Genomic DNA, 55,682 nt, shown 5'->3' with positions numbered 1-55,682 from the left:
CTTGACGTCCTGCGGTTCCGGGAGCGGCTCGGGCTGCCCGGGATCATCGACGTCCACACCCACTTCATGCCCGAGCGGGTCCTGCGCAAGGTCTGGGCCTACTTCGACTCCGTCGGGCCGCTCACCGGGAGGGAGTGGCCGATCACCTACCGGCACGAGGAGGAGCAACGGCTCGCCCTCATCCGGTCGCTCGGGGTGCTCCGCTTCACCTCCATGCTCTATCCGCACAAGCCCGGCATGGCCCGCTGGCTCAACGACTGGGCCGCCGGCTTCGCTGCCCGGGTGCCCGACTGCCTGCACACCGCGACCCTCTTCCCGGAGGAGGGCGTGGAGGTGTACGTGAAGGAGGCCGTCGAGAGCGGGGCGCGGGTCTTCAAATCGCATCTCCAGGTGGGCGCGTACGACCCCAACGACCCGCTGCTGGAGCCTGCTTGGGGGCTGCTCGCGGAGGCCGGGGTGCCCGTCGTGATGCACTGCGGGTCCGGACCGGCGCCGGGGCGGTTCACCGGGCCCGGGCCGGTCGGGCAACTCCTCGCGCGCCACCCCCGGCTGCGGCTGATCGTCGCGCACATGGGGATGCCGGAGTACGGGGAGTTCCTGGCGCTGGCGCAGGCGTACCCGGAGGTGCGGCTCGACACGACGATGGCGTTCACCGATTTCAGCGAGGGGTTCAGCCCGTTCCCGGCCGACGAGCGGGGGCGGCTGGCCGATCTCGGGGACCGGATCCTGCTGGGGACGGACTTCCCGAACATCCCGTACCCGTACGTCCACCAGCTGGAGGCCCTGGAGCGGCTCGGGCTGGGGGAGGAGTGGCTGCGGGCCGTCTGCTACCGGAACGCGGAGGCGCTGTTCGGGCCCGTCGCCTGAGGGCCGGGACCTGCTTTCTCAGGCAATTCACAGAAACGGGTCAGGCTTCTCTCACGGGCGCCTCACAGGGTGGTCCCATGACGACGACCACCGTGCCCCAGGGGCGAACCGACACTGCGCCCCAGGGGCGTGCCGAACTGCTCAGGCCGGACCGTACGCCCGTGCGCGTCCTGGTCGTGGACGACGAGGCTCCGCTCGCCGAGCTGCTCTCGATGGCCCTGCGGTACGAGGGGTGGGAGGTGCGCTCCGCCGGCGACGGGGCCGGGGCCGTGCGCGCGGCCCGGGACTTCCGCCCGGACGCGGTGGTCCTGGACGTGATGCTCCCGGACATGGACGGGCTCTCCGTCCTGGGCCGGCTCCGGCGCGAGCACTCCGACGTGCCCGTCCTCTTCCTCACCGCCCGGGACGCCGTGGAGGACCGGATCGCCGGGCTCACGGCGGGCGGCGACGACTATGTGACCAAGCCGTTCAGCCTGGAGGAGGTCGTGGCCCGGCTGCGCGGGCTGATCCGCCGCTCGGGCACGGCCCTCGCCGCCGAGCGGAGCCAGTCGACGCTCACCGTCGGGGACCTGGTGCTCGACGAGGACAGCCACGAGGTGAGCCGGGGCGGGGACGCGATCCACCTGACCGCCACCGAGTTCGAGCTGCTGCGGTTCCTGATGCGCAACCCGCGCCGGGTGCTCAGCAAGGCGCAGATCCTGGACCGGGTCTGGAACTACGACTTCGGCGGCCAGGCCAACGTCGTCGAGCTCTACATCTCCTACCTCCGCAAGAAGATCGACGCCGGGCGGACACCGATGATCCACACCCGGCGCGGCGCGGGGTACCTGATCAAGCCCGGTGAGTAGGCGCCCCCGGGGCCTGGGTGTGCTGCGGCGGCCGTGGACCCTGCGGACCCGGCTCGTCGTCTCCGCCGTCTCCCTGATCGCCGTCGTCGCGGCCGTCATCGGGTCCGTCACCGCCATAGCGTTTCACAGCTACCTGTACGGCAAGCTCGACGACCAGCTCCACTCCATCGCCGTACGCGCCGAGCGGCCGCCCGGTCCGGGACCGGTACCGGAGGGGGCCGTGCCGGACAGCGTGGTGCCCGAGGCGCTGCTGCCCACGGCCCTGCGGGACGCCGGTCCGCTCGGCTTCATCGGGGGCGGCGGGCAGCCGCTCGGCACGTTCGGGGCCGTCGTCGACGACGGGGACGTCACCGCGTCGAAGGTCGTCGTCGAGGACAGCGGCCTCCGCTCCCAGGAGAGCGCCAAGCCCCTGACGGCGGCGCAGCAGCGGGCGCTGGAGGCGGCGGCTCCGGAGGCCGGCGAGGACGCCCGGAGCGTGGAGCTGCCCGGCCTCGGCGGCTACCGCGTGGAGGCCGCCACCACCGCCGAGGGCCGGACCGTCCTCGTCGGGATCCCCACCGCCGAGGTGAGCGGCGCCCTCACCACCCTGATCGTCGTCGAGGTCTGCGTCACCGCCGCCGGGCTCGTCGCCGCCTCCCTCGCGGGCACCGTCCTCGTCGGGGTCGCCCTGCGCCCGCTGCGCCGGGTCGCGGCCACCGCCACCCGGGTCGTCGAACTCCCGCTCCACAGCGGTGAGGTGGCGCTCCTCGAACGCGTCCCGGACGCCGAGGCAGATCCCCGTACCGAGGTCGGACAGGTCGGCGCGGCGCTCAACCGGATGCTGGGACACGTCGGTTCGGCGCTGGCCGCCCGGCAGGAGAGCGAGACGCGGGTCCGGCAGTTCGTCGCGGACGCCAGCCATGAGCTGCGCACCCCGCTCGCCTCGATCCGGGGGTACGCCGAGCTGACCCGGCGTGCGTCGGGCGGGGGCGCGTCGGCCGCCGACCCCGTCACCCGGCACGCGCTGGGGCGGATCGAGTCGGAGGCGGACCGGATGACCGGGCTGGTGGAGGATCTGCTGCTGCTCGCCCGGCTCGATGCGGGACGCCCGCTCTCGTACGAGAGCACTGATCTGCTGCCGTTGGTCGTGGACGCGGTGAGCGATGCCCGGGTGGCGGCCGCCGCCATGGAGACCGGGGACGACGCCCACCACCGCTGGCGGCTGGAGCTGCCCGACGAGCCCGTGACCGTACGCGCCGATCCCGCCCGGCTCCAGCAGGTCCTGGTGAACCTGCTGGCCAACGCCCGTACCCACACCCCTGCGGGGACCACCGTGACCGTCTCCGTACGGCCGCCGTCGCCCGCGTCCACCGTGGGGCCGGTGACTCTGGAGGTACGGGACGACGGGCCCGGGATCCCGCCCGAGCTGCTGCCGCACGTCTTCGAGCGGTTCGCCCGCGGGGACGCCTCCCGCACGCGCGGGGCGGCCGCCGAAAGGGCCACCGGCTCCACCGGGCTCGGTCTCGCCATCGTGCAGGCCGTCGTCTCCGCGCACGGCGGGCGCGTACGGGTGGAATCGGCGCCCGGCCGTACGGTCTTCGCGGTCGAGCTGCCCGCCGAAACGGCCGCCCACCAGGGTTCGGAGGGTGCTGAAACGGCCTCCCACCAGGGTGCACAGGGCGCCGAAACCGCCGCCCGCCAGGGTTCACAGGGCAGGGACAGGCTCACCACACCCGTGTGACAGCGCGGTTGGCGAACGTCGGAGCATGACCACCGACAGCCTCCCCAGCAGCCATCGCGCAGACGGCGGCACAGCCGGGAGTACCGCGAAGAAGAGGGGCGGACACCTGCCCGTACGGGAGCACCTCCCGGCCGGTCTCCGGGTCCCCGCCGCCTCCGGTGCCCCCGTGCTCGACGTCGTCGTCCCCGTCTACAACGAGGAGAAGGACCTCCGCCCCTGCGTCCTGCGCCTCCACGACCACCTCTCGCGCACCTTCCCGTACGCCTTCCGCATCACCGTCGCGGACAACGCGTCCACCGACTCCACCCCCGCCGTGGCGGCCGCGCTCGCGGCGGAGCTGCTCGGGGTGCGGTCGGTGCGGCTGGAGGAGAAGGGGCGCGGGCGGGCGCTCCGTACGGTCTGGTCGGCCTCCGACGCACCCGTCCTCGCCTATATGGACGTCGACCTCTCCACCGACCTCAACGCCCTCCTCCCGCTGGTCGCCCCGCTGATCTCCGGCCACTCCGACCTGGCCATCGGCTCCCGGCTCGCCCGGAGTGCGCGGGTGGTACGCGGGTCGAAGCGGGAGTTCATCTCGCGCGCCTACAACCTCATCCTGCGCTCCTCCCTCGCCGCCGGGTTCAGCGACGCCCAGTGCGGGTTCAAGGCGATCCGGAGGGAGGTGGCCGAGCGGCTGCTGCCGATGGTGGAGGACAGCGGCTGGTTCTTCGACACCGAGCTGCTGGTCCTGGCCGAACGGGCCGGGCTGCGCATCCACGAGGTGCCCGTCGACTGGATCGACGACCCCGACTCGACCGTCCACATCGTGCGGACGGCCACCGAGGACCTGAAAGGCGTGTGGCGGGTGGGGCGCGCGCTGGCCGTCGGCGCGCTGCCGCTGGACCGGCTGGCCCGGCCCTTCGGGGACGACCCGCGCGACCGGGCGCTGACCGGGGTGCCGCGCGGACTGGCCCGCCAGCTGGTCGGGTTCTGCGTCGTCGGGGTCCTCTCCACCCTCTTCTACCTCGCCCTGTACTCCCTCTTCCGGCTCGGCGTCGGGCCGCAGGTCGCCAACGGGGCCGCGCTCCTCGTCTCCGCCGTCGCCAACACCGCCGCCAACCGGCGGCTCACCTTCGGCGTACGCGGCCGGCGCGGAGCCGTACGCCATCAGGCCCAGGGGCTCGTCGTCTTCGCGATCGGCCTCACCCTGACCAGCGGCTCGCTCGCGGCGCTCGGGGCGGCCTCCGGATCTCCGTCCCACAGCGCCGAGTTGGCCGTCCTGATCACCGCCAACCTCGCCGCCACCGTGCTCCGCTTCCTGCTCCTGCGCGCCTGGGTCTTCCCGACCGGTGCCCACCGCACCCCAGAGCCCCGCCGCACCCCAGAGCCCCATCGCGCTCCCGATTCCGAGGACCTCCGATGACCACGACCACCGCCGCCCTCCCCTCGATCCCGGTCCCCGCGCCGCCACCCCGCGCGGGGACGGCCCCCGCTGGGCACGCCCCGCGCTGTACGGGCTCCTCCTGGCCGTCGGGGTCGCCTACTTCATCAACCTCAGCGCCTCCGGTTACGCCAACTCCTTCTACTCCGCAGCCGTCCAGGCCGGCAGCCAGAGCTGGAAGGCCTTCTTCTTCGGCTCGCTGGACGCGGCCAACGCCATCACCGTCGACAAGCCCCCGGCCGCCCTCTGGCCGATGGCCCTCTCCGTACGGCTCTTCGGCCTCAACTCCTGGGCGATCCTGGCCCCTCAGGTCCTGATGGGCGTCGCCACGGCGGCCGTGCTGAACACCGCCGTACGCCGTCGGTTCGGGCCGGTCGCCGGGCTGATCGCGGTCGGCGTCTTCGCGCTGACGCCGGTCGCCGCGCTGATGTTCCGCTTCAACAACCCGGACGCGCTGCTCGCCCTGCTGATGACCGTCACCGTGTGGTGCGTGCTGCGGGCGCTGGAGCAGGGGCGGACGAAGTGGCTGCTCTGGGCGGGGGCGGCGGTGGGGTTCGCGTTCCTGACGAAGACCCTCCAGGCGTTCCTGATCCTGCCGCCGCTGGCCCTGCTGTACGCGGTGTGCGCGCCGGTCTCCGTACGGAAGCGGCTCGGCCAACTCGCCCTGTCCGCGCTGACGATGGTCGTCGTCGGTGGCTGGTGGGTGGCGATCGTGGAGCTGATGCCCGCCTCCTCGCGGCCGTACGTCGGCGGTTCGCAGAACAACTCGTTCCTGGAGCTGACCTTCGGCTACAACGGGCTCGGCCGGCTGAACGGTGAGGAGACCGGGAGCGTCGGCGGGGGCGGTGGCCGTGGGGGTGGCGGTGGCTGGGGCGAGACCGGCATCGGGCGGATGTTCAACTCCGAGGTCGGCGGCCAGATCGCCTGGCTGCTGCCCGCCGCGCTGATCCTGCTGCTCGCCGGTCTCTGGCTGACCCGGAAGGCGGCCCGTACCGACTCCGCGCGGGCCGCGTTCCTGGCCTGGGGCGGGGCGCTGGTGATGACCGCCGCCGTGTTCAGCTTCATGGCCGGGATCTTCCACCAGTACTACACGGTGGCCCTCGCCCCGTACATCGCCGCGCTGGTCGCCATGGGGGCCGTGGTGCTCTGGGAGGAGCGGGCCGCCTGGTGGCCGAGGGCGGTGCTCGCGGGGACCGTGGCGGTGACGGTGGTCTGGGCGTACGTGCTGCTGGGCCGCACCCCGGAGTACCTGCCGTGGCTGCGGTGGGCGGTGCTCGTGGGCGGTCTGGTGGGGGCCGTGGGACTGCTCTTCGTGGGGCGCGTGGGGGGCCGGGCGCTGGCCCTCGCGGTGGTGGGGCTGAGCTTCGCGGCCTCGCTGGCGGCGCCGTTCGCGTACACCGCCAGTACGTTGAGCACGGGGCACCAGGGGTCGATCGTGACCGCGGGGCCGTCGGGCGCCGGGTTCGGGATGGGCGGGCCGGGCGGGGGCGGTGGCCGGGGCGGGCCGGGCGGTGGTTCGAACGGGGGTGACGGTGACCGGCGCGGGCAGCGCGGCGGTGCGCAGTTGCAACCGCCGGGCGGCCAGGCGCAGTTCCCGGGCCAGGGTCAGGGCCAAGGCCAGTTCCCCGGTCAGGGGCAGGGCCAGGCTCAGGGCAATCAGGGCCAGGGCAATCAGCAGGGCAACGCGACCGGTGGAATGCCGGGCGGTGGAATGCCGACCCTCCCCGGCGAGGGCATGAGGGGCGGTGGCGGCGGCATGGGCGGGCTGCTCAACGGCGCGTCCGTCTCCGCCGAGGCGAAGGCGCTCCTGGCGAAGGACGCGGACGACTACACCTGGGCCGCCGCCGCCATCGGCGCGCAGAACGCCGCCAGCTACCAACTCGCCACCGGAGAGCCGGTGATGGCCATCGGCGGATTCAACGGCAGCGACCCGTCACCGACGCTCGCGCAGTTCAAGAAGTACGTGGAGGAGGGCAGGATCCACTACTTCGTCTCGGGCGGCGGCATGGGCGGCGGCGGCATGGGCGGCGGAGAAGGCGGGGGAGGCATGGGCGGAGGCGGCCTGGGCTCCTCCGGCACCTCCTCCCAGATCTCGTCCTGGGTGACGGAGAACTTCACCGAGGTCACGGCCGGCAGTGCCACGTTCTACGACCTGACGCAGCCGGTGAGTTGACGGATCACGGCGTACGCGGCCGGGCCCCGGCGGCCGGTTCTCGGTGGCCGGGCTCCCGGCGGGCCGGGCTCAGAACCCGGCCGCGTACGTCCAGAAGTCCCGCATCAGCTGCGGTGCGGCGGGCCCGGCCAGCTCCATCTGCGTGAGCAGGACGGCGACCGTACCGGTGGACGGGATGATGTGCGCCGAGGTGCCGGTGCCGCCGATCCAGCCGTAGCGGCCGAGTACGTTCCACGGGGCCGTGATCTCCACGTCCACCGAGCCGCCGAACCCCCACCCCTGGCCCTCCGTGAAGAGCCCGCTCTCCGCGCGCTGGGCCGGGGTGAGGTGGTCGGTCACCATCTGGCGTACGGACTCCGCGCTCAGCACTCGCCGCCCGTCGTCCGCCAGGCCCCCGGCGAGCAGCATCCGGCCGAAGGCGTACCAGTCGTCGACGGTCGAGACCAGCCCACCGGCCCCGGAGGGGAAGGCGGGCAGCCGGCTCCACCGCCCGTCGGGCGCGTCCACCAGCTCCGGCCCGCCCGCCGAACTCCCCTCCCCCGCCCGGTAGTAGCCGGTGAACCGGTCCAGCGCACCGGGCGCCACGGAGAACCCGGTGTCCGTCATGCCGAGGGGCTCGAACAGCCGCTCCGCCAGATACGCGGGCAGCGGCCGGTCGGCGGCGCGGGCGACGAGGACACCGAGGATGTCGGAGCACGTGTTGTAGAGCCAGCCGTCGCCCGGCTGGTGGAGCAGCGGGATACGGGAGAGCGCGGCCATCCAGGCATCCGGCCCGGGCACGGCCTGCGGCCGGGGCGGGCCCTGTTTCAGCTCGGCGAAGAGCGGGGCGACGGCCGGGAGCGAGAAGTCGGACGGGAAGCCGTACCCGGCCCGGAAGGTCAGCAGGTCGAGGACGGTGATCGGGCGCACCGCCGACACCACGTCGCCCACCGGGCTCTGCGGGGTCCGGACGACCAGCGGCGAGGCCAGCTCGGGGAGCCAGGCGGCGACCGGGTCGGCGGGGGCGATCACGCCGTCCTCGACCAGGGTCATGGCGGCCGCCGCGACGATCGGCTTGGTGACCGAGGCGAGGCGGAAGACGGAGTTCCGGCGCATGGGCGTACTCCCGGAGAGCAGGGCCGAGCCGGCCACCGCCACCTCCACCCGAACACCTCGGTCGCCCTGGGAGCCCTGATCGCCACGGCCGCCCCGATCATCCCCGGCGCCCTGATCGTCCCGGGAACCCCGATCGCTGAGGGCGCCTCGATCACCGTGGGAGCCCTGGCCGCTCCGATCGCCCCGGGCGACCAATGCCACCGCTCCCGGCGCGGATCCCCGGGCGATATGGGTGTCCAGCAGGTCCTGCAGTCCGTGCGGGGTGCTCATGGGCGGGCCTTTCTCCGTACCGCGTGCTCTGGCGTGAGTCCGCCCTCCTTGGTGCGTCCCCCCGTGGGCAGCGGTCCGTGAGCGGTGATCGGACTGTAAGACGTCGTCGGCCGCCGAAAGAAAGCGCCACGACCGTAAAGAGATGAGACTCCGGATTCGCCCCCGCGCTCAGCGGCCCCTGGCGTCCGGGCTCACCGCCCCCGCACCACCAGGTCCGCCACGACCGCCCGGTGGTCCGAGGCATGGCCCGGGGCGGGGCTCTCCGGCACCCAGGCGCGCCGCACCTCGGCCGTTCCCTTCGCCACCGCCACGTAGTCGATCCGCTTGACCGGGTCCCGGGCGGGGAAGGTCGGCGCCCCCGGGTCGGCGTCCGTCAGCCCCTCCCACAGCGCGGCCAGCTCCGGGGCGGCGGGCTCCGCGTTGAAGTCGCCGAGCAGGATCTTCGCGCCCCGGTCCTCGGCCATGATCCGCCGGGTGTCGGCGACCTGGGCGGTCCGTACGGCGGGGTCCGGGCGGTAGTCGAGGTGGGTCACGTACACGTGCAGGGGCCGCCCCTTCACCCGTACGACGGCCTCCGCGAACCCCGGAGCGGGGGCGGGGACCGGGTACGGGTCCTGGGTCGAGAGGCGGGTGATCTCGTGGTTCTCGGCGCTCACGATCCGGTACCGGGACAGCACGGCCACCCCGAACTCCGCCCGGGCACCGCCAGGTTGGGCCGGGTCCAGGCTGTAGATCGGCGCGAAGAACACATGCATGCCCAGCCGCTCCGCCAGCTCGCCCGCGAGATCGCGCCACTCGCTGCGGGCGCCCCAGTGCCGGTCGACTTCCTGAAGGCCGATCACATCGGCTCCCAGCAGCCGGAGTTCGTCGGCCTGCCGGTCGAGATCGAAGACGTTGTCCATGCCTGCCCCGGCATGGATGTTGTACGTGGCCACCCGCAGCGGAACGCCGCGGCCGGGGGCGGTCGTGGCGGCGGCGGGCGGGGAGCCGATCAGGGTGCCCAACAGGGCAGCGGCGAGGGCGAGTTGCGTGATACGGCGACGCGGTGACATGGCTCTCTCCGGTCAGGTCGGCGGGGGTCGCGCACAGGCGTCGGAACCGTACCGCTCGGGCCGCGCGGGGCCCGCCGACACGACCGGGGGCGGCACCGTAATCGACTTGTACGCCGTACAAGGGCTGCCTTACGGTGTACGACGTCCACGTCCTATACACCGTACGAGCAAGAGGGCGGCACCCGATCCGTCCATCTGCCGGTCCACCGCGCCGGAGCCCCGACCCCGTGACCCAGGAGAGAGAGCCCGCATGACGGCGCCCGCCGCACCGCGAACCGAACCGGCCCCCCAGGGGCATCCGCAGCGCTGGCTGATCCTCGGCGTCATCTGCCTCGCCCAGCTCACCGTGCTGCTCGACAACACCGTCCTCAACGTGGCGATCCCCTCCCTCACCACGGAGCTGGACGCCTCCACCGCCGATGTGCAGTGGATGATCAACGCCTACTCGCTCGTCCAGTCCGGTCTGCTGCTCACGGCGGGCAGCTCCGCCGACCGCTACGGGCGCAAGAAGATGCTGGTCGTGGGGCTCGCCCTGTTCGGCATCGGCTCGCTGGCGGCCGGGCTCGCCCAGTCGTCCGGCCAGCTCATCGCGGCCCGCGCCGGGATGGGGGTCGGGGGCGCGCTGCTGCTCACCACCACGCTCGCCGTCGTCGTGCAGATCTTCGACGACTCCGAACGGGTCAGGGCGATCGGCCTCTGGGCGACCGTCAACTCCCTCGGCTTCGCGGCGGGGCCGCTGGTCGGGGGGTCGTGCTGAACCACTTCTGGTGGGGTGCGATCTTCCTCGTCAACATCCCGGTCGCCGTGATCGGCCTGGTCGCCGTCGTCCGGCTCGTACCGGAGTTCAAGAACCCGCGCGGGGAGCGGCCCGACCTGCTCGGCGCGCTGCTCTCCACGGTCGGGATGACGGCGGTCGTGTTCGCGATCATCTCCGGCCCCGAGCACGGCTGGGCGTCGGCCCGGGTACTGCTGACGGCGTTCGTCGGGGTCGTGGTCCTCGCCGGGTTCGTCCTGTGGGAGTTGAGCATCCCGTACCCGATGCTCGACATGCACTTCTTCCGGAACCAGAAGTTCATCGGTGCGGTGGCGGGCGCGATCCTGGTCGCCTTCGGGATGGGCGGCTCCCTCTTCCTGCTCACGCAGCACCTTCAGTTCGTGCTCGGGTACGGACCGCTGGAGGCCGGTCTGCGGACGGCACCGATGGCGCTCACCGTGGTCGCCCTCAACCTGACCGGCCTGGGCGCCCGGCTGGTCCCGAGGCTGGGGACGCCCGTGACGATCGCGGCGGGGATGAGCGCGCTGGCGGCCGGTCTCGCGGCCGTCGCGGTGCTCGGCCGGGACGGCTACACCGGGATGCTGCTCGGCCTGGTCGTGATGGGGGCGGGGATCGCCCTCGCGATGCCCGCGATGGCCAACGCCATCATGAGCGCCATCCCGCCGGAGAAGGCCGGGGTGGGCGCGGGGGTCAACGGCACCCTGGCGGAGTTCGGCAACGGGCTCGGGGTGGCGGTGCTGGGCGCGGTCCTGAACATCCGCTTCGCCGCCCTCGTACCGGCCGCCGTGGGAGCCGCGTCGCTGCCCGCCGCGCTGGCGGCCGCCGACGGGCCGGGGGAGCGCACGATCATCAAGGACGCGTTCGCGTCGGGCCTGGAGGCCAGCCAGTTGGTGGGTGCGGTGGCGGTGCTGGCGGGCGGCCTGCTGGCGGCGCTGCTGCTGCGCCGGGCCGAACGGGCGGAGGCGGCGACCGGCGAGGCGGGGAAGCCCGGCGAGGCGGGGAAGCCGTGAAGACCGGGGCCGGTGAGGGGCCTGAGACGGCCGGAGGGCGGGCAGACTCGACGGGACCCGCGGCATAACATCGGGGGGACGCACGTACCGGACGGTAAGCATCCGGTACGTCGGCCTCCCGGCGGCCGACAGCCGGTAGCCGACAGCAGCAGCCGACGGGCGGCCATCAGCAGCCGGCAGGTGGCAGGACCGTACGGCGGGGACGGCCCAGCGAGGGCAGGACCGTACCGTACCGGCGGGGACGGCCCCGCAAGACGAGGAGAGTGTGCGCCATGGTGTCCGCGTCCGACCCCGCGAAGAGCCCCGCGCGGACCAGCGTGTGGCTCGACCGACGGACCCCGTCGCGCTCCCGCCGCACCGAGTCCCCGGCGGGCCTGGACCGCAACCGGATCACCGAGGCGTCCGTACGGCTGCTGGACGCCGAGGGGCTCGCCAAGTTCTCCATGCGCCGGCTCGCCGCCGAACTGGACGTCACCGCGATGTCCCTCTACTGGTACGTCGACACCAAGGACGACCTCCTGGAGCTGGCGCTCGACTCGGTCTACGCGGAGATCGCCCCGCCGCGCGAGGACGCCGACTGGCGGGACCGGCTGCGCGAACTCGCCCGCAGCTACCGGGAGCTGATCGTCCGGCACATCTGGATCTCCCCGCTCGCCGGGACGTTCCTCAACATCGGCCCGAACTCGATGCTGTTCTCGTACGCCGTCCAGGACGTCATCCGGGCCACCGGCCTGCCCCTGGAACGGCAGACGGGCGCGCTCTCGGCGTGCTTCCAGTTCGTGTACGGATTCGGCACCGTCGAGGGCCACTTCAAGGCGAGGTGCGATGCGACCGGGCTGACGGAGGACGAGTACCACCGGCACGCCATGGGCACGATCCGGGCCCAGCCGCACCTGCGGAAGATCGTCGAGTCCTCCGACGAGCTGATGGCGGCCCGGGGCGGCGACACGGTCGAGGAGATGCGGGAGCGGGACTTCGTCTTCGCGCTGGACCTGCTGATCGCGGGCATCGAGGCGATGTGCGACCGTACGGGCTCCGCGACGACGCCCGCGCAGTAGCCCTGCCCGGGCCCACGGTCCTCCTCAGCAGCTCTGCCCGGGGCCCCGGCCCTCTCAGCGGCCCCGTCTCTCAGTAACCCCGCCCCGTGTCCACCGCCAGCTCCGGCCGCCGCCCCGCCGCCACGGCCTCCCAGCAGGCGGCGAAGTCCTGGGCCACGTCCTCGTCGGCGGTGATCCCCGCGGAGTGCGAGGTGATGACCGTACGGGGCAGCCGCCAGACCGGGTCGCCGGGCGCGGCGGGCTCCTCGGGCAGCACGTCCAGCACCGCGCGCCGCACCCCGCCGCCCCGCAGCGCGCCCTCCAGGGCCACCGGGTCCACGGTCGCGCCCCGCCCCACGTTGACGAACGTGGCGCCCCGCACCGCCGCGAACCGGCCCGCCCCGAAGAAGCCCTCCGTCGCCCCGGTCAACGGCAGCGCGGCGACCACCCACCGCGCCCTCGCCAGCTCCTCCGCCTCCGCTTCCGGGTCCTCCTCCGCCCCGATCACCCGGTCGAAGCCCGCCGGGGGCGCCCCGGTCCGCGCGGTCCGGCCCACCCCCACCGTCCGCACCCCACAGCTCCGCAACAGCCCGGCGACGGCCCCGCCGATGCGCCCGGTGCCGTAGACGAGGGCGGTCTGCCCGGCGGCCAGCTCCGTGGGGAGCCGCCGCCACTCGGCGCGGGCGTGCTGGGCGACGTACTCGGGGACGGCCTGGCACTCCGCGAGCACCCAGCCCAGGACGTACTGGGCGATCCGCTCGCCCATCCGCCCCACGGTCCGGGTCAGCAGCGCCCCGGCGGGCCACGGTCCCGCGGCGAGCAGCGGGTCCGTACCGGCGTTGACGCTGTGGAACCAGAGCAGCCGCTCGGTACGCAGGGCGTCGGGCAGCACGGCCCCCACACAGAGAAGGGGCCCGTCGGCCGTGAGAAGCGGACCGTCGGCCGCCCCGCCTGCCCCCACCTGCTCGGCGCCCCGCCCGGCGATGCGCTCCAACTCCCGTACGAGAGAGGCACTCAGCCCGGGCGCGACCAGCAACCGGGCCCGCGCGAGAAGCTCCGGGGCGGGCACTCCCGGCCCCTCCCCGGGAACCGCCTCCGGCACCGCCCCCGGACCGGGCATCAGCGCCCCGGCGCCAGGTGGGCCGGGAAGCCGCCGGTCGCGACGGGACCCCAGCGCTCCGGGGTGACCCGGATGATCGACTTGCCCTGCTTCACCATGGCGGCCCGGTACTCGTCCCAGTCCGGATGCTCACCGGAGATGTTCCGGAAGTACTCGACGAGCGGCTCGACCGATTCCGGGGCGTCGAGCACCTCCGCCGTACCGTCGATCTGCACCCACGGCCCGTCCCACTCGTCGGAGAGGACGATCACGCTGACCCGCTCGTCCCGCTTGGCGTTCCGGGTCTTGGCGCGCTCCGGGTACGTCGACATGACCAGCCGCCCCGCACCGTCGACCCCGCAGGTCAGCGGGGAGCCCTGGGGGCGGCCGTCGGCCCGGGTGGTCAGCAGGACCGCCCGGTGCCGGGGGCGTACGAACGCCAGCAACTCATCGAGGTCCACGGTGGTGTTGGTCGCGATCTGGGGAGCCATGGCCACACCCTACGACCGCGCACGCGCCGGACGGAGGCAACGAACCACCACATCCACCGAGCCCACCGCGTCCACCGAGCCCTCCGGCACCCACGGCATCCACCGAGCCCCCCGCATCCGCCGCCGGTCCTCCGCGTCCCCTCCGGCTACCCCGGCAGCGCCTCGCCCTGGACGGCCTGGATGTCCAGCTCCACGCGCAGGGTGGTGCCGATGGCGGAGATACCGGCCTGGACGACCTGGTTGTAGTTCATCGCGAAGTCGTCGCGGCGCAGTTCGGCGGTGGCGTGGAAGGCGGCGCGCACCCCGCCCCACGGGTCGGGTCCGGTGCCGAGGTAGGTCAGGTCGAGGTCGACGGGGCGGTTGACGCCGTGCATGGTCAGCTCGCCATGGACGGTCCAGCGGTCGGGCCCCGCCGGGGTGAGGCCGGTGGAGCGGTAGGTGATCTCCGGGTAGCGGTCGACGTCCAGGAAGTCGGGGGAGCGCAGGTGCTTGTCCCGCATGGTGTTGCCGGTGTCGACGCTCGCCGCGCCGATCACCGCGTCGACCCGGGAGCGGGAGACGTCCTGCGTGATCTCGATACGGCCGGTGAAGTCGGTGAACCGGCCGTGCACGCTGGAGATCCCGAGGTGCCGGGCGACCGCGCCGACCGAGGAGTGGGCCGGGTCCAGCGACCAGGTGCCCGGCGGCGGCAGCTCGATCCCGCCCTGCCGGGCCAGGACGATCTGCCCGCCCTCGATCCGGCCGCTCGCCGTGACGAGGGCGGTGGAGGCGGCGGGGGCGTACCCGACCGCCGTGACGATGACCGTGTACGCGCCGGCCGGCAGGGACCCGTCCGTGCGGACGGCCCCGTCCTCGTCGGCCGCGGCCCGCAGCACCTGGGTGCCGGTCATGTCGGTGACCGTCACGACGGCGTGCTGGACCGCCCAGCCGTCCCGCGTCCGTACCTGTGCGCGAAGTCCCATACGTATCTCTCTCCTACTCCTGGCTCCATGGCCCCGGGGGCCACATGAGTCGGGCCCCGGGGTGGGTACGGCAGGCCGTCCCCTGCCTGCCGTACCCACCACCGGGGCCCCTTTCCACCCGGCCGCGACAGCCTCTCCGCAAGAAGTACTGCCCGGCCAGGGGGCTTTGCGATCCCTTCACGTGTTCACGTGCTCTCCCCAAGGCACACGCGCGCGGGTGGGGGAAGGATCAATCCGAGGGCCGGTCACTCACCCGGGTGGGAGAGTTCGATGTCGTGCCCGTCGATCCCCGTACCGCTGACCGTCACCGCGCCCGCCACCGGCGGGTAGCCGGTCGCGACGACCGAGTACTCGCCCGCGTCCAGGTCGGTGAAGGCGTACGCGCCGTCCTCGCCGGTCGTCGCGGTGGCGACCACGTTGCCCGCCGCGTCGATCAGCGTGACCCGGGCGTCGGCCAGCGGGGACCGGGCGGCCCCGGCCCGAACGGTGCCCCGCACCAGCGCACCGGCCCGCAGCGCGGCCTCGACGCGGGTGACGCCCTGCCCGCCGATCTCCACCGGCAGCGCCAGCGGGCGGAACCCGGCCGCGTTGACCGCGACGGTCACGGAGCCCGGGACCAGCTCGCCGAACGCGAACTCGCCCGCCCCGCCGGAGGTTCCGGTGGCCAGGACATCGCCCCGGACGTCGGTGACGATGACCATCGCGCCCTCGACCGGCGCCCCGGACTCGGCGGCCCTCACGGTTCCGGCCAGTCCGCTCGTACCGGAGAGCAGGATGTCGAAGGCCAGCGGCTCCGCGCCGACGACCACCGTGGACGCCTGCGGCTGGAAACCGTCGGCGGAGGCGATCAGGACGTAGCTGCCGGAGCCCGGCGCGTCCAGGGCGTAGCCGCCGTCGTCCCGGGCGACGGACCGCCCGAGCTGACGGCCGTCCAGCGAGATGAGGGTGACGGCCGCGCGGGCGACCGGAACCCCTTCGGCGCCGCGCACGATGCCGTGGACGGGGGTGCCCTGGCCGGAGCCGTACGAGGCCATGGCCTCGGAGGCCACCGTGTCCGTGTCGACGGAGGCGACCCCCGCCGCGCCCTCCGAGACGAGAGCGGCCGCACCGACGGCAGCCGGAACCTCCGCTTCCACAGCGGTCTCCCCGGCGGTCTCCTGAGGCTCGTTCACGGTGGCACCGGCACTGCCCTTCAGCGCGACCTCCTTGATGAAGAGCGTCACGATGAAGGCGATCAGCGCGCACGGGGCGGCGTAGAGGAAGACGTCACCGACGCCGTGCCCGTACGCGGCCTCCATGACCAGCCGGAACGGCTCGGGCAGCTTGTCCAGGTCGGGGATGCCCCCGCCGCCGGTACCGCCGTGGCCGAGCTTGGCGCCCTCGGGGCCGAGCGCGGCGAGGCCGTCCTGCACGTAGTGGGTGACGCGGTTGCCGAGGACGGCACCGAGCGCCGAGACGCCGATCGCACCGCCGAGGGAGCGGAAGAAGGTGACGACGGAGCTGGCGGAGCCGAGGTCCTCGGGGGCGACCTGGTTCTGCGTGGCGAGGACCAGGTTCTGCATCATCATGCCGATGCCGAGGCCCATGACGAACATGTAGGCGGCGACGTGCCAGTACTCGGTGTCGTACCGGATGGTGCCGAGCAGTCCGAGCCCGGCCGTGACCAGGAACCCACCGCTGACCAGCCAGGCCTTCCAGCGGCCGGTCTTGGTGATGACCTGCCCGGAGACGGTCGAGGAGAGGAAGAGCCCCGCGATCATCGGGATGGTCATGACGCCGGACATGGTCGGCGACTTGCCGCGCGCGAGCTGGAAGTACTGGCTGAAGAAGACCGTGCCCGCGAACATCGCGATGCCGACGAAGAGCGAGGCGACGGAGGCGAGGGTGATGGTCCGGTTACGGAAGAGGCGCAGCGGAATGATCGGTTCGGCGGCGCGCGACTCGACGAGGACGAAGACCAGGCCGAGCAGGACCGAGCCCGCGACCATCACGTACGTCTGCCAGGAGAGCCAGTCGTACTTGTCGCCCGCGAAGGTCACCCAGATCAGCAGCAGCGAGACGGCGGCGCTGATGAAGAACGCCCCGGCCCAGTCGACCTTGACGCCCTCGCGCTTGACGACCGGGAGCTTCAGGGTCTTCTGGAGCACGATGAGCGCGATGACCGCGAACGGCACACCCACGTAGAAGCACCAGCGCCAGCCCATCCAGCTGGTGTCGGTGATGACACCGCCGAGCAGCGGGCCGCCGACGGTGGCGACCGCGAAGACGGCACCCAGGTAGCCGCTGTAGCGGCCGCGCTCGCGCGGGGCGATCATCGCGGCCATGACGATCTGCGCGAGGGCGGAGAGACCGCCGACGCCGATGCCCTGGACCACGCGGCAGGCGATGAGCATGCCGCTGCTGGTGGAGAGCCCGGCGACGACCGAGCCCAGGACGTAGATGATCAGGGCTATCTGGACCAGCAGCTTCTTGCTGAAGAGGTCCGAGAGCTTGCCCCAGAGGGGGGTGGTGGCGGTCATGGCCAGCAGTGAGGCCGTGACGACCCAGGTGTAGGCGCTCTGGCCGCCGCCGAGGTCGGAGATGATCTCGGGAAGGGCGTTGGAGACGACCGTCGACGACAGGATCGCGACGAACATGCCGAGCAGCAGCCCGGTCAGCGCCTCCATGATCTGGCGGTGTGTCATCGGCGCGCCGTCGGAGACGCCGGAGCCTGCGGAGCCGCCGGGGCTCGCGTGGCCTCCATGACCTCCGTGCTTGGCGTGGCCGCCCCGCACACCGGTCGGTGTGGTCGTAGCCATTGAGTTCCTTATCCGTGCGTATTTGCTTCTGTTAAACAGATGTACGGGTGTACGCGTCGTCGATCGAGCCGTTCCGGCACTCGCCGGAGTGGCTTCCGGGGGCGCAGCCACCGGGTCCGCGACAGGCGAAGCTGTCGCGCAGCCGGGACAGCAGCTCGTTGAGCCGGCCGACGTCGTCGTCGGACCAGTCCGAGAGGTTGCGGGCGAACACATCGGTGGTCCGCCGCGTCAGCTCGTCGAGCTGCGCGTGACCGCCGGCGGTCAGCCGCAGGATGCGGGACCGCTTGTCCGCCGGGTCCGGGGACCGCTCGATCCAGCCGTGCTCGGCCACATGGGCCACATGGCGACTGGTCACCGAGAGGTCCACGGCCATCAGCTCGGCGAGCCTGCTGAGCCGCATCTCGCCGTGCCGGTCCAGGAGCGTCAGCACGGCGGCGGAGCCGCCGGGACACTCGGGGGGCAGGGCGCGGGCGAGCCCCCGCTTGACGGCCCCGACAGCGCTGAGCTGCCGGGCCAGTTCCTCGTACCGACTCCGCGCGGCCACGGAACCTCCAGCGCGCTGATGTCTGTGTTGCCGGTCATGTCACCGGTCGCATCACCGGCCATGTTGTTGCTTAGGGCAACCATAGAAGCCGTTGGTTGCTACAGGCAAACGAAAACGGCCTTGCAGAAGTAAAGGAACACCAAAGCCTCCGTAGCCCCCCGGTCAAGCGCGCTCCTTCCCGCGCTCCCCCGCTCTCCGCCGCTGGTCGGACGGGCCGCCGACCGCCCCCGGGGGTTGGGCGGCAGGCCCGAGTTCGCTAGGGTCCTGCCCCATGGCACACAACCCCCACGCCCCTCAGCCGGGCCCCGAGGGCACCCCTGATCCGGCGGGCAGCACGCAGATGTTCCGCGCCTTCGTCGACGAGGGCGAGCCGCAGCGCCGGGCGCAGCCGGCCGCGACCTCGTCCGGTCCGAGAGTCGGGGTGATCGCGGCGGTCGCGGCGGTCGTCATCGTCCTCGGCGCGGTGGCGTGGCTCGCCCTGAGCTGATGACCTGACGAACCCGACCGCACGCATCCGTACGGCGTCTGTACGGCTTCTGTGCGGCCTCGTACGGCCTCTGGTGAGGCCGGTACGACCTCTGTACGGGGCTCTGTACGGGGCCGCACGGCTCCCGTACGACCTCCGTACGCCCGGAACGCCCGTGGGGGCGGACGGTGGACTCGCACCTGCGAGCCCGCCGCCGACACCACGGGCGTTCCGTCTTTTCCTTCGGCGGTCTTCCGGACTTCCGGTCCTCCGGGCTCACTCCCAGACGGCGGAGACGTCCCGGGTCTCGACGCGCATGCCCAGGGGGACGCGCCAGGACTCCAGGCAGACGGTGTACGTCTCCGAGCGCGTCGACCCGGCCGCGATGGGTGCGGGCAGCGGCTGGCTGGTCCTGATGGTGGCCCAGTCGACGCCGAGGGCCCCGATGATGTGCGTGGCGAAGGTGACGGTCCCGGAACGGGCCGGGGAGCCACCGGTGTTGCGGAACTCCACGGTCACCTGCTCGCACCACCGCTTGCCCGCCGCCGCCCGCTGAGGAGCGCCGAGGGCCAGAGAGGCCGGGGTGGCCGGGGGAGGGGGAGTGCTGGGGCCGGGGCTGCCGGGAGGCGAGGGCTCGGCGGGCCTGCTCGGCTTGTTCGGCTCGGGCGGCTGAGGCGGCTCGGGAGACCCGGGGCCTCCGGGGCTCGTCGAGGACGGATCGCCCCCACCCGGCACCCTCGTAGGCTCCCCACTGCCGTTGCTCCCCACCCGGGCCCCTGGTGGGGACGGCGCCGGGCCCACCCCCGTACGCCCCTCACCACCAACAGACTCTCCGGGAGACCCGCCGGGCGACGAGGACTCCCCTGAGGCCCCTTCCGGCGACCGCCCTGAGGGCCGTTCCCCACCGCCAGGACGGCCCTCTTCCCCCTCACCGTCCAACGGAACCAGCGTCACGCCCCCCGAGGGCCCTGAGGCCCGTCCGCCCTCCGGTCCACCGCCGGCCGCGCCCACGGCCGCGTAACCGCCCCCGGGGCCACCCCCGCATCCGGCCAGGAGACCGCCGCCCAGGCACAGCGCGGCCGCCGAGGCGGCGATCAGGGTGCCTCGGCGGCCGAGGGGCCGGTGTGCGGGGCGTACCCGAGGGTTCTGAGGTGTCGGACGCGGCATCGCGCCAGTGTGGCTGACGCCCCGTCAAATCAGAACCCTCGTGCGGGCCTCAGTCGGAGATGAGCCCTTCCCGGAGCTGGGCGAGGGTGCGGGTGAGCAGCCGGGAGACGTGCATCTGGGAGATGCCGACCTCCTCGCCGATCTGCGACTGGGTCATGTTGGCGAAGAACCGCAGCATGATGATCTGGCGCTCGCGCGGGGCGAGTTTGGCCAGCAGCGGCTTGAGGGACTCCCGGTACTCGACGCCCTCCAGCGCCGCGTCCTCGTAGCCGAGGCGGTCGGCGAGGGAGCCCTCGCCGCCGTCGTCCTCGGGGGAGGGGGAGTCGAGCGAGGAGGCGGTGTACGCGTTGCCGACGGCGAGGCCGTCGACCACGTCCTCCTCGGAGACGCCGAGGGCCCGGGCCAGCTCGGGCACGGTCGGGGAGCGGTCGAGCTTCTGGGCCAGCTCGTCGCTGGTCTTCGTCAGCGCGAGCCGCAGCTCCTGGAGGCGCCGGGGGACCCGGACGGACCAGGAGGTGTCGCGGAAGAAGCGTTTGATCTCCCCGACGACGGTCGGCATCGCGAAGGTCGGGAACTCCACGCCCCGTTCGCAGTCGAACCGGTCGATCGCCTTGATCAGGCCGATCGTGCCGACCTGGACGATGTCCTCCATCGGCTCGTTGCGGCTACGGAACCGCGCCGCGGCGTACCGCACCAGCGGGAGGTTCAGCTCGATGAGTGTGTCCCGCACGTAGGTCCGCTCCGGACTGTCCGTTCCGTCGGGACCCGAGGCGGGGCCGAGCGCGGCGAGCCGCAGGAACAGGGAGCGGGACAGAGTGCGGGTGTCGATGGCTTCCGGCGAGCTGGTGAGCACGGCGGGTGCCGGCACGCTCTTGGTGAGCGTGAGCACCTTCGAGCTGCCCTGTTCTTCGGACATGCCACCCCCTTGAGGTCGCGGACGGTCGCGGTGGCCGCGACCATCGGAGGAACGCAGCCTCCACCTGAATACCGGAGGCGGGGCTGCGGCAAACGCGCTTCGAGCAGAATGTCACATGTCGGCAACACGCTGTAGTGACATGTCGACATCTCAACGCTGAATCCGCCCTGGAAACAAGGGGTGTGGGCCTTTTATGCCGTCAGAACCGCTGTCTTGACGGTCTACCCGTTCCGGTTACGCCTCGATCCTGTTTGCGGACCTCAGTCGGGCGAAACTTCTGGCCAGGAGCCTTGACACATGCATCTGGGAGACGCCTAGTTCGGCGCTGATCTGAGACTGGGTCAAGTTGGAGTAGTAGCGCAGGAGAAGGATGCGCTGCTCGCGCTCGGGGAGCTGGACGAGGAGGTGGCGTACGAGGTCGCGGTGCTCGACACCGGCGAGCGCGGGGTCCTCGTAACCGAGCCGGTCGAGGAGCCCGGGGAGCCCGTCGCCCTCCTGAGCGGCCTCCAGGGAGGTGGCGTGGTACGAGCGTCCGGCCTCGATGCAGGCGAGCACCTCGTCCTCGGAGATCTTCAGCCGTTCCGCGATCTCGGCGGTGGTGGGGGAACGCCCGTGAGCGGTCGTCAGGTCCTCGGTGGCGCCGGTGACCTGGACCCAGAGTTCGTGCAGCCGGCGGGGGACGTGGACGGTGCGGACGTTGTCGCGGAAGTAGCGCTTGATCTCGCCGACGACGGTGGGCATCGCGAAGGTGGGGAACTGGACGCCGCGTTCCGGGTCGAAGCGGTCGATGGCGTTGATGAGGCCGATGGTGCCGACCTGGACGACGTCCTCCATCGGCTCGTTACGGCTCCGGAAGCGGGCGGCGGCGTACCGCACCAGCGGGAGGTTCGCCTCGATGAGGGCGGCCCGGACGCGCCCGTGCTCCGGGGTCCCGGGCTCCAGCGCCTTGAGCTGACCGAAGAGCACCTGCGTGAGGGCTCTGGTGTCCGCCCCGCGGGTTCTGGCGGGCGGGGTGGTGGGGTCGGGGGTCTCGGTCTGGATCTCGTCGGCGGGGACGGCCTGAGCCCCCTGACCGGGGCCTCCGGGAGCGACACCGGACGAGGCCCCCTGCGGCGACCCCGGGGCGCCCTGAGCCCCTTGGAGCCCCTGGGCGCTCTGGCTCCCCTGGTGGGCCCCCTGGGAGACGGCCGAGGGCGGCTGAGCGGACTGGGGAGGCACTTGAGGCGCTGTACTGGCCGGCACGGTGACGCCACCCCTTCGCGGTCAACTACGGTCAACTCATCCGTCAAAAGCGGTCATAGCATCACAAGACATGTCCACTGTGTGCAAGCACCGCAAAATGCCGTGTTGACGGCATAACGGGTTTTAAACCCGACAAGAAAACCCCTCACCGAAGGGCGAGGGGCAGCTGATCGGGCTCGCGGGGCAGACCGTGAACAGGGGTCAGAAGGGGTAGTCCGCGATCACCCAAGTGGCGAATTCGCGCCACTGGCCGGCGGCAGCCTGGTGGGCGGGGTGCTCGATGTAGCGCTTGAGGGCGGCCTCGTCGGCGACGGCGGAGTTGATGGCGTAGTCGTACGCGATCGGCCGGTCGGTGATGTTCCAGGCGCACTCCCAGAACTCCAGCTCCGGAATCTGTCCCTCCAGCTCCCGGAAGGCACGGTCCCCGGCGACGACCCGCGGATCGTCCCGCTCGACGCCTTCGTTCAGCTTGAACAGGACCAGGTGGCGGATCATCGGTACCCCTACGGTTTTCGCTACTTGACCAGTTCGGTCATGAAGTCGCCGACGCTCTGGGCGGCGCTGGAAACGCCTTCGAACCCTACCCCCACCAGCTCGGCGGACCGCTTGGGAGAGGTGATGATCGTGTACAGCACGAAGACCACCACTATGTAGAGCGCGATCTTCTTCGCTTGCGCCACTGCCCTTGCCTCCCCGTAGACCCCGCCCCGAACCCAGCGTGCGATCGGCAGATTGTATCCGCACGTATGGCCGTATCCAGTGGCCGCTCCACCTCACTGACGCCCTCTTTAAGGCCTTACGACCCGCCGATCGGGGCCTTTTGCCCACGGAAACGGCCTCCGCGCCCTGGCACGCTGGATCCCGAGGCCTCCGGCCCTGGCAGGAATCCGGAGCCCTCGGAACAGGCACCCACTGTGGGCTACCGCCGCGCGAACCCCCCTGACCGCGACGGCAGACCGGGCCCCTGTTCCCACCGGGGGGAGCGGCTTGTCCCCCCGATGCCGCTTCCCCCGACCTACTTTCCCCGCACTGTGCGGGGCTCGCGGGCCGCCCGGCATCAATGGCCTTCTCCTCGGGAGCACCCCCGCTTGCGCGGGGAATGACGCCTCATGTGTCAGGGTCCACGCCCCTCAGTGGGGGCCACCCCTGCTTGTGCAGAGACGATCTGCTCGCGGCTGCGGTCAACTGGGAGCTGACCTGTGACCGTCGGTGTCAGACGGATCTGAGGAGGTTCCGGAGGTTGGCCATGTGGGCCTTGACGTCCGGTCTCTCGGTGGGGGCGGGCGAAGGGTCCCCGGCCCCATTGCTGTGGGTTTCGCGGCAGGGGCGGCAGAGGCCGTCGGGGAGCGCTTCGGACCGGCCGAGGCGGCCGCAGTCGGTGCACTCGACGAGGATGCGGCGGGTGGGCGTGGTGGTCGCCGGTGAGGTGCTTTCGACGGGCAGGTGGGGCGGCATCTTGTCGGTGAGGCGGCGGCGCAGGAAGCCGACGGGGGAGTTGATCTCGGTGGGGAGGCCTGCGGTGAGGGCGCTGGTCAGGTAGTCGACGCCTACGCCTCGGGCCAGCCATTCTGCTGCCTGGGGTTCCAGGGTTGCGCAGTCGTCTGCGGAGAGGGCCAGGCGGTGCTCGTTGCGGCCCAGGTGGGCCAGGGCGACGTAGGCGGGCGACGGGGTGGGGGCGGTGGCGTCGGACGTGGGCCTTGTTGCCGGTGCCGGGGGTGAGGTGCGTTGCTGCGGTACGGCTGTGAGCGCTGGTGCCGCCGGTGCGGGGGTGGTCGGTGTGGGGCTGGGGGCCTCGGTGGTGGCCGTTTCGGTGGCCGTCTCCGTTGCCAGGAAGGTGGTCCACCATTCGTTGTCCCGTGCCGTGCGGGACCAGAAGGTGCGGAAGACCCACCGGGTTTCGTCGCCTGAGCCGACCGAGCACCGTACGCGTCGTAAGTGGCCCGCCACCGACAGGGCCGTGAGCGCTGACGAGATCGCCTGCTGGCCGTAGAGCGGGAGCTGCTTGGCCAGTTGCTTCACGCTCATCGATGCGCCCTCGGGGAGATGGTCGATGAACCCGGCCACGTACCGCTCGCGCGTGGGGAGGAGGGTGAAGTCTGACGCGCTGCGAGGGAGTTGTGCGGGTGTCACGCGCTTGCCGTAGCCCGGGTTCGCCATCGGGTACGTCGGGGAGAGTGCGGGAGGTTGCGGGGCAGAGCTAGTGTGCTGGGTAGCCAATGGATCGTCCTTTTGGGTGTGCGATCTTGCGGTCAGACCCCGGCGTGGTGCGCAAACACCTGTCGGGGTCGCTTAGTTCTCGAACCGTAAGCAGTCGTGACGTTGCGCCGCAAGCTGTCACGATTAGTCATACTTCCCCAGCTGTGACCTGGGTGGGGAGGTGGGGAGGTTTTCCCAAACCCCTTCTCTTACCTGCCGGTTAAAGAAGGCGCTCGGGTCTCGGGGCTCGCATCCCGACGCCCGCGTCCCGGGGCCCGAGCTTCGGGCGGGGACCCCGTACCCGTACCCCCGGAAGAGTGAGCCGACCGGTCCCGACGCTCGGGGCCCGAAGTTGGGGACCCGAGCCTCGGGCCGCCCGAGGGCGTGGTCGCCCGGCCTCTCTGCGGTGGCGTCATCGTGGTCCCTGAAATCAGGTCAGGGCATCGATCGCCTTCACGATCAGGGCGCGTGCTGCCGAGCCGTACACAGCAGTCCGCCGCAGTTCCTCGAACGCCTTCGCGTACAGGGCGATCTCGCTGGGCTGCGTGATACGGACACGGGCCGATACCAGCTCGACCGAGACGAGCGAGTCGTCGTAGACGTGAAACGTCTCGCGAGGCCACTGCGCGCGGGGCGCGGTCGACGGGATGATGCCGAGCGAAACGGCGGGCAGGGCACCGGCGGTGAGGAGGTAGCCGAGTTGGGCGGCCATCGCATCGGCGTCACCGATCCGGTAGTGGAGGACGGCCTCCTCGATAAGGAGGACGAAGCGGTGGCCGCGCTCGTGGATGACGCGGGAGCGGTCGACCCGGGCGCGTGCGGCTTCGGCGCTGTCGTCGACCGGCAGGTCACGGAAGCGGGCGCTCATGCCGAGAACGGCGGCCGCGTAGCCCTCGGTCTGCAGCAGGCCGGGGACGAGAGTGGAGGAGTAGACGCGGAACAGCTCGGTCTGCCGGAAGAAGGCGACCGAGCTGTTCTGGAGCTGCTTGAGCCCATGTCGGACCTGGTGGCGCCATTCGGTGTACATCGATTCGGCGTGCAGCGACTGGGTGATGAGATCTTCCGCCTGCGCTTCCGAGCTGACGGCCCGGCACCATCGGCGGATGTCGCTTGCGGAGGGGGCCGTGCGGGCGTTCTCGATGCGGGAGGTCTTGGCGTGGTGCCAGCCGCACGCGGCGGCCAGCTCGGTGACCGTGAGCCCGGCCCCCTTGCGGAGGTCGCGCAGTCGCCTTGCGACGATCTCGCGCGCGGCCTGAGCCGATGAGGAGGGGGAAGCGGTCATGTGCCGGCCTGTTCAGGTGCAACTGTCAGCGGATTTCGTACTGGTCGTGCGGTACGCCCCGCTCCCATACGGCCTCGAAGGCTTCACCGCACAGCTTCGCCGCTGACGGGTCGGTGGTGTGCTCCGGGCCTTGGGACGAGCCGTCGCCTGCGAAGTGGTTCCACCGGACGAGGTGGTCGTCGAAGAGCCAGAAGTCGTTTCCTGGCAGCGCGATGCCGGAAGCCCGGCGGCGAGGCAGCCACCGTACCTGCTCCCCTGCGGCGATGTTCGTGAAGGTGTTGGAGTGCTCGTAGCGGATGTATTCGCTGACGGGCTCGGACACGATGCGGGCCCGGCGTATGACGACGCCTCGCCCGACGGTCTCGGCTACCAGGTCGAGCCAGGGGCGCCACCAGGAAGCGCGGTCTGCCGGGTCGTGGCGGAAGCCGGCCTCCCACTGGGCGAACGGGCCTTTCTCGTTGTCCACGGCGTAGACGTCCCGCATCTCGAGGTGGACGGCGGACCGTTCGCACTGGGCGAGCAGGTCAGCGAACCTGCTCGGCACGTTCGACGGCATCGCACGCCTTCCTGATCATGTCCACCATCCTGGCGGGGATGCGGACCACGGCTTCGGTGTCAGGGATTCCTACGGCGTGCCCGGGCAGTTCGAGCGCGGCGCATTCGGCTTCGAGTTCGGGGCCCGCCTTCCATCCCTGGAAGACGAGTTCGCCTTTCTCCTGGTCTACCCACACGGTCGGACTCTCGTCGTCTCCGGTCTGGGGGTCGATTCCGATGAACTGTAACGACATGCCGCTACCTCCGATCGAATGGCGTGCAGCCATGTGCAACACCGTTGAGCAGGGAGGGGGTTCGGGTCAAGGGGACAGGGTGCCATATGCCCCTGAGAGTGGGGTGGCTGCACAGCTATGCACATCGCTGGCGCGGGCGCGCGGCCCTTACCTAACGTCCGCGTATCTCACTTAACGCGACGGGGTGACTGCCCATGATGACGATCAAGGTGTACGCGGTGAATCGCGAGGGGGACGTTCGCGTCCTGCGCAAGCGGGCCGAAGTGATTCCGCTCGACGAGCCGGACACCTCGCAGCGACTTCCCGCCTGTGGATGCCCCCGGTGCGCGGAACCAGAGCCAGAGCCAGCGCCGGAGCCGGTGCAGTGACGGCCGTGGAGCGGGTTGCTGGGCCGGATGCTCTGTATCGTGTGTTCCTTGGCCACACCGTGGCCTGCGCGGTGTGCAGGGTGGGCCGCCGTCCCTGTCCGAAGGCCGTCGAACTGGGACGTACGTGGCGGGAGGCCCGGCGTGGTGTGTGACCGCTGTTGCGAGGCGATTCCTCCGGGGCAGGTGGAGGAGGTCGTGGTGGACGGGGCGTCCGGTGCGGGCGGCACGGTCGTGCTGCACCGGTTGCCGTGCCGGGTCCCGCCTCGCGTCCGGCCCGCGGCCTATCCCGTGGAGGGCGGGTGACCATCTCCTTGTCGGCCACGGATGTGCGTACCTGCGAGGCCTGTTGGACGGCTCCCGTCACCGCCGTGCGGCATACGTCCGCCGGCCGTGATCTGCTCTGCGGCGAGTGCGCCGAGGGCAACTACCCTCGCCGCGTCGACATCTTCCCGCCGTACGGCATCTACGGAATGTTCGATCCGCGCGCCTCCTGACCCTCGCCGCCGTCACCCGTGCGGGTGGTCGGACTGGGTGAGGGCACCACCGCCCACGCGGCGGGGCCACGCTGGCCCGATACCCGCTCCGGGAGGACACCGTGGACCAGCCGCTGATCTGCCCCCACTGCCCGCGGCGTCGGGTGCTCTGGCGGGACACCAGCCGGACCGGACCGGCCGAGCCGCAGCAGTGGGTCTGGTACTGCGCGGGCTGCGGGCGCATGTGGGAGCCCACTCCTGAGCAGAAGGCGTGGCGCCGTGGGGTGCCGAGGGGGCAGGGGCATTGGGTGCGGTAGCGCTTCCGCGTGAGCGTGAGCGGGGGCCGTATATGCAGAACGCCCCCTCGATCGCGTTTCCGCGGATCAAGGGGGCGTCAGAAGCGGTAGCGGTGGGATTTGAACCCACGGTGACGGGTTACGCCACACTCGCTTTCGAGGCGAGCTCCTTCGGCCGCTCGGACACGCTACCGAGAGAGAGCTTAGACCATCCCGGGGCGTGCACAGAAATCGGTTCCCGGGGGCGCGGGCCTGCCCCGGTCAGCGGGTGCGGAAGAAGGCCGTCAGTCGGCTCGCGCACTCCGTCTGCAGGACGCCCGCGATGACCTCCGGGCGGTGGTTCAGGCGGCGGTCGCGGAGGACGTCCCAGAGGGAGCCGGCCGCGCCCGCCTTCTCGTCGCGGGCCCCGTAGACGACCCGGGCCACCCGGGACTGCACCAGGGCGCCCGCGCACATCGTGCAGGGCTCCAGGGTGACCACCAGGGTGCAGTCGGTCAGGCGCCACTCGCCCACCGCCTCGGCCGCCCGGCGCAGGGCCAGGATCTCGGCGTGGGCCGTGGGGTCGCCGGTGGCCTCGCGCTCGTTGTGGGCGGCGGCCAGCTCCGTACCGTCGGGGCCCAGGACGACGGCGCCGACCGGGACGTCACCGGCCGACGCCGCCTCCTCGGCCTCGGCCAGGGCACGGCGCATCGGGGCCTGCCACGGATCGCGTACGGGGTCGGGGTCCGGCACAGGTACGCGTACGGGATCCGGGGAGGGCCGGGAGGAAGGGTTCGGAGGTCGTGCGGTCACCCGCGGACCTTAGCGAACACATGAGGGGCGGAAAGGGGTGGGAAGGGGTGTGGGAAGAGGAGGAGGGTGGGATGGGGGGTGGGCCCGGCGTGCAGGCGTGAACCTGCCGCCCGTACCCGTACCCGTGTACCCGCGTACCGTGCGGTCCGGCCTAGCGGACCGCTTCCAGGACCTCCGATGCCCCCAGCGCGTCCGCGATCTCCGTCAGCGCGTCGGTCCGCAGGGTCAGCAGGTCCTTCTCGGAGATCCCGAAGTCCGCGAGGATCCCCAGCTCACCGATCGGGCCCGCCGGGACCGCGTCGGAGTCGAAATCGGAGTCGGAGGTGGCGTTGGTGTCGGTCGTGGCCGTGGCCGTGGTGGCGGAGGAGGAGGGTGTTGCCCCGGCGGTCGGGCCGGTCGGGCCGGTCGGTTCGCCGTCCTCCGTACCGTCCAGGTCGACCAACTCCTCCAGCGCGGCGATCTCGTCCTCGGCCCCTGGTTCGCGGCCGAGCAGTTCGTCGGTGAGCAGGATCTCCCCGTAGGAGGAGCGGGCGGCGGCGGACGCGTCCGAGACGTAGATACGGGGGTCCTCCTCACCGTCCACCCGGAGGATGCCGAACCAGGCGTCCTCCTGCTCGATGTAGACCAGGACCGTGTCCTCGTCCACCGAGGCCTCCTGGGCCAGATCCGTCAGGTCGGACAGGGTCTCCACATCGTCGAGCTCTGTATCGCTCGCTTCCCACCCGTCTTCGGTGCGCGCGAGCAGTGCGGCGAAGTACACCGTGACTCTCCCACTGGTCATAGGTGAATCGGTCCGACGGGAGGGCAGACGGGAAAGTCCGTCTGCTCTGAGCCCCGCCCAATCGGCATCGTGGCAGAAACAAGCGCCGAGCGAGACCTCTTCGACCGTTGCGTCGGCCATCAGTTCCAGGAGTGCCTGGTCGGGCGTCGCCCTGACGGAACCGCCGGGAGACCCGATCGGCGGGGGAGTGCGCCGGTGGTACGGGACGGCTCCGGGCGGCCTCACCAGCGGAACGTACGCATCCGCATCTGTTGGCGCATACGGGCCGCACGGGCCCTGCGCGGCTGCACCCGGTCGCGCAGCTGCTTCGCCTCGTGCAGCTCACGGAGGAACTGGGCGCGTCGCCGGCGCCGGGCCGCGTCACTCTCCTGCGCGTCCGTGAGATCACCCGGCGCGTCCTGCGCCCCGCGCGCGTCGGGCGCGTCGCTCACGTTGCGTGAGCCCGCGCTCCGCGGCTGTTCCCCGTCCGCCATCGACACACCACCCCAACGCTGGGTCCGTATGCCCCCACCTTCCCCCCGAACAGGTGGTTGATGCCAGCGCAGAGTGCCGGAAGGCACGGTTACTGTTGACGCATGCGGATCCACGTCGTCGACCACCCGCTGGTGGCGCACAAACTGACCACGCTGCGCGACAAGCGCACCGACTCCCCGACCTTCCGGCGCCTCGCCGACGAGCTGGTCACCCTTCTCGCGTACGAGGCCACCCGGGATGTGCGGACCGAGCAGGTCGACATCGACACCCCGGTCACGCCCACGACCGGTGTCAAGCTCTCGCACCCTCGCCCCCTCGTCGTCCCGATCCTGCGTGCCGGGCTCGGCATGCTGGACGGCATGGTGCGGCTGCTGCCCACCGCCGAGGTGGGCTTCCTCGGCATGATCCGCAACGAGGAGACGCTCCAGGCGGAGACGTACGCGACCCGGATGCCCGAGGACCTCTCCGGCCGCCAGGTCTACGTCCTCGACCCGATGCTGGCCACCGGCGGCACCCTCGTCGCCGCCATCCAGGAGCTGATCAAGCGCGGCGCCGACGATGTCACCGCCGTCGTCCTCCTCGCCGCGCCCGAGGGCGTCGAGGTGATGGAGCGCGAGCTGGCGGGCACCCCCGTCACCGTCGTCACCGCCTCCGTCGACGAGCGGCTCAACGAGAACGGCTACATCGTGCCGGGGCTCGGTGACGCCGGGGACCGGATGTACGGCACCGCGGAGTAGCCGGCAGCCGCGGAGCAGTCGGCCGTAGTGGAGTGGTCGCCGCCGCTGGAGGGTGTTCCTCTGGCGGCGGCGGCGTTTTTTACGGTGTCGCGGAGGGGCGCCTGCTCCGAGGGCCGCGGTGCTGCGGAGGCGCGTGTCCGCTCCGGGCGGGCGCTTTCCGCCGGGCGCTGGGCTCGGTCAGCCGTTCTTCGTCTTCGGTGGCGTCGGTGCGCAGGACGTCGACGACGGTGCCGGGGACGGCTTCGTCAGCGCCGTCATCGCGGCGGTCGCCTCCGCCGGGGTGCTGAACGCCTTGAACTTCGCCCCGAGGATCAGGTCGACCTCCGCCGTCTTCCGGGTGTCGGTCTTCTGCACCGTGCCCGGCAACTGCGTGCCCAGGACCGCGAAGCTGCCGTCCACGGCCGTCGGGGCGCCGAGCAGCACGCCGGGGCCGGGGACCTTCTTGTCGTACGCCTCCGGGGCGTTGCCCACCTCACCGACGGTGAACCCGCGCTTCTTCAGCTCGTCCGCCGCCGCCTTGGCGAGCCCGGTGGTCGTCGTCGCGTTGTAGACGTTGACCTTGATGGCGGCCGGCTTCGGGAGGGCCTTCGCGGGGGCCGCCGGGGTCGGCGTCGGCGTGGGGCAGTCCCGCTTGTGGCCGGCGGCGCTGGCGCTCTGGTCGCCGCCCGTGAAGACGTCGATGAGCTGCAGGGTTCCCCAGCCGGCCAGGCCGAGGGCCACCACTGCCGAGACGCCCGCGAGGACGATCCGCCGGCGGTTTCGGGGGCGGCGCATGCGGGGGTAGGTGTTGCCCGTGATGCGGTACTTTCCGCCCATGCCGGGGGAGTGAGCATGCTCATGGAGGCAGCGTAGTGCGGCCCGGTGATGCTGCGTACTAAATGATCAACGTATGGCACCCGGATGAGCGCGAAAGCACCCGAAAGGCCCGAATCCGTGTGCCGGTGTTATGAGGGTGATATGTGCGCGGGCGCGGGCGTGGGTGCGGGCGCGTACGGGGAGGGCGGGGGCCGGGAGGGCCCGTGCGGTGGCGTCAGCCCAGTTCGAGGACGCGTGCGTGCAGCACCTGGCGCTGCTGGAGCGCGGCCCGCACCGCCCGGTGCAGCCCGTCCTCGAGATACAGGTCGCCCTGCCACTTCACGACGTGGGCGAAGAGGTCGCCGTAGAACGTGGAGTCCTCGGCGAGGAGGGTCTCCAGGTCCAGCTGGCCCTTGGTGGTCACGAGCTGGTCCAGGCGAACCGGACGCGGCGCGACATCCGCCCACTGTCGGGTGCTTTCCCGGCCGTGGTCGGGGTATGGCCGCCCATTTCCGATGCGCTTGAAGATCACACGGAAAGCCTACCGGTCAAGGGGCGCCGGGCGCAGCCGGGGAACCCCACTGCGGTGGCCTGCGAAACGTTGTAGAGCGCCGCATAGCGCTGGATACCGGGACAGGGTTTCCCTCGTACGGGTGGGGATCGCCCCGCAGCCGTGGAGGAGGGGGAGCCGCGCGCGGGCACGCCGCAGGCCGGGGGGCGTTGGACCCCTTGCGCCTGCGGCGTGCTCGGTGTGTGCCTGTGTGGCTCTGTGTTTCTGTGTCTGTGTGCGTGTTCGGGCGTGCGCCGAGGGTGAAGGTGTTACTCCGTGACCTCGTGGCCGTGGCCGTCGTGCAGGCCGCCGCCGCTGCCCGGCGTGCCGGTGCTGGGCGACGGGGTGACCGGGCGGGTCAGCGAGCGCAGGTCGTGGGCGTACGTGCCGACCGCGTTGGCGATCACGTCGATGTTGACGTCGAAGTGCTTCATGCTGATGTTGCTCAGGTCGTCACAGGCCTCGTGGTAGCAGGGGTCGTAGGCGACACCCTCCTGGCCGCCGTACGTCCGGGCCTGGGCCGCCGTCTTGAGGCCCTCGGCGCCTGTGAACGTACCGCCCGAGGGGATGCCCACCTCGATGAACGGCCCGTAGTCCGAGCGGCCGGTGAAGTCCGTGCCCTCGTGCTTCTTGCCCTTGCTGTCGAGGAACTCGTTGATGTCCCGCTCCAGTTGGGCGGAGCCCTCCGGGCCGGGGCCCGCGCCGACGCCGTCGGAGTCGTCGCCGTCGTAGACGAACTGGACGCCGTTGGGCGAGGCGATCATGTCGAAGTTCAGGTAGAGCTTGATCTGCTGGCGCTGCTTCTCGGAGAGCGACGCGACGTACGCCTCGGAGCCGAGCAGGCCGTTCTCCTCGGCCGACCACCAGGCGAACCGCACCTTGTTGGCGGGCTTGCTCTTCGACTTGGCGAGTTCCAGGGCGACTTCGAGCAGACCGGCGGAGCCCGAGCCGTTGTCGTTGATGCCGGGGCCCTCGGTGACGGAGTCGAGGTGGGCGCCGAGCACCACGGTGTTCGCGGCCTTGCCGGTGCGCGTGTCCGCGACGACGTTGCGGGTGGTGCGGTTCTCCTGGAGCTGGCGGACCTCGAAGGAGACCGTCACGTCACCGGCGGCCGCCTCGGCGGCGAGCTTCTCGCCCTCCTCCTGCGTGACCCCACCGGTCGGGATCTTCCCCGCGCCGACCTCGCCGAGCGTGCCGGACAGGGCGCCCTCGGTGTTGTTGTAGATGACCGCTCCGGCCGCTCCGGCCGCCGCTGCCGCCGCCTGCTTGTCGGCGAAGGTGCAGCCGCCGCGCTTGATCAGCGCGATCTTGCCGGTGAAGTTGGCGGAGGCGTAGTCGGACGCCTCGCAGCCGGTCGTGTCGTCGACGGGGACGGCGACGAGCCCCGCCGTCAGACCGCCCACCCGGGTCGACGGGGTGTACGTCATCGCCTTGATCGTCACATCGCGCGGCGAGGGCGAGACCACGGCGAGCTTTTCGGCCAGGGTCTCGGTGTAGACGAAGGTGAAGGTCTGGTACGAGACCTGGTACCCGGCACGCTGGAGCTGCCGGTAGACGTACGCCGCCGAGGCGTCGTGGCCGAGCGAGCCCGCCGCGCGGTGACCGCCGGCCGAGTCGGCTATCGCCTGGAACTGCTGGAGATGGCGGTAGGCGTCACGCGCGGACGCGTTCTTCACCAACTCCCGGGACAGCTTGACCGCTTCCTTCGAGGGGCCTGTCGAGTGACCTGCCCCGGGCTTCGAGTGGCCGTGCCCGTGCGAAGGCCCGTGGAACGGGGCGGCGCCCAGGAGGAGCGGCGTGGCCAGAGCGGTGGCGGCCACAACTGCCATGGCTCTGCGACGTGTTGCGTGCACAAGAGTCCTTCCGGTCGAGACGTGACGGACGAGCGAACGAATGTGCTGCGAAAGCTGCTGCGAAAGCTAGCGAGTGGGGTGGCTCCTGGGAACAGCAATGGCTGGTTTTGATCGTTTCCGCCGACTGTTCTGTCCGGCTGCGTGCTGGACTGTGTATTCCGGTCATCAGCTGGTCCCCTTGCCTCCCCGTGGTCCTTCCCGTCGACATGCCTCCGTCGTCTTCCCTCTGTCGTCTTCCCTCCGTGGTCCTCTCTCCGTGGTCTTGTTCTTCGCGGGCTACTTCGTCGTCTTCGCCGCTGCTTTCTTCGCTTTCGCCGCCTTTGCCGCCGCCTTGGCCTCCTGCTTGTACGCGCGTACCTCCGCCAGCGACTCCGGGCCGGTGATGTCCGCGACCGACCGGCGCGAGCCCTCCTCCCCGTACGACCCCGCCGCCGCCCGCCACCCCGGCGGACGTACGCCGAACTGCTTGCCGAGCAGCGCCAGGAAGATCTGGGCCTTCTGCGTGCCGAAACCGGGCAGCTCGTTCAGCCGCCGCAGCAGTTCCTCCCCGCTCTCCGCGTCCCGCCACACCGCGCTCGCGTCCCCGCCGTACTCCGCCACCAGGTACTGGCACAGCTGCTGGACCCGCTGGGCCATGGAACCGGGGTAGCGGTGGAGGGCCGGTTTGGTGGTGAAGAGGGCGGTGAAGGCCTCGGGGTCGTACGTGGCGATCCCGGCCGCGTCCAGATCGTCCGAGCCCATCCGCTCCGCCAGCGTGTACGGGCCCGTGAACGCCCACTCCATCGGGACCTGTTGGTCCAGCAGCATGCCGACGAGGGCGGCCAGCGGGCTACGGGCGAGGAGCTCGTCCGCCTCCGGCTGCTGGGCGATCCGGAGGGTGGGGTTCCTGTCGGTACCGGCGCTCTTGCCGCCGTCGCTCTTGCTCATACTTTCGATGATCCCGAGGGCGTGCGCCGACGGCGACTCCAGTGACTCCGGTTGCGCCTCCGTCCCCTGCCTGGGGGTGACGGGGCCGTCACCTCAGGTGTTCCGTGACCGTCCGTGCCGCGCCGCTGCCCGATGAGGCAGGCCCGGGTGCCCCGGACCGACCCGGAGGCGGGCTGGACTGGGCCGGCCGGGCGCCGCAATCGTGGAAGGACGGCGACCGTGCGGCCAGGGGAGATGAGGATGGACGCGTACGACAGCGAGCGCGAGCAGCAGCCCCACGGCCACCAGGACCGCCCCGGGCACCAGGATCATCCGGACCACCGGGACCGGGGGGGAGCGCGCGGCCCTCGGGTGGGACGCCCACGGCGAGCACGGGCAGGGGCAGGGCCACGAGCACGGTCACTCCGCGCAGGCCCACGGTGCGGAGGTCCCGGCGCACGTCGGGTTCACGCTGGAGCTGCTGCCTCCTGACGTGCTGCCTCCCGACGGGGAAGGCGATGGTGAGCGGTGATCTGCGAGGAGTGCGGGCACCGGAACGCGCGGGGGCGGGAGTTCTGCGCGGCCTGCGAGGCGTTTCTGGGGTGGGAGGAGGAGGGAACGGGGGCCTCTGCGGGGCCGGGTGCTTCTCCGGAGGCGGGGCCTGGGGCGCCGCCCGGGCCTGCCTCGACCTCTGGGGCGCCTGTGTCCGGGCCTTCGGCGAGTCCCGCTTCGGGCTCCGGTTCTGCTTCCGCTTCGGGTTCCGTACCGAGGCACGCTTCGGGCTCGGGGCCCGCTCCCGTACCCCCGTCCGCACCCCCGTCCCCGGGTGCGCCCGCGCCCGTTCCCGTAACCCCCGCGCCCCCTCCCGTCACCCCGCCCGCGCCTCCGCGCCCCGCCGCGACGCCACCCGCTCCCGCGCCCGTGACGCCTCCAGGGCTCGGATCCGTACCCCCACCCGTACCGCCTGCCGCACCCACCCCCGTACCGCCACCTTCACCGCAACCCCCACCCCCGCCCCCGCCCCCCGAAACAGCCGCTCCCCGCCGCCCGGGAGAGGAGCCGCCCGGTCCGGCGCCCGGCCCCGATGCCTGGCCGGACGGAGGACGGCGGCCACCGGCACCCACCACAGGAGCGACGGACCCCCACCCCCTCGGCGCACCGCGCATCTGCCCCAACTGCCGTACGGAGAACGCCCCCGACCGCACCCTCTGCATTCGCTGCGCGCTCGTCCTGGACCCCGGCCCGGCTCCGGCCGCCCGCCCGCCGTGGTGGCGGCGGCTGCTGAGCGGGCGGCGGGCGCGGTCCCGGAGGACGCACACGGCGGGGTCGCGGCCCCGGCGCGGGTGGCGGCGGCCGAGGGTCGGGCTGCCGGTGGTGCTGATCCTGCTGGCGGTGGGGGTCTGGTTCGCGCTGCCGCACCTGTCGGGGCTGCTGGGCTTCGCCAAGGAGGAGACGGGCACGCCGGAGTCGCTGCCGCCCGCCGCGTACCGCGCGTCCAGCGAGGCGGGGGAGCACCCGGCGGCGGCCGCGTTCGACGGGTTCAACAACCGTTACTGGGCGCCGGAGAAGGCCGGGGACGGCGTCGGGGAGTATCTGGAGGCGGACTTCGCGCAGCCGGTGCGGATGATGAAGATCGTGGTGTTCTCGGGGACGTCGGCGCGCAAGGACGAGTTCCTCACACAGGGCCGCCCGGCCCGGATCACCGTCGAACTGACCTCGCGGGACGGGGAGAAGAGCAGCCGGACGCTGCGGCTGCGCGACCAGGCGGGCCAGCAGACCTTCAACGTACGGGGATCGGGGACGGTACGGGCGCGGATCACGGTCGACGCGGCGTACGGGGCGGGGGAGGACCGGCGGACGGCGCTGGCCGAGGTGGAGTTCTTCGGGCGGCGGGAGTGAACGGCCCGACCGGGGGCGGCACTTAGCTGTCGATCCGGTCCGCGCGCTCGCGCAGGTAGCAGGCCTCGGGCCGGCTGAGGGTGTGCTCGGCGGCGGTGAGGTAGGCGGTCCGGGCTGCCTGCAACTCCCCTGCTCGCTCCAGGAGATGGGCGCGTACGGCATCGAGCCGGTAGCTGCCTTCCCCGGGCAGGGACTCCGCCAGTGCGTCGACCTCCGCCAGTCCGGCGCGCGGCCCGTGCACCATGGCGACGGCCACCGCCCGCCCCAGCGCGGCGGCGGGGTCGGGCGTGCGGCGGACGAGGTGGTCGTACAGGGCGAGGATCTGCGGCCAGTCGGTGTCCTCGGCGCGCCCGGCCTCGTCGTGCAGGGCGGCGATGGCGGCCTGCAGCTGGTAGTCACCGGCGGGCCCCTGGGTGAGCGCCTCCTCTGCGAGGGCGGTGCCTTCCGCGATGGCCGTACGGTCCCAGAGGGAGCGGTCCTGCTCGTCGAGGGGGATCAGCTCACCGTGGGCGCCGGTGCGCGCCGGGGTGCGCGCCTCCGTGAGGACCATGAGCGCCAGCAGCCCGGTCACGCGCCCTTCGCGCGGGAGGAGCCGGCGTACGGCACGGGTGAGCCGGATCGCCTCGCGGGCCAGGTCGGTGCGGTGGAGTTCGGGGCCCGCGGTGGCGGTGTACCCCTCGTTGAAGATCAGGTAGAGGACCTGGAGGACGGCCGCGAGCCGCCGGTCCCGGTCCTCGGGCTCCGGCGCCCGGAACTCCGCACCCCGCACCGCCCGCTTGGCCCGGCTGATCCGCTGCGCCATCGTCGCCTCCCCGACCAGATGGGCGCGGGCGATCTCCGCCGTGGTGAGCCCGCCGACCGCCCGCAGGGTGAGCGCGATCTGGGCGGCGGGGGAGAGGGCGGGGTGGCAGCAGAGGAAGAGGAGGGTGAGGGTGTCGTCCTCGGAGGGCGCCCGGCCGCCCGGCCCGGCGAGGCCCTCTCCGGGCGGCGGGGCGACGAACGCGTCGGCCGGGGTCAGGGCGGCCGCGGTCTCCTCGCGCCGTCGGCGGGCCGTGTCGCTGCGGAGCCGGTCGGTGAGGCGGCGGGAGGCGACCCGGATCAGCCAGCCGCGCGGATTGCCGGGCACGCCCTCCTCCGGCCACTGCTCGGCGGCGGCGATCAGGGCCTCCTGGACGGCGTCCTCGGCCGGGTCGAAGTGCCCGTAACGGCGGACGAGCGCGCCGAGGACCTGCGGCGCGTGCAGGCGCAGCAGGTCCTCGATCGATGCGGACGCTCCGTCGCTCCGGTCCATCCGTCTCCCTGTTCCGTGCGGTTCAGTCGTCGATACCGCCGTCGACGGTACGGATGAGCACCGGGTACTCGGGCGCCCCGGCAGGCTGCGGACAGCGCGCCACGCGGGCCGCGATCTCGGTCACCCGCTCCAGGCTCTCGCACTCGAGGATCCAGAACCCGGCGAGCAACTCCTTCGTCTCGCTGTACGGCCCGTCCGAGACCACCGGCCGCCCCTCGGCGTCGACGCTGACGGCCCGCCCCTGCGCGGGCTCCCGGAGCCCGTACCCGGTCACCAGCTCGCCCGTCTCGGCGAGGTCGTCGTTGATGCTGCCCATGTAGGCGAACATCTCCTGCATGGCCTTCTCGTCCCAGACGGGACTGCCCGGGGACCCCTTGCCGGACTGCGCGTCGTAGTCGGCCTGGCTGCCCTGGACCATCACCAGATACTTCATGACCGTCGCCTCCTCCATCGCTCTCTCTTCCCCTTGCACAGGGGACGTCGGCGCGGGGAGGGGATTCTCGACACGACGCGCGATTCCTTTCCGGATTCACCCGCAGATCCGCCACTGATTCACCCGCTGGAGGGCCCGGAACAGCGCGTTCAGTAAAGTGCGGCAACGTCGAGCCTGCCCACTTGTCCGCCCGCGCCTGCCCGCCAGTCCCCCGTGATCGAGGTCGTCCGCCTGTGTCCACCGCCCGTCCCGCCTCCGTTCCGCCGGCGCACCCGGTCTCCGTCGTGGGGATCGGGGCGGACGGCTGGGCGGGCCTGTCCGCCGGAGCGCGCGGGGCGCTGCGGGAGGCGGAGGTGCTGATCGGCGGGGCGCGCCAGCTGGACCTGCTCCCGCCGGAGTGCGCGGGCGCGCGGGTGGCGTGGCCGTCGCCGCTGCGCCCCGCCGTGCCCCGGCTGCTGGCCGAGCACGGGGAGCGCCGGATCGCGGTGCTGGCGAGCGGGGACCCGATGTTCTACGGGATCGGGCGCGCGCTCGCGGAGGAGCTGGGACCGGTGGGGCTGGAGGCGGGGGCGCTGCGCGTGCTGCCGCACCCGTCCTCGGTCTCGTACGCCTGCGCGCGGCTGGGCTGGCCCCTGGAGGACACGGAGGTCGTGACGCTGGTGGGCCGCCCGGCGGCGCGGCTCGCGCTCTCCCTCCACGAGGGCCGGAGACTGCTGGTCCTGAGCGCGGACGCGACGACGCCCGCCACGGTGGCGGCGCTCCTGACCTCCCATGGCTTCGGCCCGAGCCGGATGCGGGTGCTGGAACAGCTGGGCAGCGAGGCGGAGGCGTACGCGGACGGCACCGCCGAGAGCTGGGCGCACGCCCCCGGCGACCGCCTGAACGTCATCGCGGTCGAGTGCCGGGCGACGGCGGACGCGCTGCGGCTGGGCACGGTCCCGGGCCTGCCGGACGAGGCGTACGAACACGACGGCCAGCTCACCAAGCGCCACATCCGGGCGGCCACGCTCGCGACCCTGGCGCCCGCGCCCGGGGAACTGCTGTGGGACGTGGGCGGCGGCTCGGGCTCGATCGCGATCGAGTGGATGCGTTCGCACCGCACCTGCCGCGCAGTGAGCGTGGAGCGGGACCCGGTGCGGGCGGAGCGGATCACACGGAACGCGGACCGCCTGGGGGTCCCGGCACTGCACGTCGTCACCGGCCCGGCCCCCGCCGCCCTGGCCGAACTCGACCTGCCCGACGCGGTGTTCATCGGCGGCGGCCTGACGGCCCCGGGCCTGCTGGACGCGTGCTGGGAGGCGCTGCGGCCTGGGGGCCGGCTGGTGGCGAACACGGTGACGCTGGAGTCGGAGGCGCTGCTGGGGGAGCGATACCGGTCGTACGGCGGGGAGTTGACCCGGCTGGCGGTGGCGCACGCGGTCCCGGTGGGCGGGTTCACGGGCTGGCGGCAGGCGATGCCGGTGACGCAGTGGTCCGTACGCAAACCCTCGGCCTCAGAAGCACGTTCGCACATTGGAGATGGACCATGACCGTGTACTTCATCGGCGCGGGCCCGGGTGCCGCCGACCTGATCACGGTGCGCGGCGCCCGCCTGCTCGCCGCCAGCCCGGTCTGCCTGTACGCGGGCAGCCTGGTCCCGGTCGATCTGCTGGCCGAGTGCCCGGAGGGCGCCCGCCTGGTCGACACGGCGGACCTGGACATCGAGCAGATCACCGCCGAACTGGTCCGGGCCCACGCGGACGGCCACGACGTGGCGCGGCTGCACTCGGGGGACCCGTCGGTCTTCAGCGCGGTGAACGAGCAGATGAAGCGCCTGGACGAGGCGGGAATCCCGTACGAGATCGTCCCCGGCGTCCCCGCCTTCGCCGCCGCGGCCGCCTCCCTGAAGCGCGAGCTGACGGTCCCCACGGTCGGCCAGACGGTGATCCTGACCCGCATCGCCCAGCGCGCCACCGCCATGCCCCCCGGCGAGGACCTGGCCACCCTGGGCCGCAGCGGCGCCCTGATCGTCCTCCACCTGGCGGCCCGCTACGTGGACCGGGTGGTGGAGGAGCTGCTGCCGCACTACGGGGCCGACTGCCCGGCCGCGGTGGTCGCGATGGCGTCCCGCCCGGACGAGATCGTGCTGCGGGGCACGCTGGACTCGATCGCCGGGCAGGTGAAGGCGGCGGGCGTGATCAGGACGGCGGTCATCATGGTGGGGCGGACGCTGGGCGCGGAACAGTTCCGGGACAGCCACCTCTACTCGCCGGGGCGGTACCGGGGAGCCTGCGGTTCCTGAGTTCCTGGACTTCGGAACCATGACCACGATTTCCCTGGCCACCGGTCAACGTTCCCTGGGCGACCCGGACATCAGCTATCCGCTGTGGCCGCCGCTGACGCACGGCTGCCCCCGGACCAGCTCGGACGCCATGTCGTACCCCCTGGAGATCGACTACGACTACACAGGCGTGACGTCCGACTTCATCACCGGACAGGGGCGGCCGCGCTCCGGCCTGGACCGCTGGGCTCCCCTGCTGCCGCCGCTGGCCGCGCCCGGACTGGGTGAGGGCGGAACCCCGCTGATCGCGATCGGTGACGGGGCGTACGTCAAGGACGAGTCGCGCAACCCCACATGGAGCCACAAGGACCGGCTCAACCGCATCACGGTGAGCGCCGCCGTGGCCGCGGGCGCTCCGGGCGTGGTCGTGGCCTCCTCCGGCAACCACGGAGCCTCCGCGGCGGCGTACGCGGCGCGGGCCGGGCTGCGCTGTGTGGTGCTCGGCTCGTCCGAACTGCCGCCCGCCGTCGCGTCGTTCCTCAGCGCGTACGGGGCGGTGGTACTGCCCGTCGAGACCGCCCGCCGATGGCCGCTGACCGAGCGGATCGTCGAGGAGTTGGGCTTCCACCCCGTCAGCAACCTCACCCCGTTCCACACCGGGCACGCCTTCGGGGCCGAGGGGTACAAGACGGTCGCGTACGAGATCGCGGCCGACATCGTGGACCCGGGCGCGGTCTTCGTGCCCACCGGCTACGGCGAGCTGCTCTTCGGCATCTGGAAGGGGTTCACGGAGCTCCACCGTCTCGGCCTCCTCTGCCGCGTCCCCCGCCTGTTCAGCTGCGAACCGGCCGCCGGGGGCCCGCTCGCGGCGGCTCTGCGGCAGGGCCTGCCCGCCACCAGGGTCGAGGTGGCGGAGACGGAGGCGTACGGCATCGCCTGCCCCGTGAACAGCTACCGCGGAGTGCGCGCGATCACCGGCAGCGGAGGCCGCGCGCTGACGGTCGACGACGAGGCGATGCACCGCGCCCAGGCGGAACTCGCCGGCCAGGGCCTGTGGGTGGAGCTGTCCGCCGCGGCGGCCTCGCGGGCCTGCGCACCCTGCCGGACGACGAGACCATCGAGGGCCCGGTGGTCTGCGTCACCACATCCAGCGGCTTCAAGGACACCCGCGTGGGCGACCACCACCTCACACCGGTGGACCCGTCGTGGGAGAGCGTACGGGCGCGGCTGCGGGCGGAGGGCATCCGGAGCTGAGCCGGGGCCGAGCGGCCACCGTACCGATCGCGGGCGGTGGCCACGGCCTCCCTACGACCGATCGCTACAGCCTCCCTACGGGCGGAGGCTCCAGCACGGGCCGCCCGGTCCGTCGAGCCATACGCGCTGGGCCTCGTGATCGACGGTGAGACCGTACCGCTCGGGGCCCGGCCCGTCGTGCTCGGTGAAGACGCGGTACGCCTCTTCGAGCCGGGACCAGAGGGAGCGGGGGCCTGCCTCGGTGACGGTGCCGTCGGGGTGGAGCGCGGCGATGGTGCCATCGGGGGACCAGACGCGGGCGGCGGTCGGTTTTCCGGTGTCGTCCAGGTCGTACTGCCAGTCGAGGTGGGGTTCGACGATGCTCAGCAGGAAGCGGTACGCGTTGTCGGCCAGTGCGGATACGGGCACATCCGTGCGGCGGGCCTTGCCGGTCGGGAGGGCGGGGCGCCGGACCGGGATGCCGTCGGCCGTGCCGTGCCTGATGGGCATGAAGTAGGCCCCTCCCGGGAGGAAGCGCCCCTCGGCCTGGAGCGGGCCGCCTGTTCTGTGGATGCGGACCAGGGCGTTGCCCAGCGGGGCGAGGATCTGCCCGGCGTCCGATCCGGTTCCGTCGGTGAGTTGGCGAAGCCACGCCGGTGGTACGGAGTCGATACGGCACGTGGCGATGATCCGGTCGTACGGGGCGAGGTCCGGGTGGCCGTGTGTGCCGTCGGCGAGGACGACGTTCGGTTCGTAGCCGGTCTCGGTGAGACGGGTGCGGGCCGCGGCGATGAGATCGGGTTCGGTGTCGACCGTGACCACGGAGTCGTTGCCGAGGCGGTGCGTCAGGAGCGCGGCGTTGTAGCCGGTGCCGGTGCCGATCTCCAGCACCTTCATGCCCACCCCGTCCTCCACTCGAAGGGCCTCCAACATGATGGCCATGACCGACGGTTGGGAACTCGACGACGTGGCCGCACCGCCGGTCCGGTGGGTGACCAGGGCCCGGTCCTCATGCCCGGCGTCGAACCATGCGTCACGTGTGTCGGCGTCGTGCGCCGAGATCCGGCGGCCCGTGTGGTCGTAGAAGTACGGGACGAACACGTGCCGGGGGACTCTTTCGAACGCCGCCCGCCAGGCGGGGTCGGTCAGGTCACCGGAGTCGGCCAAGGCCTGGACGAGTGCGGCGCGCCTGGTGGTGGCCTGTGCGAGGTCGGGGTCGGTGGTCACAGGGTGCCCTTCTCCAGGAGGTCGGCGAGAGCGTGCGTGATCGACTCGCGAGTCAGGTCGATCCACGCCCACTGTCCGCCGGGGTTCACGTCGATCAGGTAGTGAGTGCCGTCGCTGTCGACGATGAGGTCGAGTGCTGCGTAGACGAGACCCAGGCCGCCCAGCATGGTGTGTATGCCGCGGACGACATCGTGCGGCAGATCGACAGGTGTGTGGGTGAGCGACGAGGAATCACGGCGCCAGTCGAGGCGGGCCGGTCCGTCGGGGGCGTGGAGGGCGACGGGGAAGAGCGTTCCGGCTACGGCGGTCACCCGGATCTCGTACGCCTTCGCCGTGATCTCCCGCTGGAACAGATGGGCGGTGAGCCCGATGCGCGGGTTGTCGTACTGGTCGGGCGGAACGCGCCGGGTGCAGAGCTGACCGCGCTTGCCGCCCTCGGTGTGGACGATGCTGCCGAACACCTTGGTCACGATGTGCCCTCCGCACCGGGCGGCGAACGGGGCCACGGCGGCGGGGTCGTTGGTGATGAGTGTCTCCGGCACGCGCAGCCCTGCCCGAGCCGCGACGGCAAGCTGCACCGGCTTCGTACAGTCGGCGTTCCGCTCCGGGCGGTTGACCCACAGGACGCCGGGGAGAGAGCCGAGCACGCCTGGTACCGCCCCCTTGGCCTGCGACGCGGCGAACCGGCGTTCGGGCTCGCTCATGGTGTCGGGGAAGGAGTAGGAAGTGGGCTTGCGCCACCACACCGAGCGGACCTCGGACAGGTCCACGCCGCGCAGCTCGTCGCCCATCCTTCCGCCCCATCGGCCCTCGGTCCGTAACTCGGCGGTGAGCGTCGACCGGCCGGGGAAGTCCGCCAGGTCCGTACGCCAGAACGGAACGCCTCGATCCGTCAGTTCGCGTAACACGTAGTCCGCGGTGGGGTCGAGCGCGTAGGTGATGACGAGCACGCGCGGTGTCTTCGTGCCGCGCGTGCTCTGCCCGGGGGAGGGAGCCATCAGTCGTCGTTCTGGTCGGTGTCGATGGCGATGGCATCCCTGCCGTCCGACTCGGTGTTGCACGACGTGCCCGCCATACCCTCGATGCCGAGGGCAACCATGCCTTCGACCAGCGAGAGCTGTGAGTCGGGGTCGACCGAGACCGAGGGCTGTCGACCGACGGCGACGGGGGGCGCCACGGCGTCCAGCCCGAAGGGGCGGGTGGCGGTAGGCCCTGAGGGCTGGGCGTGGGTGACGTGGGAGAGGGTGGGAATGCGGTCGACGAGTGCGGACATGGCTGGGGCCTTTCGGTGAGGTTGACGGAGCCGGGGTGGTGCTGCGCTGCCTTCTGGCCGGGCGCCCGGACAGAGGCCGATCGGAACGTCGAGGGCAGGTCCGGGGGCTCGCGATCAGCTGGCGTACGAGGTCACTTCCGGGGCGTGCTGCCAGGTGTGAGCCTCGGGGTGGTCCGCGAACAGGCAGCAGCCCTCCCCGTCGGGGCCGGGGCCGGTCATGGGGCAGTCCGGCAGGGCGAGCAAGGCGGTCTCGGTGCCGTGCCAGCGGAGCCAGAGGGCGGTGCCGTACGTGTCGAGTTCGGTCAGGAGGCCGTAGTGATCGTCGCCCTCGTGGTCGGACAGTCGGCACTGGATGGCTCTGTCGACGTATCCGGTCGAAGTCCTCTGCTCTGCTTCCCGTGCCAGTTCCAGCGGCACTCGGAGCCAGCGTGTGCACCGCGTCACGGCACGCCCTGAAGCGAGTACCCGGCGTGCGAGAACTGGCTGGCGGCGGAGGTGCTCGGTTCGCATGTTGTCTGCGGACTCGTGCACAGGGGTGTTGTCCACCGCAGTCTCATCTCCTGTGTTCATGACCAGACTCCTTCGCCTGTCCTGGCACTCGTCCGGGTCAACAACCATGAAAACGGGTGGAGTCAGGGCTATCTACGGCATCGGTGCGGCACTCTTGAGGCAGAACCGTGCATGGGCCCCAGGAGGCCCAGTGCCGTGAGCGAGAGTGGGGCCATGGGACTGGCTGAGCGACGCAGGGCACTGGGTTACAGTCAGGAGAAGCTGGCCCAGTTACTCGGTGTGGACCGCACAACGGTCGGGCGCTGGGAGAACGGCAGAGTCCATCCGCAGCCACCCCAGCGGCGTGGCCTGGCTGACGCCCTCGAAGTCAGCCTCGAAGAGCTGAACGCCCTTCTCGGCTTGCGACGAGACGCAGCCCGGGAGCCCGTTGGGCACCAGCCCAGTGAGCCCCCCAACGCGGGAGACCCTGACGACATGATCCGCCGCGCTTTCCTCCGCATACTGACCGTCAGCGGTGCGCTGACCGCTCTGCCCGCAGCCGAGGCTGAAGCACTCACCGAGGGTGTGCGAAGCGGTGTTCCGGCTGGCTTCGCCCGCATGAACAGCCATTTGTGGCAGGTCTATCAGCTGTCCCGTTGCAAGGGGGCTGTCTACCCTGTTGTCCGCGATCAGCTGGCCACTCTGAACGAGGCTCTGGCCGTCCACCGTGGGAGCGTCGAGCCCCTGCTGCACGCGGCGGCGGATCTGTTCCAGCTGGCGGGAGAGGTGGCGTTCGACGCAGGCCGGTACTCCGATGCCGCGGCTTCGTACGCTCTCGCGGCTTCGGTCGGCAGAGACGCCCGGGCGTACGACCTGTGGGCGTGCGCGCTGGTCAGGCATGCGTACGTGGACATGTCCGAGCACCGTCATCACCAGGCCGCGCAGATGCTCCGCGCGGCCGAGCGCCTGGCCGCACGGGGTGATCAGAGCCTTTCGACCTGTCAGTGGGTGGCCTCGGTCCAGGCCGAGGTGTATGCGGATCTCGGTGACCTGGACGCGTGTGAGCGGGCGATGGACCGGGCTGAGGCCGTCCTTGACCTGGGCGCCAACAGCGTCAACGGTGGCTGGCTCCGGTTCGACGGTGCCCGGCTGGCCGAGGAACGCGGATCACGCTACGTGCAGCTCGGTCGCCTTGACCTGGCGGAGACCGCCTTGGAGCAGGCGCTGACACAGACTGCTCTGGCGCCAGGACAGTCGTATCGCAGGAGGGGTGCGGTGCTGACGGACATGGCGGCGATCGGGGCGAAGCGGCGGGATCCCGAGCAGATCGTCGCGTGTGGCAAGGAGGCTGTCAGCCTTGCCCGAGCTTCGGACTCGGGGTATCTCGCCCGTAGACTCCGAGGCCTGTGCGACGAGTTCGGCCCCTTGAGCCGTGACCACCGTGTGGCGGAGCTGGGGGCGGAGATCGCCGCGTTGAGCACGCCGTGACGAGAAGGGGATCGCATGTCTCAGGTCGAAGGTGCACGACTGTTCCGGGAAGCCTGGATCGCGGGGGTCCGGCGGCACTTTCCCGGGGAGCCGAAGGCCGGTTACGTCACTCCGTGGGACGAGACCCCGCAGTGGGAACGTGAGGCGGCCAGGGCCGTGTACGAGCAGGTGCGGCAGTTCGTCGAGGTCAGCGGCGGGCGTACGGGGCGGTTGACCCGGGAGCAGCGGGGGCGGTTCGTGGCCATCTGCTGGACGGCTCAAATGTTCCGGCACTTCGACGACCCGAAGCCGGGGTATGTGGCGGACTGGGCCGATCTGCCCGCCTGGCAGCAGGAGACCGACGCCGACATCTTCGACGCCATCGAGGAGGCGTCGGGTGTCAGTGCGTCCCGGTGAAAGCCCGCTTCGGGGTAGCTCTCAGGCGGCCATGCCGAGTTCCTCGCGGGTGCGCTGGATGAAGTCGCGGACCGTCGGATCGCGTCTCCAGGGGGTCAGGGCAACGTTGAACTCCCGTACGTAGTCCAGGGCTCGGCTGGACTGGACGCGGGTGAGGATGTCGACCGAGCGGTGACCGAGAGCCAGGCCGTGGTCGAGGTCGCGGGCCTGGAGGTGGGCGGTGCCGACGATGGCCAGGCGCATGCCCACGGAGCGGGTGAAGGCTCCGGACGGCATGGCGGCGGCCTGCTGGTTCCAGGCCAGGGCGGCCTTCGGGTTCTTCAGGTCTCGAAAGATCTCGGCCGCGTCGGCGGACAGGCGGGCGTGGTGGTAGAAGTCGATCCACGTGGGCTCGTCGCCGCTGTTGTCCCTTGCCTGTTCCAGCAGGGATTCGGAGGCGGCCAGGGCTCCGGAGGCCGCCTTGGCGTTGACTTCGCGGGCGTGCGCCCGGGCCTCGATGAGCTTGGTGAACGCCAGCACCCTGGGTACGGCCTGTCCCTTGGCCCGTGCGAAGGCTCCCTGGGCCATGTCCACGGCCTCGCCCGCGAAACCGCGCAGCAGCGACTGCATGGCCATCGTGGTGAGGACGTAACAGCCCAGTTGTACGTCCCCGCCAGCGCGGGCGAGCCGCAAGGCCTGGATGAAGTGGCGCTGGGCGGTGTGGTGTTCGCCCACGTCGAAAGCCGTCCAACCCGCCAGCCGGGACAGCTCACCCGTTACGGAGAAGAGTTCCCGTCCCACCCGGTCGGAGAAGGAGCCCTGGAGCAGTGGGGCCGCCCGTTCCTGGAGGCAGGCGGTGACGGAGCCGGCCTTCCAGTTCCCGCCGCCGTACTTGGAGTCCCAGCGGCGGGCGTCGTCGGCGGCCTCGCGGAGTTCGTCGAGGTCGGCGCGGCCCACCCGGTGGCCACCGCTGTGGTGTGCGGATTCGTCGGCCGGGGTGACGAGCCAGCGGGTGACCGGGGTGGTGAAGGCGGACACGGCGAAGCCTGATGCGCCTGTCGTGAGGAAGCCGCGGCGGTTCACAGAGCTCCAGAACGAAGTGGCGACGCCGACAGCGTCGGCAGGGTCCCGCGGGAAATCCAACCCCACGTTCGCGTCCGGTGTCTCCGCTTCCTTCCTCGCCACGAAGATCTCGTTCATCAATGCGATGGCCGAGGTGTGCGAGACCGCGGGTGCCGACGTGCGGGAACTGGCCGAGAGCCTTGGCCATGATGTCCGCAAACCCATTGGCCGCCGCCGAGGGTGCCGACCTGTTGCTGCATCTGACGGAGTGGCCGCAGTTCAGCAGAGTGGATCCCGCGTTCCTTGCCGGGCGGGTGGCGGTGGCCAAGGCCATCGACGGTCGCGGGGGACTTGACGCGGACGCCTGGCGCGCGGCCGGCTGGACCGTTCGCGTACTGGGCCGAGGCTGAGCACCAGGCCCGGGCGATGGGGTGGTGGGGTGGTGGTGGATCACCCCCGCCCCACCACCACCCCCGCCCGGTCGATGCAGATCACGTCCACCGACACCGGGGCGCCCCGGAGCACGGTCAGGGCCTCGTCGCGTGCCCGTGAGGCCACCAGGTCGCCCAGGGGGACCCCCGCCGCCTCGCACAGGCGCAGGGCCGCCAGGCCCGTGTTGGCCGTGGCGATCTCGGCGGCGAGGGAGTCGTCCGCGCCGCCCAGGCGGGCCAGGTCGGCCAGGAAGGTCTTGTCGACCTGGGAGCGGGCCGAGTGGAGGTCCAGGTGGCCCGCGGCCAGCTTGGAGAGCTTGGCGAAGCCGCCGCAGATGGTGAGGCGGTCGACCGGGTGGCGGCGTACGTACTTCAGGACCGCGCCCGCGAAGTCGCCCATGTCCAGCAGCGCGATGTCCGGCAGGTCGTACTCCGCGCGTACGGTGCGCTCCGAGGTCGAGCCCGTGCAGCCTGCCACGTGGGTCAGGCCCGCCGCCCGCGCCACGTCCACGCCCCGGCGGATCGAGTCGATCCAGGCCGAGCAGGAGTACGGGACCACCACCCCCGTCGTCCCCAGGATGGACAGGCCGCCCAGGATGCCGAGGCGGCCGTTCCACGTCGAGCGGGCGATCTCCTCGCCGTGGTCGACCGAGACGGTGATCTCCACGTCGCCCGGCTCCCCGTGCTCCGCCGCCACCCGCTCCACGTGCTCACGCATCAACCGGCGCGGCACCGGGTTCACCGCGGCCTCCCCGACGTCCAGGGGCAGCCCGGGCAGCGTCACCGTGCCCACGCCCGGGCCCGCCCGGAACACCACCCCGGAGCCCGGCGGCAGCCTCCGTACCGTCGCCCTCACCAGCGCCCCGTGCGTCACGTCCGGGTCGTCCCCCGCGTCCTTCACCACCCCGGCGCTCGCCCGGCCCGGCCCCAGCTCCTCCACCGCCAGCGCGAACGCCGGTGCCTGGCCCTTCGGCAGCGTGATCCTGACCGGGTCCGGGAAGTCGCCGGTCAGCAGCGCCGTGTACGCGGCCGTGGTCGCCGCCGTCGCACAGGCACCGGTCGTCCAGCCGGGGCGCAGGCCGGTGTGCTTGAGTTGTGCACTGCGACCGCCCTGCGCCTCAGCGTTCATGAGAAGAGTCCGTCCCGATGTCTGTGCCTGTGCCTGTGCCTGTGCATGTGCATGTGCTTGTTCTGGGAGGGACCACCGAGGCGCGTCGGCTGGCCGAGAGCCTCGCCGGTGACCGGCGCGTCCGCGTCACCACCTCGCTCGCCGGGCGGGTGGCCGCTCCCCGGCTGCCGCCCGGGGATGTGCGCGTCGGTGGGTTCGGCGGGGTCGACGGGCTTGCCGCGTGGGTACGGGAGCACCGCGTCGGTCTCCTCATCGATGCCACCCACCCCTTCGCCGCCACCATGAGCCGGAACGCGGCCGAGGCCGCCGCGCAGGCCCATGTTCCCCTCCTCGCCCTCCGCCGGCCCGGCTGGGTGGCCCAGGAGGGCGACCGCTGGCACTCCGTCGCCTCGCTCGCCGAGGCCGCCGAGCTGCTGCCCGCACTCGGCGAGCGGGTCTTCCTCACCACCGGGCGGATGGGGCTCGCCGCCTTCGCGGGGGCGGGCCTGGACGCGCTGTGGTTCCTCGTGCGGTCCGTCGATGCGCCGGAGCCGCCCTGCCCGGCCCGGATGGACGTGCTCCTCGACCGGGGGCCGTTCGAGCTGGAGGGGGAGCGGGAGATCCTTCGGCACCATCGCATCGATGTGCTGGTGACCAAGGACAGCGGGGGAGCCGCCACCGCGCCCAAGCTCACCGCCGCCCGTGAGGCCGGGATCCCCGTCGTCGTCGTGCGGCGGCCACCGGTCCCGGAAGGGGTGCCGGTGGCCGCCACGCCGGACGAGGCCGTGGAGTGGGTCGTACGGAAGCTCTACGCGGAAGGTTCCGGAGGAGCTGACGGCTCCGGCAGCGCGGGCGGCCCCGGCGCCTCCGGGTAGCCGCGCTCTACGCCTCCGGGTAGCGGCGCGGAGTCCACACGACGGACTCGCCCGACTCGCCCGACTCGCCCCGCCGCACCCACCGCGTCTGCGACGAGCCCACGATCAGCAGCGTCCGCATGTCCACCTCCGCCGGGTCGAGATCGGCCAGCCGCACCGTACGGACGGACTCCGCCGCGCCGCCGACGTCCCTCGCCAGCACCACCGGCGTGTCCGGAGAGCGGTGCTCCAGGAGCAGGTCACGGGCCTTGCCCACCTGCCACGTACGGGACTTGGAGCCCGGGTTGTACAGCGCCAGCACCAGGTCCGCCGAGGCGGCCGCGCGGAGGCGTTCCGCGATGACCTCCCACGGTTTGAGGCGGTCCGAGAGGGAGATCGTGGCGTAGTCGTGGCCCAGCGGTGCGCCGGCGCGCGCCGCCGCCGCGTTGGCCGCGGTGACCCCGGGCAGGACCCGTACGGGAATCTCCGCGTACTCCTCCTGCGACGCCACCTCCAGCACCGCCGTCGCCATGGCGAAGACCCCGGGGTCGCCGCCGGAGACCACCGCGACCCGGTGGCCCCGCCGGGCCAGGTCCAGCGCGAACTCCGCCCGCTCCGACTCCACCTTGTTGTCCGAGCCGTGCCGCGCCTGGCCGGGGCGGACCGGCACCCGGTCCAGGTAGGTGGTGTAGCCGACCAGGGCGTCGGCCGCCGCCAGCGCGCCCCGCGTCTGGGGGGTCAGCCACAGCGGGCCCGCCGGGCCGGTGCCGACCACGACCACGTCTCCGGAGGCCGAAGGCGCGGGGCGCGGCGCGTCCACCCGGCTCGGCAGTACCGCCACCGAGAAGTACGGCACCGACGCCGGGTCGATGTCCGCCAGTTCGCCCGTACGCTCCCCGGCCATCGTCGCCCGCTCCACGTACCGCGCCTCCGCGAGCCGCCCCGACGCCTCGAACGCGCCGCGCACCGCCGGGAACGTACGCCCCAGCTTCATCACCACCGCCGTGTCGGTGGCCGCGAGACGGGCCGTCAGCTCCTCCTCGGGCAGCGTGCCGGGCAGGATCGTGAGGATCTCCTCGCCCTCCACGAGGGGTGTGCCCAGGCGGGCCGCCGCCGCGCTCACCGACGTGACGCCCGGGATGACCTCCGTGGCGTACCGGTCGGCCAGCCGCTTGTGCATGTGCATGTACGAGCCGTAGAACATCGGGTCGCCCTCGGCGAGGACCGCCACCGTCCGGCCCGCGTCCAGGTGCGCCGCGAGACGGGCCGCGGCCTTCTCGTAGAACTCCTCCAGCGCGCCCCGGTAGCCGCCCGGGTGGTCCGTGGTCTCCGTCGTGACGGGGTAGACCAGGGCCTCCTCGATGTGGTCGGGCCGCAGGTGCTCGGCGGCGATGGAGCGCGCGATCGAGCGGCCGTGGCGGGCGCTGTGGTACGCGACGACGTCCGACTCACCGATGGCCCGGACGGCCCGCAGGGTCATCAGGTTCGGGTCGCCGGGGCCGAGGCCGACGCCGTAGAGCTTGCCGGTACGGGTGTCCTTCACCGGAGAAGTCACTGTCACTCCTCCTCGCTCGCGATGGCGTTGAGCGCCGCCGCCGCTATCGCGCTGCCGCCGCGCCGGCCCCGGATGATCAGGTGCTCCAGGCCCGACGGGTGCGCGGCCAGGGCCTCCTTGGACTCCATCGCGCCGACGAAGCCGACCGGGACGCCGATCACGGCGGCCGGGCGCGGGGCGCCCTCCTCGATCATCTCCAGCAGCCGGAACAGCGCGGTCGGGGCGTTGCCCACCGCGACCACCGCCCCCTCCATCCGGTCCCGCCACAGCTCCAGGGCCGCCGCGCTGCGGGTCGTGCCCATCTTCGCGGCCAGCTCCGGCACGGACGGGTCGGAGAGCGTGCACACCACGTCGTTGTCCGCGGGCAGCCTCTTGCGGGTGACCCCGCTGGCCACCATCGCCACATCGCAGAGGATCGGCGCGCCGGAGCGCAGAGCCGCGCGGGCGTCGGCCACGGCGTTCGGCGAGAAGGCGAGGTCGCGTACGAGGTCGACCATGCCGCAGGCGTGGATCATCCGGACGGTGACCTGGCTCACATCGGCGGGCAGCCCGGCCAGATCCGCCTCCGCGCGGATGGTGGCGAAGGACTGGCGGTAGATCGCCGGTCCGTCCTTCTCGTACTGATGCACAGTGCTGTCGCTTTCTTCTGCCGTTATGGGGGTGGGAGGGACGTGCTCAGGCGCGGGCCGCGGCCACCGTCGCCGCGAGTGCCGCCGGGTCGTTCCGGACCGTCGCCGGGGGGTCCCGGCGTTCGCCCCGTACATGCGAGATCCGGTGTCCGCCCGGCGTGGCGACCACGTCGATCCACTCCCCGTGGGGGTGACCGCAGCGGCGTTCGCACCCGGACCAGTACACAGGGAGCCGCCCGACGGGTCCGACAGCGGCCCCCGCTTCGGCCCGTACGTCGGACAGCGACTTCGCGCAGCCGGGGTGGCCGATGCAGGCGCCGACGCCGGTCCACGGGGACTCGGGGGTGGTGACCAGCCCGGCCGCCGCCAGGTTGCGCAGCGCCTCCGCCGCGCCACCCTCGTCGAAGGGGCCGGGGACGACGATGCCGCGCCACGGGGTGAGCCGCAGCTCGTTCCCGTACCGCCGGGCCGTGTCGGTCAGCAGCTGCCACTGGGCGGGGGTGAGCTGTCCGAGCGGTACGTCGACACAGATCGCGGTCGTGGTGGTGGCCGTGGCTGCTGTCGCTGCCGCGTTGCCGTGCGGTCCGGTGACGGCGCCCGGTTCCGGAGTCTTCGGTGTACGGGGGCGGGGGCGGTGCACGGGATCGCCCGCCGCCGACCCGATGGCATGGACGAGCTCCGCCCGTACGTCGTCGGGCAGATCCTTCACGCGCCAGGCGCCGGAGTCCCGGGCGGCGCGGAGGAACGCCTCGGCGGCCAGGAGCGCGGCGCGCGGGCCTTCCCCGGCCGGTATCCGGAACATCTCGTCCCCGGCCCCGATCCGCAGGAGACAGCCGGCGCCCTCCGCGATCAGGGTCACGTCCGCGCCCAGCGCGTCCACGTCACCCCGCCCGTCGTCGAGGGCGAAGAGGAAGCGGCCGGAGAGCGAAGCGGCGGCGGGCGAGCCGCACACCAGGCCGTCCAGCGCGGTCAGCCAGGGGCCGAGCGCGGGCGACCCGTCCAGTCCGGCGAGCGGCGACGCCACGATGTTGCGGGCCCGCTCGTGCGCGGCGGAGGGCAGCAGCCCGGCGTCCGTGAGCAGGGCGGCCAGCCCGCCGCCGCACTCCGTACCGAGGCCGCGCAGCTGTACGTTGCCCCGCGAGGTGAGATGCAGCTCACCGTCGCCGAACCGCTCGGCCGCCACCAGGAGCGCGTCCGCCCGGTCGGGGTCCAGGACGCCGCCGGGTATCCGTACGCGGGCGAGCGCCCCGTCGTCCGCCCGGTGCAGCCGCAGCGTTCCGGGGCAGGCGTCGCCACCGGCGCGGCGGGAGGCGCCACCCGCGGAAACGGGCGAGGGGGCGGAATCGGGCATGGCGGCGAGCATACCGACCGGGCCGCTCCCGGCGGCGGGCCCGAGGCTGTGACCTGCGGGACAGAGGCGGCGGACCGGTGGCGGGCCTGCGGCAGTGGCCTGCGGGTCGGAGGCGATGGGCCGGTGGCTGTGACCTGCGGGTCGGAGGCGATGGGCCGGTGGCGGGCCTGTTGGACAGAGGTGATGGGCCGGCGTCGGGCCTGCGGCTGCGGCCTCCGGGACTGAGCCGACGGGCCCGAGGCTGCGGCCTCCGGGACAAAGGCGGCAGACCGGTCGTCGTCACCGGAAACAGTGATCACCACCGCACCCCCGCCCCCTGCCCCGCTCCACCCCCGCCGCTTAGGATGCAGACGGTGGTCCGTTCAGGCCGCCATCGCCAGACGGCGACAGGGGAGGAAGCCCGGTGCGATTCCGGCGCGGTCCCGCCACTGTGAGTCCGGCCGCCGCCACCACCGGCTGCCGGACGAGTCAGGAACTCCCTTCCCCGAGCGCCCGGTAGCCGCCGGACCGACCGGGGAGACCCTCCGACACCGCCCGGGGCGTGGACACCCCGAGGAAGGCCTGACGCAGCATGATCCTGCTCCTGTCGACGTCCGACACCGACCTCCTGAGCGCCCGCGCATCCGAGGGGCCCGTCAGCTACCGCTACGCCAACCCCTCCCGCGTCGACCTCGACGGCCTGCCGGAGCTGCTGGACGGCGTCGACCTCGTCGTCGTACGTCTCCTCGGCGGTGTACGGGCGTGGCAGGAAGGGCTCGACGCGGTGCTGGCCACCGGGCGGCCGGTCGTCGTGCTGACCGGTGAGCAGGCCCCGGACGCCCAGTTGATGGCCGCCTCAACCGTGCCGATCGGGATCGCCGCCGAGGCGCACGCGTACCTCGCGCACGGCGGGCCCGCCAACCTGGAGCAGCTCGGCCGGTTCCTCTCCGACACCGTGCTGCTGACCGGCCACGGCTTCGAGCCGCCCGCCCCGGCCCCCGCGTGGGGCCCGCTGGAGCGGGAGGCGCGTGCGGTGCCCGAGGGCGCGCCGACCGTCGCCGTCCTCTACTACCGCGCCCACCACATGAGCGGGAACACGGCGTTCGTGGACGCGCTGTGCACGGCGGTGGAGGACGCCGGGGGCCGCCCGCTCCCGCTGTACGTCGCGTCCCTCCGTACCCCGGAGGCCGACCTCGTCGACCAACTCCGCGCCGCCGACGCCATCGTGACCACCGTCCTCGCGGCGGGCGGCACCAGGCCCGCCGAGGCGTCGGCGGGGGGCGACGACGAGTCGTGGGACGCGGGCGCGCTGACCCAGCTCGACGTGCCGATCCTCCAGGCGCTCTGCCTCACCAGCCCGCGCAGCGCCTGGGAGGAGAACGACGAGGGCGTCTCGCCGCTGGACGCGGCGACCCAGATCGCGGTGCCGGAGTTCGACGGCCGACTGATCACGGTCCCGTTCTCCTTCAAGGAGATCGACGAGGACGGGCTCCCGGCGTACGTCCCCGACGCCGAGCGCGCGGCCCGGGTCGCCGGGATCGCCGTACGCCACGCGAAGCTCCGCTCCATCCCCAACGCGGAGAAGCGCATCGCGCTGGTCCTCTCCGCCTACCCGACCAAGCACTCCCGCATCGGCAACGCGGTCGGCCTCGACACCCCCGCCAGCGCCGTGGCCCTGCTGCGCCGACTGCGCGCCGAGGGCTACGACTTCGGGCCGGAGGCCGACATCCCGGGGCTGGTCTCCGGCGACGGCGACGAGCTGATCTACGCCCTCATCGAGGCGGGCGGCCACGACCAGGAGTGGCTGACCGAGGAGCAGTTGGCGAAGAACCCGGTTCGGATCCCGGCCGCGGACTACCGCCGCTGGTTCGCCGAACTCCCGCAGGAGCTAAGGGAGTCGGTGGAGGAGCACTGGGGCCCGGCCCCCGGTGAGATGTTCGTGGACCGGTCCGCCAACCCGGACGGGGACATCGTCCTCGCGGCCCTGCGGCGCGGGAACCTGCTCATCCTCATCCAGCCGCCGCGCGGCTTCGGCGAGAACCCGATCGCGATCTACCACGACCCCGATCTCCCGCCGTCCCACCACTACTTGGCCGCCTACCGCTGGATCGCCGCCTCCGCCGAGGACAACGGCTTCGGCGCGGACGCGATGATCCACCTGGGCAAGCACGGCAACCTGGAGTGGCTGCCCGGCAAGAACGCGGGCCTCTCCGCCGCCTGCGGCCCCGACGCGGCCCTGGGTGATCTCCCGCTCGTCTACCCGTTCCTGGTGAACGACCCGGGCGAGGGTACGCAGGCGAAGCGCCGCGTCCACGCCACCCTCATCGACCACCTCGTACCCCCGATGGCCCGCGCCGACAGCTACGGCGACATCGCGCGCCTGGAGCAACTCCTCGACGAGCACGCCCAGATCGCCGCGATGGACCCCTCCAAGCTCCCCGCGATCCGCGCCCAGATCTGGACCCTGATCCAGGCCGCGAAGCTCGACCACGACCTCGGGGT

General features: G+C 72.3%; 51 protein-coding genes, 1 tRNA gene, 2 pseudogenes and 1 riboswitch (2 of these 55 running past the window's edge). Of the genes and pseudogenes, 19 read left to right on the top strand and 35 right to left on the bottom strand.

Going from position 1 to position 55,682, the window contains the following annotated elements:
* The 5 genes from DJ476_RS16225 to DJ476_RS16205 all read left to right on the top strand — a co-directional run.
* Positions 1–867, top strand: the 3' portion of a protein-coding gene (locus tag DJ476_RS16225; RefSeq protein ID WP_112490858.1) for an amidohydrolase family protein. The gene continues 15 nt to the left of window position 1, outside the view; 867 of the gene's 882 nt are visible here — the last part of the coding sequence; its start codon lies beyond the left edge, outside the window; its stop codon occupies positions 865–867.
* 77 nt (positions 868–944) lie between these two features.
* Positions 945–1,715 (top strand): response regulator transcription factor, encoded by a 771-nt coding sequence (locus DJ476_RS16220; protein ID WP_112490857.1) that lies wholly within the window; start codon positions 945–947, stop codon positions 1,713–1,715.
* 19 nt (positions 1,716–1,734) lie between these two features.
* The gene (locus DJ476_RS16215; RefSeq protein ID WP_112490856.1) at positions 1,735–3,435 is read left to right on the top strand and encodes a sensor histidine kinase; all 1,701 of its coding nucleotides are present in this window, start codon (positions 1,735–1,737) and stop codon (positions 3,433–3,435) included.
* Positions 3,436–3,460: 25 nt separating this feature from the next.
* Entirely contained in the window at positions 3,461–4,837 is a 1,377-nt protein-coding gene (locus DJ476_RS16210; protein WP_112490855.1) for a glycosyltransferase, read from the top strand.
* Positions 4,764–7,028: an ArnT family glycosyltransferase gene (locus DJ476_RS16205; protein WP_112490854.1), complete on the top strand. Its 2,265-nt coding sequence runs from the start codon at positions 4,764–4,766 to the stop codon at positions 7,026–7,028. Before DJ476_RS16210 ends, DJ476_RS16205 begins: the two co-directional genes overlap by 74 nt.
* Before the next feature lie 69 nt (positions 7,029–7,097).
* Here DJ476_RS16205 and DJ476_RS16200 read toward each other — a convergent pair whose 3' ends face one another.
* Together DJ476_RS16200 and DJ476_RS16195 are read right to left on the bottom strand one after the other, a co-directional pair.
* Positions 7,098–8,393, bottom strand: coding sequence for a serine hydrolase domain-containing protein (locus DJ476_RS16200; protein WP_112490853.1), 1,296 nt, complete (start codon positions 8,391–8,393; stop codon positions 7,098–7,100).
* A gap of 191 nt (positions 8,394–8,584) precedes the next feature.
* Positions 8,585–9,445 (bottom strand): endonuclease/exonuclease/phosphatase family protein, encoded by an 861-nt coding sequence (locus DJ476_RS16195; protein WP_112490852.1) that lies wholly within the window; start codon positions 9,443–9,445, stop codon positions 8,585–8,587.
* Positions 9,446–9,695: 250 nt separating this feature from the next.
* On the opposite strand from DJ476_RS16195, the pseudogene DJ476_RS16190 reads away from it, so the two are divergent.
* Both DJ476_RS16190 and DJ476_RS16185 read left to right on the top strand, forming a co-directional pair.
* Positions 9,696–11,298: pseudogene (locus tag DJ476_RS16190) on the top strand (MFS transporter).
* Between the two features lie 204 nt (positions 11,299–11,502).
* The gene (locus DJ476_RS16185) at positions 11,503–12,288 is read left to right on the top strand and encodes a TetR/AcrR family transcriptional regulator (protein WP_103420524.1); all 786 of its coding nucleotides are present in this window, start codon (positions 11,503–11,505) and stop codon (positions 12,286–12,288) included.
* Between the two features lie 70 nt (positions 12,289–12,358).
* Here the strand turns inward: DJ476_RS16185 and DJ476_RS16180 are convergent, their stop codons facing one another.
* From DJ476_RS16180 to DJ476_RS16160, 5 genes are all read right to left on the bottom strand, one after another.
* Positions 12,359–13,387 (bottom strand): NAD(P)-dependent oxidoreductase, encoded by a 1,029-nt coding sequence (locus tag DJ476_RS16180; RefSeq protein ID WP_112490851.1) that lies wholly within the window; start codon positions 13,385–13,387, stop codon positions 12,359–12,361.
* Positions 13,387–13,857: a PPOX class F420-dependent oxidoreductase gene (locus DJ476_RS16175; RefSeq protein ID WP_103420528.1), complete on the bottom strand. Its 471-nt coding sequence runs from the start codon at positions 13,855–13,857 to the stop codon at positions 13,387–13,389. Before DJ476_RS16175 ends, DJ476_RS16180 begins: the two co-directional genes overlap by 1 nt.
* Before the next feature lie 146 nt (positions 13,858–14,003).
* A complete protein-coding gene (locus DJ476_RS16170) occupies positions 14,004–14,819 on the bottom strand; it encodes a YceI family protein (protein ID WP_112490850.1) in 816 nt (271 codons plus the stop codon).
* A 245-nt stretch (positions 14,820–15,064) separates the two neighbouring features.
* The gene (locus DJ476_RS16165; protein ID WP_112490849.1) at positions 15,065–17,617 is read right to left on the bottom strand and encodes an MFS transporter; all 2,553 of its coding nucleotides are present in this window, start codon (positions 17,615–17,617) and stop codon (positions 15,065–15,067) included.
* 31 nt (positions 17,618–17,648) lie between these two features.
* A complete protein-coding gene (locus DJ476_RS16160) occupies positions 17,649–18,161 on the bottom strand; it encodes a MarR family winged helix-turn-helix transcriptional regulator (RefSeq protein WP_028415707.1) in 513 nt (170 codons plus the stop codon).
* Between the two features lie 271 nt (positions 18,162–18,432).
* Between DJ476_RS16160 and DJ476_RS16155 the strand changes: the two genes are divergently transcribed.
* On the top strand, positions 18,433–18,648 hold the full coding sequence (locus DJ476_RS16155) for a hypothetical protein (protein WP_103420532.1): 216 nt from the start codon (positions 18,433–18,435) through the stop codon (positions 18,646–18,648).
* A gap of 255 nt (positions 18,649–18,903) precedes the next feature.
* Here the strand turns inward: DJ476_RS16155 and DJ476_RS35605 are convergent, their stop codons facing one another.
* From DJ476_RS35605 to DJ476_RS16115, 9 genes are all read right to left on the bottom strand, one after another.
* Positions 18,904–19,146, bottom strand: a complete 243-nt coding sequence (locus tag DJ476_RS35605; protein ID WP_103420534.1) for a hypothetical protein — start codon at positions 19,144–19,146, stop codon at positions 18,904–18,906.
* A 697-nt stretch (positions 19,147–19,843) separates the two neighbouring features.
* A complete protein-coding gene (locus DJ476_RS16145; RefSeq protein ID WP_018489955.1) occupies positions 19,844–20,710 on the bottom strand; it encodes an RNA polymerase sigma factor SigF in 867 nt (288 codons plus the stop codon).
* Positions 20,711–20,944: 234 nt separating this feature from the next.
* Positions 20,945–21,751 carry an RNA polymerase sigma factor SigF gene (locus DJ476_RS16140; RefSeq protein ID WP_318294885.1) on the bottom strand — a complete coding sequence of 269 codons (807 nt, stop codon included), beginning with the start codon at positions 21,749–21,751 and terminating at the stop codon, positions 20,945–20,947.
* A gap of 402 nt (positions 21,752–22,153) precedes the next feature.
* Positions 22,154–22,447: a Dabb family protein gene (locus tag DJ476_RS16135; protein ID WP_019766403.1), complete on the bottom strand. Its 294-nt coding sequence runs from the start codon at positions 22,445–22,447 to the stop codon at positions 22,154–22,156.
* Between the two features lie 20 nt (positions 22,448–22,467).
* Entirely contained in the window at positions 22,468–22,632 is a 165-nt protein-coding gene (locus DJ476_RS34925) for a hypothetical protein (protein ID WP_162888396.1), read from the bottom strand.
* A gap of 532 nt (positions 22,633–23,164) precedes the next feature.
* Positions 23,165–24,169, bottom strand: a complete 1,005-nt coding sequence (locus tag DJ476_RS16130) for a MarR family transcriptional regulator (RefSeq protein ID WP_167480382.1) — start codon at positions 24,167–24,169, stop codon at positions 23,165–23,167.
* A gap of 409 nt (positions 24,170–24,578) precedes the next feature.
* Positions 24,579–25,430: a helix-turn-helix domain-containing protein gene (locus tag DJ476_RS16125; RefSeq protein ID WP_112490845.1), complete on the bottom strand. Its 852-nt coding sequence runs from the start codon at positions 25,428–25,430 to the stop codon at positions 24,579–24,581.
* 25 nt (positions 25,431–25,455) lie between these two features.
* Complete coding sequence (locus DJ476_RS16120) at positions 25,456–25,986, bottom strand: DUF6879 family protein (protein WP_112490844.1); 531 nt, start codon at positions 25,984–25,986, stop codon at positions 25,456–25,458.
* The gene (locus tag DJ476_RS16115; protein ID WP_112490843.1) at positions 25,955–26,218 is read right to left on the bottom strand and encodes a hypothetical protein; all 264 of its coding nucleotides are present in this window, start codon (positions 26,216–26,218) and stop codon (positions 25,955–25,957) included. The genes DJ476_RS16120 and DJ476_RS16115 overlap by 32 nt, the downstream gene beginning before the upstream one ends.
* A 667-nt stretch (positions 26,219–26,885) precedes the next feature.
* Here DJ476_RS16115 and DJ476_RS16110 point away from each other — a divergent pair.
* Positions 26,886–27,080: a hypothetical protein gene (locus tag DJ476_RS16110; RefSeq protein WP_112490842.1), complete on the top strand. Its 195-nt coding sequence runs from the start codon at positions 26,886–26,888 to the stop codon at positions 27,078–27,080.
* A gap of 380 nt (positions 27,081–27,460) precedes the next feature.
* Here the strand turns inward: DJ476_RS16110 and DJ476_RS16100 are convergent.
* From DJ476_RS16100 to DJ476_RS16085, 4 genes are all read right to left on the bottom strand, one after another.
* Positions 27,461–27,548: transfer RNA gene (locus tag DJ476_RS16100), tRNA-Ser, on the bottom strand.
* 68 nt (positions 27,549–27,616) lie between these two features.
* The gene (gene tadA / locus DJ476_RS16095; RefSeq protein WP_112492534.1) at positions 27,617–28,045 is read right to left on the bottom strand and encodes a tRNA adenosine(34) deaminase TadA; all 429 of its coding nucleotides are present in this window, start codon (positions 28,043–28,045) and stop codon (positions 27,617–27,619) included.
* A gap of 253 nt (positions 28,046–28,298) precedes the next feature.
* Positions 28,299–28,907, bottom strand: a complete 609-nt coding sequence (locus DJ476_RS16090; protein WP_103420551.1) for a tRNA adenosine deaminase-associated protein — start codon at positions 28,905–28,907, stop codon at positions 28,299–28,301.
* 242 nt (positions 28,908–29,149) lie between these two features.
* Complete coding sequence (locus DJ476_RS16085; protein ID WP_381245448.1) at positions 29,150–29,401, bottom strand: hypothetical protein; 252 nt, start codon at positions 29,399–29,401, stop codon at positions 29,150–29,152.
* Between the two features lie 102 nt (positions 29,402–29,503).
* Between DJ476_RS16085 and upp the strand changes: the two genes are divergently transcribed.
* A complete protein-coding gene (upp, locus tag DJ476_RS16080) occupies positions 29,504–30,139 on the top strand; it encodes a uracil phosphoribosyltransferase (RefSeq protein ID WP_018488512.1) in 636 nt (211 codons plus the stop codon).
* Positions 30,140–30,316: 177 nt separating this feature from the next.
* On the opposite strand, the gene DJ476_RS16075 is transcribed toward upp, so the two are convergent.
* The 4 genes from DJ476_RS16075 to DJ476_RS16060 all read right to left on the bottom strand — a co-directional run bounded on the left by DJ476_RS16075 (position 30,317) and on the right by DJ476_RS16060 (position 34,264).
* Entirely contained in the window at positions 30,317–30,955 is a 639-nt protein-coding gene (locus tag DJ476_RS16075) for a LytR C-terminal domain-containing protein (RefSeq protein ID WP_103420555.1), read from the bottom strand.
* A 214-nt stretch (positions 30,956–31,169) separates the two neighbouring features.
* On the bottom strand, positions 31,170–31,466 hold the full coding sequence (locus DJ476_RS16070; protein WP_003955420.1) for a type II toxin-antitoxin system VapB family antitoxin: 297 nt from the start codon (positions 31,464–31,466) through the stop codon (positions 31,170–31,172).
* A 287-nt stretch (positions 31,467–31,753) separates the two neighbouring features.
* Positions 31,754–33,313: a M28 family metallopeptidase gene (locus DJ476_RS16065; protein WP_112490840.1), complete on the bottom strand. Its 1,560-nt coding sequence runs from the start codon at positions 33,311–33,313 to the stop codon at positions 31,754–31,756.
* A 300-nt stretch (positions 33,314–33,613) separates the two neighbouring features.
* Positions 33,614–34,264, bottom strand: coding sequence for an HhH-GPD-type base excision DNA repair protein (locus DJ476_RS16060; RefSeq protein ID WP_103420559.1), 651 nt, complete (start codon positions 34,262–34,264; stop codon positions 33,614–33,616).
* A 1,350-nt stretch (positions 34,265–35,614) separates the two neighbouring features.
* On the opposite strand from DJ476_RS16060, the gene DJ476_RS16045 reads away from it, so the two are divergent.
* Entirely contained in the window at positions 35,615–36,142 is a 528-nt protein-coding gene (locus DJ476_RS16045; RefSeq protein WP_112492533.1) for a discoidin domain-containing protein, read from the top strand.
* 22 nt (positions 36,143–36,164) lie between these two features.
* Here DJ476_RS16045 and DJ476_RS16040 read toward each other — a convergent pair whose 3' ends face one another.
* A complete protein-coding gene (locus DJ476_RS16040) occupies positions 36,165–37,433 on the bottom strand; it encodes an RNA polymerase sigma factor (RefSeq protein ID WP_112490839.1) in 1,269 nt (422 codons plus the stop codon).
* A 22-nt stretch (positions 37,434–37,455) separates the two neighbouring features.
* Complete coding sequence (locus tag DJ476_RS16035) at positions 37,456–37,866, bottom strand: YciI family protein (RefSeq protein ID WP_103420611.1); 411 nt, start codon at positions 37,864–37,866, stop codon at positions 37,456–37,458.
* Positions 37,867–38,099: 233 nt separating this feature from the next.
* Between DJ476_RS16035 and cbiE the strand changes: the two genes are divergently transcribed.
* The 3 genes and pseudogenes from cbiE (at position 38,100) to DJ476_RS16020 (ending at position 41,380) form a co-directional block, all read left to right on the top strand.
* Positions 38,100–39,395: a precorrin-6y C5,15-methyltransferase (decarboxylating) subunit CbiE gene (gene cbiE / locus DJ476_RS16030; protein WP_112490838.1), complete on the top strand. Its 1,296-nt coding sequence runs from the start codon at positions 38,100–38,102 to the stop codon at positions 39,393–39,395.
* Positions 39,392–40,147, top strand: a complete 756-nt coding sequence (gene cobM / locus DJ476_RS16025) for a precorrin-4 C(11)-methyltransferase (protein ID WP_112490837.1) — start codon at positions 39,392–39,394, stop codon at positions 40,145–40,147. The genes cbiE and cobM overlap by 4 nt, the downstream gene beginning before the upstream one ends.
* Before the next feature lie 19 nt (positions 40,148–40,166).
* Positions 40,167–41,380: pseudogene (locus DJ476_RS16020) on the top strand (threonine synthase).
* 75 nt (positions 41,381–41,455) lie between these two features.
* Here DJ476_RS16020 and DJ476_RS16015 read toward each other — a convergent pair.
* From DJ476_RS16015 to DJ476_RS16000, 4 genes are all read right to left on the bottom strand, one after another.
* A complete protein-coding gene (locus tag DJ476_RS16015) occupies positions 41,456–42,586 on the bottom strand; it encodes a methyltransferase domain-containing protein (RefSeq protein ID WP_112490836.1) in 1,131 nt (376 codons plus the stop codon).
* Positions 42,583–43,584 (bottom strand): MvdC/MvdD family ATP grasp protein, encoded by a 1,002-nt coding sequence (locus DJ476_RS16010; protein WP_162638714.1) that lies wholly within the window; start codon positions 43,582–43,584, stop codon positions 42,583–42,585. Before DJ476_RS16010 ends, DJ476_RS16015 begins: the two co-directional genes overlap by 4 nt.
* Positions 43,584–43,859, bottom strand: a complete 276-nt coding sequence (gene tgmA, locus DJ476_RS16005) for a putative ATP-grasp-modified RiPP (protein ID WP_112490834.1) — start codon at positions 43,857–43,859, stop codon at positions 43,584–43,586. Before tgmA ends, DJ476_RS16010 begins: the two co-directional genes overlap by 1 nt.
* A 114-nt stretch (positions 43,860–43,973) precedes the next feature.
* Positions 43,974–44,276, bottom strand: a complete 303-nt coding sequence (locus DJ476_RS16000; RefSeq protein ID WP_070200649.1) for a hypothetical protein — start codon at positions 44,274–44,276, stop codon at positions 43,974–43,976.
* 306 nt (positions 44,277–44,582) lie between these two features.
* On the opposite strand from DJ476_RS16000, the gene DJ476_RS15995 reads away from it, so the two are divergent.
* A complete protein-coding gene (locus DJ476_RS15995; protein WP_112492532.1) occupies positions 44,583–45,836 on the top strand; it encodes a helix-turn-helix transcriptional regulator in 1,254 nt (417 codons plus the stop codon).
* A gap of 15 nt (positions 45,837–45,851) precedes the next feature.
* A complete protein-coding gene (locus DJ476_RS15990) occupies positions 45,852–46,232 on the top strand; it encodes a hypothetical protein (protein ID WP_112490833.1) in 381 nt (126 codons plus the stop codon).
* Between the two features lie 21 nt (positions 46,233–46,253).
* Here DJ476_RS15990 and DJ476_RS15985 read toward each other — a convergent pair whose 3' ends face one another.
* Positions 46,254–47,249, bottom strand: a complete 996-nt coding sequence (locus tag DJ476_RS15985) for a sporulation protein (protein ID WP_318294709.1) — start codon at positions 47,247–47,249, stop codon at positions 46,254–46,256.
* 233 nt (positions 47,250–47,482) lie between these two features.
* Here DJ476_RS15985 and DJ476_RS35600 point away from each other — a divergent pair, with 233 nt between their 5' ends.
* Complete coding sequence (locus DJ476_RS35600; RefSeq protein ID WP_404827605.1) at positions 47,483–47,683, top strand: hypothetical protein; 201 nt, start codon at positions 47,483–47,485, stop codon at positions 47,681–47,683.
* 40 nt (positions 47,684–47,723) lie between these two features.
* Here DJ476_RS35600 and DJ476_RS15975 read toward each other — a convergent pair whose 3' ends face one another.
* Entirely contained in the window at positions 47,724–48,833 is a 1,110-nt protein-coding gene (locus DJ476_RS15975; protein WP_112490831.1) for a cobalt-precorrin-5B (C(1))-methyltransferase, read from the bottom strand.
* A 17-nt stretch (positions 48,834–48,850) separates the two neighbouring features.
* Here DJ476_RS15975 and DJ476_RS15970 point away from each other — a divergent pair, with 17 nt between their 5' ends.
* Positions 48,851–49,687, top strand: coding sequence for a cobalt-precorrin-6A reductase (locus DJ476_RS15970; protein WP_208853505.1), 837 nt, complete (start codon positions 48,851–48,853; stop codon positions 49,685–49,687).
* Positions 49,688–49,694: 7 nt separating this feature from the next.
* On the opposite strand, the gene DJ476_RS15965 is transcribed toward DJ476_RS15970, so the two are convergent.
* The 3 genes from DJ476_RS15965 to DJ476_RS15955 are packed head-to-tail and all read right to left on the bottom strand — an operon-like array spanning position 49,695 to position 53,213.
* On the bottom strand, positions 49,695–51,209 hold the full coding sequence (locus tag DJ476_RS15965; protein ID WP_112490830.1) for a precorrin-2 C(20)-methyltransferase: 1,515 nt from the start codon (positions 51,207–51,209) through the stop codon (positions 49,695–49,697).
* 14 nt (positions 51,210–51,223) lie between these two features.
* Positions 51,224–51,850 carry a precorrin-8X methylmutase gene (locus DJ476_RS15960; RefSeq protein WP_103420577.1) on the bottom strand — a complete coding sequence of 209 codons (627 nt, stop codon included), beginning with the start codon at positions 51,848–51,850 and terminating at the stop codon, positions 51,224–51,226.
* A 46-nt stretch (positions 51,851–51,896) separates the two neighbouring features.
* A complete protein-coding gene (locus DJ476_RS15955) occupies positions 51,897–53,213 on the bottom strand; it encodes a cobalamin biosynthesis protein CobG (RefSeq protein WP_112490829.1) in 1,317 nt (438 codons plus the stop codon).
* 380 nt (positions 53,214–53,593) lie between these two features.
* Positions 53,594–53,679, top strand: a riboswitch (cobalamin riboswitch).
* A gap of 93 nt (positions 53,680–53,772) precedes the next feature.
* Here DJ476_RS15955 and cobN point away from each other — a divergent pair.
* Positions 53,773–55,682: the 5' portion of a cobaltochelatase subunit CobN gene (gene cobN / locus DJ476_RS15950; protein ID WP_112490828.1), read on the top strand. The gene runs 1,696 nt beyond the window's last position; the window shows 1,910 of its 3,606 coding nt (coding positions 1–1,910); it begins with the start codon at positions 53,773–53,775; the stop codon falls past the right edge of the window.

This window comes from Streptomyces bacillaris, assembly GCF_003268675.1.
Taxonomy (GTDB): Bacteria; Actinomycetota; Actinomycetes; order Streptomycetales; family Streptomycetaceae; genus Streptomyces; species Streptomyces bacillaris.
Note: the sequence above shows the minus strand (reverse complement) of the source record. Positions and strands in the feature narration are given on the sequence as shown.

What these genes read in the sequence shown, in the direction of transcription:
- tgmA (WP_112490834.1), bottom strand. Translation starts at nt 43,859, where the DNA reads ATGTCCGCACTCGTCGACCGCATTCCCACCCTCTCCCACGTCACCCAC.
- DJ476_RS16155 (WP_103420532.1), top strand. Translation starts at nt 18,433, where the DNA reads ATGGCACACAACCCCCACGCCCCTCAGCCGGGCCCCGAGGGCACCCCT.
- DJ476_RS16085 (WP_381245448.1), bottom strand. Translation starts at nt 29,401, where the DNA reads ATGGCGGACGGGGAACAGCCGCGGAGCGCGGGCTCACGCAACGTGAGC.
- DJ476_RS15955 (WP_112490829.1), bottom strand. Translation starts at nt 53,213, where the DNA reads ATGCTCGCCGCCATGCCCGATTCCGCCCCCTCGCCCGTTTCCGCGGGT.
- DJ476_RS16115 (WP_112490843.1), bottom strand. Translation starts at nt 26,218, where the DNA reads ATGTCGTTACAGTTCATCGGAATCGACCCCCAGACCGGAGACGACGAG.
- DJ476_RS15975 (WP_112490831.1), bottom strand. Translation starts at nt 48,833, where the DNA reads ATGAACGCTGAGGCGCAGGGCGGTCGCAGTGCACAACTCAAGCACACC.
- DJ476_RS16135 (WP_019766403.1), bottom strand. Translation starts at nt 22,447, where the DNA reads ATGATCCGCCACCTGGTCCTGTTCAAGCTGAACGAAGGCGTCGAGCGG.
- DJ476_RS16145 (WP_018489955.1), bottom strand. Translation starts at nt 20,710, where the DNA reads ATGTCCGAAGAACAGGGCAGCTCGAAGGTGCTCACGCTCACCAAGAGC.
- DJ476_RS15990 (WP_112490833.1), top strand. Translation starts at nt 45,852, where the DNA reads ATGTCTCAGGTCGAAGGTGCACGACTGTTCCGGGAAGCCTGGATCGCG.
- DJ476_RS16210 (WP_112490855.1), top strand. Translation starts at nt 3,461, where the DNA reads ATGACCACCGACAGCCTCCCCAGCAGCCATCGCGCAGACGGCGGCACA.
- DJ476_RS16010 (WP_162638714.1), bottom strand. Translation starts at nt 43,584, where the DNA reads ATGGCTCCCTCCCCCGGGCAGAGCACGCGCGGCACGAAGACACCGCGC.
- DJ476_RS16165 (WP_112490849.1), bottom strand. Translation starts at nt 17,617, where the DNA reads ATGGCTACGACCACACCGACCGGTGTGCGGGGCGGCCACGCCAAGCAC.
- DJ476_RS15995 (WP_112492532.1), top strand. Translation starts at nt 44,583, where the DNA reads ATGGGACTGGCTGAGCGACGCAGGGCACTGGGTTACAGTCAGGAGAAG.
- DJ476_RS16120 (WP_112490844.1), bottom strand. Translation starts at nt 25,986, where the DNA reads ATGCCGTCGAACGTGCCGAGCAGGTTCGCTGACCTGCTCGCCCAGTGC.
- DJ476_RS16065 (WP_112490840.1), bottom strand. Translation starts at nt 33,313, where the DNA reads ATGGCAGTTGTGGCCGCCACCGCTCTGGCCACGCCGCTCCTCCTGGGC.
- DJ476_RS35600 (WP_404827605.1), top strand. Translation starts at nt 47,483, where the DNA reads ATGTCCGCAAACCCATTGGCCGCCGCCGAGGGTGCCGACCTGTTGCTG.
- DJ476_RS15970 (WP_208853505.1), top strand. Translation starts at nt 48,851, where the DNA reads ATGTCTGTGCCTGTGCCTGTGCCTGTGCATGTGCATGTGCTTGTTCTG.
- DJ476_RS16175 (WP_103420528.1), bottom strand. Translation starts at nt 13,857, where the DNA reads ATGGCTCCCCAGATCGCGACCAACACCACCGTGGACCTCGATGAGTTG.
- DJ476_RS16220 (WP_112490857.1), top strand. Translation starts at nt 945, where the DNA reads ATGACGACGACCACCGTGCCCCAGGGGCGAACCGACACTGCGCCCCAG.
- DJ476_RS16075 (WP_103420555.1), bottom strand. Translation starts at nt 30,955, where the DNA reads ATGGGCGGAAAGTACCGCATCACGGGCAACACCTACCCCCGCATGCGC.
- DJ476_RS16125 (WP_112490845.1), bottom strand. Translation starts at nt 25,430, where the DNA reads ATGACCGCTTCCCCCTCCTCATCGGCTCAGGCCGCGCGCGAGATCGTC.
- DJ476_RS16170 (WP_112490850.1), bottom strand. Translation starts at nt 14,819, where the DNA reads ATGGGACTTCGCGCACAGGTACGGACGCGGGACGGCTGGGCGGTCCAG.
- DJ476_RS16035 (WP_103420611.1), bottom strand. Translation starts at nt 37,866, where the DNA reads ATGAAGTATCTGGTGATGGTCCAGGGCAGCCAGGCCGACTACGACGCG.
- DJ476_RS16060 (WP_103420559.1), bottom strand. Translation starts at nt 34,264, where the DNA reads ATGAGCAAGAGCGACGGCGGCAAGAGCGCCGGTACCGACAGGAACCCC.
- DJ476_RS16040 (WP_112490839.1), bottom strand. Translation starts at nt 37,433, where the DNA reads ATGGACCGGAGCGACGGAGCGTCCGCATCGATCGAGGACCTGCTGCGC.
- tadA (WP_112492534.1), bottom strand. Translation starts at nt 28,045, where the DNA reads ATGCGCCGTGCCCTGGCCGAGGCCGAGGAGGCGGCGTCGGCCGGTGAC.
- DJ476_RS16200 (WP_112490853.1), bottom strand. Translation starts at nt 8,393, where the DNA reads ATGAGCACCCCGCACGGACTGCAGGACCTGCTGGACACCCATATCGCC.
- DJ476_RS16180 (WP_112490851.1), bottom strand. Translation starts at nt 13,387, where the DNA reads ATGCCCGGTCCGGGGGCGGTGCCGGAGGCGGTTCCCGGGGAGGGGCCG.
- cobM (WP_112490837.1), top strand. Translation starts at nt 39,392, where the DNA reads ATGACCGTGTACTTCATCGGCGCGGGCCCGGGTGCCGCCGACCTGATC.
- upp (WP_018488512.1), top strand. Translation starts at nt 29,504, where the DNA reads ATGCGGATCCACGTCGTCGACCACCCGCTGGTGGCGCACAAACTGACC.
- DJ476_RS16185 (WP_103420524.1), top strand. Translation starts at nt 11,503, where the DNA reads ATGGTGTCCGCGTCCGACCCCGCGAAGAGCCCCGCGCGGACCAGCGTG.
- DJ476_RS16195 (WP_112490852.1), bottom strand. Translation starts at nt 9,445, where the DNA reads ATGTCACCGCGTCGCCGTATCACGCAACTCGCCCTCGCCGCTGCCCTG.